56 protein-coding genes, 1 tRNA gene and 1 riboswitch (2 of these 58 only partly in view) are annotated in these 57,671 nt (G+C 38.3%); of the genes, 12 read left to right on the forward strand and 45 right to left on the reverse strand.

Annotated elements, in window-relative coordinates; genetic code table 11:
• From RHP56_RS06875 to RHP56_RS06940, 14 genes are all read right to left on the reverse strand, one after another.
• A protein-coding gene (locus tag RHP56_RS06875; RefSeq protein ID WP_102753816.1) for a stealth family protein crosses the window boundary here: on the reverse strand, window positions 1-470 show its beginning. The gene continues 520 nt to the left of window position 1, outside the view; only the first 470 of its 990 coding nucleotides appear in the window; the start codon lies at window positions 468-470; the stop codon falls past the left edge of the window.
• Between the two features lie 4 nt (window positions 471-474).
• On the reverse strand, window positions 475-1,371 hold the full coding sequence (locus tag RHP56_RS06880; protein ID WP_281446837.1) for a glycosyltransferase: 897 nt from the start codon (window positions 1,369-1,371) through the stop codon (window positions 475-477).
• 271 nt (window positions 1,372-1,642) lie between these two features.
• Window positions 1,643-2,284, reverse strand: a complete 642-nt coding sequence (locus tag RHP56_RS06885; RefSeq protein ID WP_102753183.1) for a sugar transferase — start codon at window positions 2,282-2,284, stop codon at window positions 1,643-1,645.
• A 35-nt stretch (window positions 2,285-2,319) separates the two neighbouring features.
• Window positions 2,320-3,084 carry a CpsD/CapB family tyrosine-protein kinase gene (locus tag RHP56_RS06890; RefSeq protein ID WP_102753182.1) on the reverse strand — a complete coding sequence of 255 codons (765 nt, stop codon included), beginning with the start codon at window positions 3,082-3,084 and terminating at the stop codon, window positions 2,320-2,322.
• 18 nt (window positions 3,085-3,102) lie between these two features.
• A complete protein-coding gene (locus tag RHP56_RS06895; protein ID WP_102753181.1) occupies window positions 3,103-3,996 on the reverse strand; it encodes a YveK family protein in 894 nt (297 codons plus the stop codon).
• Window positions 3,997-4,018: 22 nt separating this feature from the next.
• Window positions 4,019-4,789 (reverse strand): tyrosine-protein phosphatase, encoded by a 771-nt coding sequence (locus RHP56_RS06900; RefSeq protein WP_102753180.1) that lies wholly within the window; start codon window positions 4,787-4,789, stop codon window positions 4,019-4,021.
• A gap of 101 nt (window positions 4,790-4,890) precedes the next feature.
• On the reverse strand, window positions 4,891-5,679 hold the full coding sequence (gene map, locus RHP56_RS06905) for a type I methionyl aminopeptidase (RefSeq protein ID WP_011680126.1): 789 nt from the start codon (window positions 5,677-5,679) through the stop codon (window positions 4,891-4,893).
• A gap of 115 nt (window positions 5,680-5,794) precedes the next feature.
• Complete coding sequence (locus tag RHP56_RS06910; protein WP_102753179.1) at window positions 5,795-6,757, reverse strand: LCP family protein; 963 nt, start codon at window positions 6,755-6,757, stop codon at window positions 5,795-5,797.
• A gap of 132 nt (window positions 6,758-6,889) precedes the next feature.
• Window positions 6,890-7,519, reverse strand: a complete 630-nt coding sequence (gene upp, locus RHP56_RS06915) for a uracil phosphoribosyltransferase (RefSeq protein ID WP_002815112.1) — start codon at window positions 7,517-7,519, stop codon at window positions 6,890-6,892.
• Between the two features lie 153 nt (window positions 7,520-7,672).
• Window positions 7,673-9,025, reverse strand: a complete 1,353-nt coding sequence (brnQ, locus tag RHP56_RS06920) for a branched-chain amino acid transport system II carrier protein (RefSeq protein WP_102753178.1) — start codon at window positions 9,023-9,025, stop codon at window positions 7,673-7,675.
• Between the two features lie 370 nt (window positions 9,026-9,395).
• Window positions 9,396-9,815, reverse strand: coding sequence for a 50S ribosomal protein L20 (rplT, locus tag RHP56_RS06925; protein ID WP_002815114.1), 420 nt, complete (start codon window positions 9,813-9,815; stop codon window positions 9,396-9,398).
• A 44-nt stretch (window positions 9,816-9,859) separates the two neighbouring features.
• A complete protein-coding gene (rpmI, locus tag RHP56_RS06930; RefSeq protein WP_002815120.1) occupies window positions 9,860-10,057 on the reverse strand; it encodes a 50S ribosomal protein L35 in 198 nt (65 codons plus the stop codon).
• Between the two features lie 65 nt (window positions 10,058-10,122).
• Entirely contained in the window at window positions 10,123-10,662 is a 540-nt protein-coding gene (gene infC, locus RHP56_RS06935) for a translation initiation factor IF-3 (protein WP_050892168.1), read from the reverse strand.
• 148 nt (window positions 10,663-10,810) lie between these two features.
• Window positions 10,811-11,461: a DUF1361 domain-containing protein gene (locus tag RHP56_RS06940; protein WP_102753177.1), complete on the reverse strand. Its 651-nt coding sequence runs from the start codon at window positions 11,459-11,461 to the stop codon at window positions 10,811-10,813.
• 329 nt (window positions 11,462-11,790) lie between these two features.
• Here RHP56_RS06940 and pnuC point away from each other — a divergent pair, with 329 nt between their 5' ends.
• From pnuC to RHP56_RS06960, 4 genes are all read left to right on the forward strand, one after another.
• Window positions 11,791-12,585 (forward strand): nicotinamide riboside transporter PnuC, encoded by a 795-nt coding sequence (gene pnuC, locus RHP56_RS06945; RefSeq protein ID WP_042250428.1) that lies wholly within the window; start codon window positions 11,791-11,793, stop codon window positions 12,583-12,585.
• Window positions 12,586-12,681: 96 nt separating this feature from the next.
• The gene (gene rpmF / locus RHP56_RS06950) at window positions 12,682-12,855 is read left to right on the forward strand and encodes a 50S ribosomal protein L32 (RefSeq protein WP_002815130.1); all 174 of its coding nucleotides are present in this window, start codon (window positions 12,682-12,684) and stop codon (window positions 12,853-12,855) included.
• 59 nt (window positions 12,856-12,914) lie between these two features.
• Window positions 12,915-13,547 (forward strand): copper homeostasis protein CutC, encoded by a 633-nt coding sequence (locus RHP56_RS06955; protein WP_025268291.1) that lies wholly within the window; start codon window positions 12,915-12,917, stop codon window positions 13,545-13,547.
• A gap of 40 nt (window positions 13,548-13,587) precedes the next feature.
• Complete coding sequence (locus RHP56_RS06960) at window positions 13,588-14,229, forward strand: NAD-dependent epimerase/dehydratase family protein (protein WP_102753175.1); 642 nt, start codon at window positions 13,588-13,590, stop codon at window positions 14,227-14,229.
• 64 nt (window positions 14,230-14,293) lie between these two features.
• On the opposite strand, the gene RHP56_RS06965 is transcribed toward RHP56_RS06960, so the two are convergent.
• Entirely contained in the window at window positions 14,294-14,608 is a 315-nt protein-coding gene (locus tag RHP56_RS06965; protein ID WP_002815133.1) for a SemiSWEET family transporter, read from the reverse strand.
• A 212-nt stretch (window positions 14,609-14,820) separates the two neighbouring features.
• Here RHP56_RS06965 and ahpC point away from each other — a divergent pair, with 212 nt between their 5' ends.
• The 3 genes from ahpC (at window position 14,821) to RHP56_RS06980 (ending at window position 18,999) form a co-directional block, all read left to right on the forward strand.
• The gene (gene ahpC, locus RHP56_RS06970; RefSeq protein ID WP_102753174.1) at window positions 14,821-15,390 is read left to right on the forward strand and encodes an alkyl hydroperoxide reductase subunit C; all 570 of its coding nucleotides are present in this window, start codon (window positions 14,821-14,823) and stop codon (window positions 15,388-15,390) included.
• Window positions 15,391-15,400: 10 nt separating this feature from the next.
• Complete coding sequence (locus RHP56_RS06975; protein WP_102753173.1) at window positions 15,401-17,110, forward strand: FAD-dependent oxidoreductase; 1,710 nt, start codon at window positions 15,401-15,403, stop codon at window positions 17,108-17,110.
• Window positions 17,111-17,304: 194 nt separating this feature from the next.
• The gene (locus tag RHP56_RS06980; protein ID WP_102753172.1) at window positions 17,305-18,999 is read left to right on the forward strand and encodes an NFACT RNA binding domain-containing protein; all 1,695 of its coding nucleotides are present in this window, start codon (window positions 17,305-17,307) and stop codon (window positions 18,997-18,999) included.
• A 49-nt stretch (window positions 19,000-19,048) separates the two neighbouring features.
• Here the strand turns inward: RHP56_RS06980 and RHP56_RS06985 are convergent, their stop codons facing one another.
• From RHP56_RS06985 to RHP56_RS06995, 3 genes are all read right to left on the reverse strand, one after another.
• A complete protein-coding gene (locus RHP56_RS06985) occupies window positions 19,049-19,714 on the reverse strand; it encodes a class I SAM-dependent methyltransferase (RefSeq protein ID WP_480171604.1) in 666 nt (221 codons plus the stop codon).
• A gap of 73 nt (window positions 19,715-19,787) precedes the next feature.
• Window positions 19,788-20,795, reverse strand: coding sequence for a thymidylate synthase (locus RHP56_RS06990; RefSeq protein WP_462794674.1), 1,008 nt, complete (start codon window positions 20,793-20,795; stop codon window positions 19,788-19,790).
• Between the two features lie 24 nt (window positions 20,796-20,819).
• Window positions 20,820-21,290: a nucleoside 2-deoxyribosyltransferase gene (locus RHP56_RS06995; protein WP_014324956.1), complete on the reverse strand. Its 471-nt coding sequence runs from the start codon at window positions 21,288-21,290 to the stop codon at window positions 20,820-20,822.
• 109 nt (window positions 21,291-21,399) lie between these two features.
• Window positions 21,400-21,507: riboswitch (TPP riboswitch) on the reverse strand.
• 378 nt (window positions 21,508-21,885) lie between these two features.
• On the opposite strand from RHP56_RS06995, the gene RHP56_RS07000 reads away from it, so the two are divergent.
• The gene (locus RHP56_RS07000) at window positions 21,886-24,252 is read left to right on the forward strand and encodes a phosphoketolase family protein (RefSeq protein WP_129870232.1); all 2,367 of its coding nucleotides are present in this window, start codon (window positions 21,886-21,888) and stop codon (window positions 24,250-24,252) included.
• Between the two features lie 84 nt (window positions 24,253-24,336).
• On the opposite strand, the gene argF is transcribed toward RHP56_RS07000, so the two are convergent.
• The 8 genes from argF to serC form a co-directional block, all read right to left on the reverse strand.
• Entirely contained in the window at window positions 24,337-25,353 is a 1,017-nt protein-coding gene (gene argF / locus RHP56_RS07005) for an ornithine carbamoyltransferase (RefSeq protein WP_025268297.1), read from the reverse strand.
• Window positions 25,353-26,735, reverse strand: a complete 1,383-nt coding sequence (gene argH, locus RHP56_RS07010) for an argininosuccinate lyase (RefSeq protein ID WP_102753169.1) — start codon at window positions 26,733-26,735, stop codon at window positions 25,353-25,355. Before argH ends, argF begins: the two co-directional genes overlap by 1 nt.
• A 55-nt stretch (window positions 26,736-26,790) precedes the next feature.
• On the reverse strand, window positions 26,791-28,017 hold the full coding sequence (locus RHP56_RS07015) for an argininosuccinate synthase (protein ID WP_102753168.1): 1,227 nt from the start codon (window positions 28,015-28,017) through the stop codon (window positions 26,791-26,793).
• Window positions 28,018-28,205: 188 nt separating this feature from the next.
• A complete protein-coding gene (locus RHP56_RS07020) occupies window positions 28,206-29,489 on the reverse strand; it encodes an adenylosuccinate synthase (RefSeq protein ID WP_011680143.1) in 1,284 nt (427 codons plus the stop codon).
• A 345-nt stretch (window positions 29,490-29,834) separates the two neighbouring features.
• On the reverse strand, window positions 29,835-30,557 hold the full coding sequence (locus tag RHP56_RS07025; protein WP_002815151.1) for a YebC/PmpR family DNA-binding transcriptional regulator: 723 nt from the start codon (window positions 30,555-30,557) through the stop codon (window positions 29,835-29,837).
• 84 nt (window positions 30,558-30,641) lie between these two features.
• Window positions 30,642-31,130, reverse strand: a complete 489-nt coding sequence (locus RHP56_RS07030; RefSeq protein ID WP_011680144.1) for a phosphatidylglycerophosphatase A family protein — start codon at window positions 31,128-31,130, stop codon at window positions 30,642-30,644.
• A gap of 16 nt (window positions 31,131-31,146) precedes the next feature.
• Window positions 31,147-32,325 carry a 3-phosphoglycerate dehydrogenase family protein gene (locus RHP56_RS07035; RefSeq protein WP_014324961.1) on the reverse strand — a complete coding sequence of 393 codons (1,179 nt, stop codon included), beginning with the start codon at window positions 32,323-32,325 and terminating at the stop codon, window positions 31,147-31,149.
• A complete protein-coding gene (serC, locus tag RHP56_RS07040; RefSeq protein ID WP_011680146.1) occupies window positions 32,322-33,410 on the reverse strand; it encodes a 3-phosphoserine/phosphohydroxythreonine transaminase in 1,089 nt (362 codons plus the stop codon). The genes RHP56_RS07035 and serC overlap by 4 nt, the downstream gene beginning before the upstream one ends.
• A gap of 240 nt (window positions 33,411-33,650) precedes the next feature.
• On the opposite strand from serC, the gene RHP56_RS07045 reads away from it, so the two are divergent.
• A tRNA-Leu gene (locus RHP56_RS07045) sits at window positions 33,651-33,734 on the forward strand.
• A gap of 43 nt (window positions 33,735-33,777) precedes the next feature.
• Here RHP56_RS07045 and pta read toward each other — a convergent pair.
• Window positions 33,778-34,758, reverse strand: coding sequence for a phosphate acetyltransferase (gene pta, locus RHP56_RS07050; RefSeq protein ID WP_462794675.1), 981 nt, complete (start codon window positions 34,756-34,758; stop codon window positions 33,778-33,780).
• A gap of 105 nt (window positions 34,759-34,863) precedes the next feature.
• Window positions 34,864-35,526, reverse strand: a complete 663-nt coding sequence (locus tag RHP56_RS07055; RefSeq protein ID WP_011680148.1) for a uracil-DNA glycosylase — start codon at window positions 35,524-35,526, stop codon at window positions 34,864-34,866.
• Between the two features lie 48 nt (window positions 35,527-35,574).
• Here RHP56_RS07055 and RHP56_RS07060 point away from each other — a divergent pair, with 48 nt between their 5' ends.
• On the forward strand, window positions 35,575-36,114 hold the full coding sequence (locus RHP56_RS07060) for an LURP-one-related/scramblase family protein (protein ID WP_462794676.1): 540 nt from the start codon (window positions 35,575-35,577) through the stop codon (window positions 36,112-36,114).
• A gap of 41 nt (window positions 36,115-36,155) precedes the next feature.
• Here RHP56_RS07060 and RHP56_RS07065 read toward each other — a convergent pair whose 3' ends face one another.
• A complete protein-coding gene (locus RHP56_RS07065; RefSeq protein ID WP_011680149.1) occupies window positions 36,156-37,298 on the reverse strand; it encodes a PTS sugar transporter subunit IIC in 1,143 nt (380 codons plus the stop codon).
• A gap of 379 nt (window positions 37,299-37,677) precedes the next feature.
• On the opposite strand from RHP56_RS07065, the gene RHP56_RS07070 reads away from it, so the two are divergent.
• A complete protein-coding gene (locus RHP56_RS07070; RefSeq protein WP_002815162.1) occupies window positions 37,678-37,998 on the forward strand; it encodes a hypothetical protein in 321 nt (106 codons plus the stop codon).
• Window positions 37,982-38,686, forward strand: coding sequence for a class I SAM-dependent methyltransferase (locus RHP56_RS07075; protein ID WP_011680151.1), 705 nt, complete (start codon window positions 37,982-37,984; stop codon window positions 38,684-38,686). The genes RHP56_RS07070 and RHP56_RS07075 overlap by 17 nt, the downstream gene beginning before the upstream one ends.
• A 40-nt stretch (window positions 38,687-38,726) precedes the next feature.
• Here RHP56_RS07075 and RHP56_RS07080 read toward each other — a convergent pair whose 3' ends face one another.
• The 16 genes from RHP56_RS07080 to ileS form a co-directional block, all read right to left on the reverse strand.
• Entirely contained in the window at window positions 38,727-39,563 is an 837-nt protein-coding gene (locus RHP56_RS07080; protein WP_011680152.1) for a DUF368 domain-containing protein, read from the reverse strand.
• An 80-nt stretch (window positions 39,564-39,643) separates the two neighbouring features.
• Entirely contained in the window at window positions 39,644-40,174 is a 531-nt protein-coding gene (locus RHP56_RS07085; RefSeq protein ID WP_011680153.1) for an adenine phosphoribosyltransferase, read from the reverse strand.
• Between the two features lie 34 nt (window positions 40,175-40,208).
• The gene (gene recJ, locus RHP56_RS07090) at window positions 40,209-42,176 is read right to left on the reverse strand and encodes a single-stranded-DNA-specific exonuclease RecJ (RefSeq protein WP_025268303.1); all 1,968 of its coding nucleotides are present in this window, start codon (window positions 42,174-42,176) and stop codon (window positions 40,209-40,211) included.
• Window positions 42,163-43,119, reverse strand: coding sequence for a ribonuclease Z (gene rnz, locus RHP56_RS07095; RefSeq protein ID WP_129870234.1), 957 nt, complete (start codon window positions 43,117-43,119; stop codon window positions 42,163-42,165). The genes recJ and rnz overlap by 14 nt, the downstream gene beginning before the upstream one ends.
• 125 nt (window positions 43,120-43,244) lie before the next feature.
• On the reverse strand, window positions 43,245-43,760 hold the full coding sequence (gene msrA, locus RHP56_RS07100; RefSeq protein ID WP_002815174.1) for a peptide-methionine (S)-S-oxide reductase MsrA: 516 nt from the start codon (window positions 43,758-43,760) through the stop codon (window positions 43,245-43,247).
• Window positions 43,761-43,820: 60 nt separating this feature from the next.
• Entirely contained in the window at window positions 43,821-44,774 is a 954-nt protein-coding gene (locus RHP56_RS07105) for a ketopantoate reductase family protein (protein ID WP_041775202.1), read from the reverse strand.
• Window positions 44,775-44,883: 109 nt separating this feature from the next.
• On the reverse strand, window positions 44,884-45,615 hold the full coding sequence (trmD, locus tag RHP56_RS07110; protein ID WP_014324968.1) for a tRNA (guanosine(37)-N1)-methyltransferase TrmD: 732 nt from the start codon (window positions 45,613-45,615) through the stop codon (window positions 44,884-44,886).
• Window positions 45,615-46,136: a ribosome maturation factor RimM gene (gene rimM / locus RHP56_RS07115; RefSeq protein WP_011680158.1), complete on the reverse strand. Its 522-nt coding sequence runs from the start codon at window positions 46,134-46,136 to the stop codon at window positions 45,615-45,617. The genes trmD and rimM overlap by 1 nt, the downstream gene beginning before the upstream one ends.
• Before the next feature lie 75 nt (window positions 46,137-46,211).
• Complete coding sequence (locus RHP56_RS07120) at window positions 46,212-46,694, reverse strand: methylated-DNA--[protein]-cysteine S-methyltransferase (protein WP_102753163.1); 483 nt, start codon at window positions 46,692-46,694, stop codon at window positions 46,212-46,214.
• Between the two features lie 50 nt (window positions 46,695-46,744).
• Window positions 46,745-50,437, reverse strand: a complete 3,693-nt coding sequence (gene addA, locus RHP56_RS07125; RefSeq protein WP_025268307.1) for a helicase-exonuclease AddAB subunit AddA — start codon at window positions 50,435-50,437, stop codon at window positions 46,745-46,747.
• The gene (locus RHP56_RS07130) at window positions 50,437-53,916 is read right to left on the reverse strand and encodes a PD-(D/E)XK nuclease family protein (protein ID WP_102753162.1); all 3,480 of its coding nucleotides are present in this window, start codon (window positions 53,914-53,916) and stop codon (window positions 50,437-50,439) included. The genes addA and RHP56_RS07130 overlap by 1 nt, the downstream gene beginning before the upstream one ends.
• Window positions 53,916-54,707 (reverse strand): alpha/beta hydrolase, encoded by a 792-nt coding sequence (locus RHP56_RS07135; RefSeq protein ID WP_048592291.1) that lies wholly within the window; start codon window positions 54,705-54,707, stop codon window positions 53,916-53,918. The genes RHP56_RS07130 and RHP56_RS07135 overlap by 1 nt, the downstream gene beginning before the upstream one ends.
• Before the next feature lie 87 nt (window positions 54,708-54,794).
• The gene (locus RHP56_RS07140) at window positions 54,795-56,576 is read right to left on the reverse strand and encodes an MFS transporter (protein WP_048592292.1); all 1,782 of its coding nucleotides are present in this window, start codon (window positions 56,574-56,576) and stop codon (window positions 54,795-54,797) included.
• Window positions 56,577-56,676: 100 nt separating this feature from the next.
• Window positions 56,677-57,096 carry a 30S ribosomal protein S16 gene (rpsP, locus tag RHP56_RS07145; protein WP_011680164.1) on the reverse strand — a complete coding sequence of 140 codons (420 nt, stop codon included), beginning with the start codon at window positions 57,094-57,096 and terminating at the stop codon, window positions 56,677-56,679.
• A gap of 138 nt (window positions 57,097-57,234) precedes the next feature.
• Window positions 57,235-57,435: a hypothetical protein gene (locus tag RHP56_RS07150; RefSeq protein ID WP_010282506.1), complete on the reverse strand. Its 201-nt coding sequence runs from the start codon at window positions 57,433-57,435 to the stop codon at window positions 57,235-57,237.
• A gap of 146 nt (window positions 57,436-57,581) precedes the next feature.
• A protein-coding gene (gene ileS / locus RHP56_RS07155) for an isoleucine--tRNA ligase (RefSeq protein WP_102753160.1) crosses the window boundary here: on the reverse strand, window positions 57,582-57,671 show its 3' portion. It continues 2,703 nt past the right edge of the window; the window shows 90 of its 2,793 coding nt (coding positions 2,704-2,793); its start codon lies off the right edge, out of view — the gene reads right to left on this strand; its stop codon occupies window positions 57,582-57,584.

Raw genomic sequence — 57,671 nt, forward strand, 5'->3', positions numbered from 1 at the left:
TCAACTGGCATTATTTGGTTAAGTCCAGCAGTGTCTTTTGGTACTCCATTAACATTAAAAAAATCTGTTGGCTTAACTGGACGATTTAAAAACATATCATCATTAAACTCTACAAAATGTTCACTTAAATTAGGGATATTATTGATTGTCAGTTCAATTGCACTAGAATTAAAGGTTGGTAAAGCGTCAACTGGCATAATTGTTTTATGGTTAACTAGAGTAATTTTTTCATGCTCCGTATTCAAAAAATCCGGCACTTGACCATTCGTCACTAAAAAAATATGATGAACCCATGGCGCATACTTTTCTACTGAGCGAAACCAATATTTAAAAAGACCAGTATCCCTAAATCTAGAAATAGACTTATCATCATTTTCTAGTTCTCTATACTGTTGTTTCTCCTGTTGCCATTTTTCATCAGTATCATCAACCCACAGCACAACAAAATCAATTGGAAATGTTAAATCCATTTTTTTACTTCCTTCTTAATATTAAACCGTAAATAAACTTTCTAAGCGACACAGGTACTAAAGACGTGAAAATAATTCCGGTTGTTGATAGTCCAAATTCATTTATAGAAATCAAACCTTTTTTTAGAAGCGAATAGCGAAAACTAACGTAAGCCCGAATGTATTTCATTCCTCCTCGTCGACTGTACATTGAGTTGGAAGCTCGCATATAAACTAAATCTTCATTGATATTCTCTGCGATTATCCCAGAACTGATCATTCGCATCCACAAATCATAATCCTCCATGAAGTCAATTTCTTGATAGTTCCCAGACTTTATAACCGCTTCTTTTTTGAACATCACACTCGGATGGTTAAAAGGAGATCTCATTTTTGAAAATTTATAGATATCATTAGTATTACTTGGAACAGTTCTATAACTATAAATATTATACAATTCATCAAACTCGGCAACATTGCTACCAATAATATCTAATTTATTATTTTTTTTGAAAACCCTTAACTGCTTTTCAAACCTTTTAACATCAGAAATATCATCAGCATCTATCCTGGCAATTAACTCATTATTTGCAATTTCAACACCATGTGCTGCAGTAAATCCCAAACCACGGTTTTCTTTTCTTGCATACGTTTTAACAACATTTGGAAACTGAGCTAGCAAAAATTCAATAAATTGAGACATGTCTTCTCTAACAGGTCCATCTTGTAAAATCAGAATCTCGTTAGGGGTTACAGTATTTAAAACAACACTTTTAATAGCAATTTTAAAATCAGGTAAACAATCATTTATATATACTGGAACCAGTGCCGTAAATGATTCGCAACGCTTCAAATATTGCTTTTCATCTGGCCATGGATGATCATCTATACTTTTTTTTATATTGCTAATATTTTTTATCATTTTTAGGAATTTCCTTCTATAATGTTCTCTGTAGGAAATTCCTACTTTCTCTGATCTTTAGTTTTACTCTCTAAATTAACAATTCACCTAGAATATTTTCGTGAATTCATGATAAGAGCAAATATGGTATATTGAACCACACTAACTATATTGTAATTTATCAAATATAAACTCTTTTCATTAAAAGATAACATCTGATTTCAATGTTATTTTCAAAATAATAATAGCCTAAAATGATAATAACGAAATTTATTGTCTGTTTTTATTTATACTAGATATGTTCCTTCTCGTCTCTCAGAATATTCTTTTTGTTACAGTCGTCATCAATAACTGTTTCCTTAAAAACACCATCGTGTTTCAATACAGATACAAACGTTTCCACAGTCAACAACATGTCTATTCTAAAGTTCAAGCGTGCTGCGTATTTAGCATCATAAGATGCTTTGTCCTCATCAGAAAGATTATTTCGCCCGTTAACTTGTGCTAATCCTGAAATACCGGGAAATACTTGATCGGCACCGTTTTGTTTTCGCAAAGACAGCACCTTTTCATCAGTTTTAGCCAGCGGACGAGGCCCGATGAAGCTCATATCACCTTTAATAATGTTCCATAATTGTGGGAGCTCATCAATCGATGTTTTGCGGATAAACATGCCAAAAGACGTCACATAGCTTGCAATGTCTTCAAACTCTGAATTCGCTTTTACCGGTGCCTTGTTTGTCATTGAACGGAATTTATACAACGCAAAAGGCTTCGAATTCCTACCGTAACGTTCTTGAATAAATAGAACGGGGCCTTCCGAAGTCAACTTAATAATAATTCCAATAATGATTAATGGAATCAATAAAATGATTAACATGGGGATTGCTAGCAACAAATCAAGCAATCGTTTAACAACTTTTCTATAAACCAATAGTTCTCTCCCATCTCCCAATATACGATTATTGCTTAAGCCTTGGTTTCTCCATAACCGTAGCCGTAACCATAGCCGTAACCAGCACTGCCCTTCTTTTTACGACTCTGATCGTTATAAATAAATCCAAGTACTGGTGCTTCAGCAATTTTCAAAATTTCGTGTGTTCGTTGTAACGCACCTTTAGTCGTTTTACCACCATTAACAACAATGGCCACACCATCCATTTTCGACATCAACACTTGTGCATCCGTAACCATCAAGAATGGCGGTACATCAAAGATAATCATATCGTAGTGTGTTTTCAACTGGGTAATTAAGTTCGTCATACGACCTGATCCCAGGAGCTCCGCTGGGTTAGGTGGTATTGGTCCTGACGGCATGACGTTGAGGTTATCCATTGCCGTGCGATGAATAATTGACCCAACCTCTTTTTCAGAATCACCAAGATAATTCGTTAGCCCACTAGCATTTTTATTCAATCCAAATGTCACAGCCACTGTAGGACGGCGCAGGTCAGAATCAACTAGTAACACTTTCTTCCCTTGTTGCGCGTAGGCAACAGCTAGGTTAGCGGTCACGGTTGACTTACCTTCTGAAGGTAATGCCGAAGAAATTAATAACGTTTTGATTTCACCCTTCGCTACTGAGGCGAATTCGATATTCGTACGCAAGGTACGGAATTGTTCTGACACAGGATTTTTTGGTTCTGCTGCGGTAATTAAGCGAGCGCCTTTGGTCATTGTCTCAACGGACAGACCATCTTTACCAACAGCTCGTCCTTTATTAAAAAAACTCATTCTGCTCTCCTAATCTCTTTAATCGCGATCCAAACGGCTCAAACGTGACCGTGGTGTTTTACTATTCTCTGGTTTAGCAATCTCTACCTTTGGTGACATACTGAAGTGCTTAATTGGCTTAACATGACCAATAATACCAAGGTTCGTCATGCCAAATGCTTCTGAAATTTCATCCGGTGACTTAATGGTGGTATCAGATAATTCTTTAACAAGCATATACAAGAATGTTAATCCACCAAGTACTACAAAACCAGCCAAAGTAAATAGCTTAACATTTGGTGCGACCGGTTGTTTATTGGCTTTCGCTGCATCGACAATCGAGACGTTATTAATTTTCATAAAACCACCAATTTTATCTTTAAACGCATCGGCAACTTCATTGGCCACATCGGCAGCTAGTTTAGAATCTTTGGCTTTAACATTAATTGAAAAGACTTGCGAATTTTGTTGATTACTAATTGAAATCATATCTTTTAACTCTTCAACGGTTAAATTGTATTTTGTCTTCGTTGAAGGTTTTGTAATTCTCTTTTTTGCTGGCGTTACTAGACGTTGTGTACCATCAGCAAGCGTTTTGTACTCAGCATCTTGGGCTTCTTGTACAACAACTGGTGCTGGATTTTTTAATTCTTTTGATACAGTTCCTAGAACATTGCTAGAAATAATCAAATTCTTATATGTATTAATCAGCTGCACGTCGGCCTGTTGATCAGACAAGTTAGCAGTTGCGGTACTCGTGTCATCAGCAGATCGGTTAACCAACATACTTGTTGATGCACTATAGGTAGGTGCAATGACAAACTTAGCAATGCCATACCCAGCAGCTGCACCAATGATTGCCATCACAACAATTGAAAAGAAGTGTTTTCGAATAATCTGCCATAATTGACGTAGTTCAAGAACATTATTCATAGTTCATTAATCTCTCTATTCTCTAAAATTTACTAAAAAACTTACGTTTAACGATTGGTTCTGGAACCAAGCTCGTGACATTATCACCATCAAGTATTGCTTCAGCATTAGTCTCAAACAATTCTTGATAGTCCCGTCCCATTTGTTTCTCTAATTTTGCCATGGCCTCAACCATCTCGTAATCACGATTTGGTAAGTCATGCGCATCAGAAACAAAAACATGAGCCAAGTTATGCTTAATAATTTCTTCGGCAAACTTCTCAACTTTTTTACCAAAGGTACCTACATAGGAACTTGCTGTCACCTGCGCCACCGCGCCCGCTTCAATCAAATCAAACAAAATACTTGGTGTAGACATTATTTTAGTATTTCGCTCAGGATGAGCAATTTCTACAGTAATACCACGTTGCATGACTTGGAAAATCATATCTTTACTATATGTAGGAACATCATCATCTGGAAACTCCAGTAGAAGATAGCGGTTACTTTCATCAGCAAACAAAATATCATCATCATCCAAAGCCTGCAATAAGCCACCATTGATACGTACCTCCTGCGAAGGAAATACTTGGAGTCCAATGTCATTATTATCTAGATGTTTTTGGAATTCTGATGTTAGTCTGATGACATCATCTTTATGGTTCACGTAATGGCCATTCATATGATGAGGCGTCATTAACGCAGCTTTAATCCCACTATCTACAGCTTCCTTGGCCATACGTATAGAAGCTCGCAGAGACTTGGACCCATCATCTATGTTTGGTAATAAGTGACTATGTAAATCTATCAGCATATTTTTCTCCCATAATAAAAAGGGACTGCTCGCAAAAAGAGCAAAATCCCCTGTCCCCATTATTAAACTGTAGCATACAAAACATTACATAAAAATGACAATTATGAGTAACGTTTATCATACTCCGGATCCTGACTTGTCAAAATCTTCGGACCATCTTTTGTAATTGCTAATGTATGTTCGTATTGTGCCGACCATGAACCGTCTGCTGTTCGTACTGTCCAGCCATCGGCTTCTGTATGGTCAGTCTCAACCTTCCAGCCACCTAAGTTAATCATTGGCTCGATGGTAATGACCATCCCCTCACGCAAACGCACACCGTGACCTGGTTTACCATAGTGCGGTACATTTGGCTCTTCATGCATTGTTGGTCCAACACCGTGCCCGATATATTCACGCACATCCCCGTAATGGTGTTCAACTTCAGTGTACTGCTCAATGGCATTTCCAATATCACCAACACGATTCCCAATAATCGCTTGATCAATACCCAAATACATCGCTTTTTTGGTCACATCCATCAGTTTTTGGACTTCTGGTGTCACCTCGCCAACAGCATAAGACCATGCTGAATCAGATACGGCGCCATTCAAGCCAACCACTGTGTCAACCTTCACCAAATCGCCGTTCTTCAGCTTTAGTCCCTTGCGTGGCAAACCATGCGCCACCTCATCATTTATGCTGATAGTCGTAGCATACTTGAATCCTTCAAAACCAATCTGCAGAGGCACGCCACCATGGCTTTCGATATACTCCCGTGACTTTGTTTCAATTTCCCATGTATCAATACCTGGTTCAATGAGATCACGCAACATATGGTGCATACCAGCGATGATAGCACCAGATTGTCGCATAGCTTCAATTTCTCTAGGTGATTTTAACTGTATCATTAGTTACTTCTTTCATTTTCAATATCTATTTCATTATACATATAATGTTACCAAATAAAAAGTCCCCGAAAACTACGAAGAGTTTTCAAGGACAATCCTAAAATTTACTTAACTTTTATTGTGTCATTTGGGTTGTAATTGCCTTATGAACACGATCAATTTCTGTTTGGCTCATGACTTCTGTTGACCCCAATCCAGAAATACTTTGCGTGGTACCCTTTAACTGATCCTGCTTAACCGTAGCAAATGCAGCACGATAGCTCAACGCCAAGTTTTTCATGGACTTGGTTGAAACATCAGTTTGCACATTGTTAGAGACGGTGGTCAAGAATGAATCATTGAACACGGTACCAACTTGGGCTGAATTCTTCAAAATGGCTTTGATGACCAATTGTTGACGCATTTGACGACCATAATCACCATTAGGGTCTTCGTGTCGCATACGTGCAAAGGCTAAGGCTTCCTCGCCATCCATATGATACGTTTTACCCGCTACGAATGAATACTGGTTCTTAGAGTCAGCTTGCGTGTCATCACCTTCAGTTGTGAATGTGAGTGGTGATGTCACGTCAACACCGCCAACTGCATCGACCATTTTAACTAAGCCACCCATGTTAATCAATATATAACCACCATTGATGTCAATATCAAGCAAGTCTTCAACAGCCTGTGTTGCTGAAGCAGCTGATCCATAAGCATAGGCAGCATTGATTTTCATTTGTTGTCCGCTAACTGTTACCAATGTATCACGCGGGATTGATGTCATTGTAGTTGTTTTGGTTTTAGGATTGATTGTCATAACAATCATAGTATCCGTACGCCCTTTATACGAACGACCAAGCTCACCTGTATCAGTTCCTAAAAGAAGATATGAAACTGGCTTTTTACTATTCGTAATTTTATCAGCAGACTTTGTCGTTGTTGATGTCTTTTGCATCTTTGTAATTGTGTGGTTAACTTTAGTATATGCATAGGCGCCTAGACCAAGTCCGACAACAAACAATAGTCCGATAATTGTCAGAATAGTATTGCGCACTCTATGATGCTTTTTAGGACGAATCTGAGATCGTCGTTTCATAATTAAATGCTCCTTTTAGCTTTGTTACATAATCGCTGTTTATTGTATCATAATAGCTTGCCATTTGCTTAAGTTCCGTCACGAAACCAATAAAAAAGCCTGCCTTTACAGACAGACTACGATGATATTGATTTACATTGTACCAAACAAACGATCACCGGCATCGCCAAGTCCTGGCACGATGTAACCATGTTCGTTTAAGCCTTCATCAAGAGAACCCGTATAAAGGTCAACATCTGGATGGGCTTCTTGCACTGCCTTAACACCTTCCGGTGCTGAAACAAGTGTAATCAACTTAATATGCTTTGCACCACGCTTCTTCAATGCTGAAATGGCATCTTTTGCTGAGCCACCAGTAGCCAACATTGGATCCACTAACAAGACATCACGTTGGTCAATATCTTCTGGTAACTTGATGAAATACTCAACTGGTTCAAGCGTTTCTTCATCACGATACATACCAATATGCCCAATTTTAGCCGCTGGAATTAGTTGCACGATACCATCAACCATGCCTAGTCCGGCACGTAAGATTGGCACAACAGCAAGCTTTTTACCAGCAAGTTGCTTTTTGATCGTCTTAGTAACTGGTGTCTCCACTTCAACGTCTTCCAATTGAAGATCACGACTTGCTTCATACGTCATTAGCATCGCAATTTCATCAACTAATGCACGAAAATCTTTGGTCCCAACATTCTTATTACGAATCATTGTAAGTTTATGTTGGATCAAAGGATGATCCATTACAACAAATTTTCCCATGATATTTTCGAATGCACACCACTTCCCTAATTTTTAGTGAAGCCGTGAACACCTTTCCTTCCAATTCATTTTGCTATATAAAAGTATACCAAAAAAATTGACGTCAAGGCTAATTTTCTCATAATTTAAACTGATACTAAAAACAAATTAATTTTAATCCAGTGCTGTAACGCGCTTGCTATTGGTTAACAAATAACCACCCACACCAAGAACCGCACCAACAACTGCCGGCACAACCCAACCAAATCCAAGGGCCGCAAACGGTACAAAGTGGTGATAACCATTAACTAAGCTTTGGACGTGGCTGGTTGTAGCCAATGGTGAACTAGCTAATGCATCAAGGAAAGCTGGCACAGTAACAGAAGCAACCACAAAGCGATAAACAACTGGAGATTTTTTGAAATACTTACTAAAAAGCGATAATAAGATTAAGACTAAGGCAAATGGATAAAGCAGCATCAACACAGGCACTGACCAAGCAACAATGTTCGTCAATCCAGCATTAGCTGTAACGAATGATCCAAATGCAATAACGCGTAGCCACCATAAGTAACTCACTTTTGGAAATACACGGTGCAAGTCTTGCGCAAATGATACAAACAACCCCATTGCTGTCGTAAAGACAGCTAGTGTAACGATTACCCCTGTCAACGCCGTACCAAAGTTGCCCATATAGTGGCTAACAATTTGAGCAAAGGCAGCACCACCATTATCAGAAGCTTTGAACAAACCTAAGCTAGTAGTACCAACCAAAACCAATACCGCATATAATACCGCTTCAGCTAGGATGCTTAACAAACCAGCTTTTGCCAATACCTTAGATACTTGTTGCTTTTGAAAGCCTAATCCTCTGACCGCGTACACAACTGATACCGCCAAAGCTAACAGCGCAATACCATCCATCGTATTGTAACCGTCCAGAATTCCTTGGAATGCTGCATTACTTTGATAAGCAGCAGATACTGCTTGATGTGTATTCCCCATTGGCAAAACCAATGACAAAACAAGCACCACCAGTAATAAGCCTAGGAAAAGTGGATTAAGATATTTTCCGACCCATTTCAATAACCCCGATTCCTTGACAGTTAGGAAGTAAGCTAAGCCAAAGAACACAGCGGAAAATACAAACATCACCACACCTTGATATTTAAGTGGTACAAAGGGTGCAATTCCCATTGAAAAAGCTGTCGCTGCTGTACGTGGTGTCCCAAAAAATGGGCCAATCGTCAAATGAATAGCTACCAAGAAAACCGTACCAAACCAAGGTGCTACTGGTTTAGCAATATCATAAACGCTTTGACTGTTTGTTAAGCTCACCGCCATCATCGCCAAAAACGGCACAACCGTTCCGGTAATCAAGAAACCGATTGTCGCCGGTAACCAATTGCCACCTGATAATTGTCCTAATTGGATTGGAAAAATCAAATTTCCCGCCCCAAAAAACATCCCAAATATGAGTGATGCCACTAAAACTAATTGTTTCCATGTCAATTTTTTCTCAACCATTATTACTCTCCTATATTTCATGTTTTATTTTCTATAGCTAAACAAGCTATACTTTTAATGGCAACATTGTCATTTTCTCCTCTGTTTTATTAAGAAAATAAAAAAGACGAGTTACTATGAATCTAGTAGCTCGTCTCTTAAACAATATCAATCAGCTACCTATCACGTTATGTTGTGATAGGCACTAAAAAAATTCAGCACTTATCACTATCTAATGATAATAATGCTGATAATAATTTGTTCAGTTGTGGCTGATTGGTATGTCATGTTATTTTCTCATTTACTTGATAATATTATTAAAACAATTTTTATCTACTTTGTCAACTTTTAATCAAAATAAAAAACGCTATAAGCGTTTTTAGTTTAATGATTAACGTTCAACTGAAACAGTTGTGTCAGTTGTAGCCGCTGTACGTGCTTGAACCAAGACGTTGTCAGATGACAATGCTGCTTTGGCTTGATCAGCTAACTTTGTGAATGTGTCAAAGTCAGAAACAGCGATTTCAGCCAACATCTTACGGTTCAATTCAACACCTGCCAATGTCAAACCGTGCATCAACTTTGAGTATGACAAACCGTTCATGCGTGCTGCTGCGTTGATACGAGCAATCCACAACTTACGGAAGTTACGCTTTGTGTTCTTACGATCACGGTAAGCGTACAAGTAAGACTTGTAAACTTGTTGCTTAGCAACCTTATAATTAATACGACGTTGTCCACGGTAACCCTTGGCCAACTTAACAAACTTTTTACGACGTGCGCGTGACACTGTACCACCCTTAACTCGCATGGGTATTTCCTCCTAGAAATTAAATAATTAGACGTACCTTGAAATTAGAGCGTGCTCAACATCTTAGCGTATGTCTTTACAGTCGTTGAATCCATCATGCGTGTACCACGCAATTGACGACGTTGCTTCTTTGTCTTACCGTGGAAACGGTGTGAAGTATAAGCTGAAGCTGACTTCAAGCCACCATTGGCTGTCTTCTTAAAGCGCTTTGCTGATGCGCGGTGTGTCTTCATCTTTGGCATGTGACCAATTCTCCTACTTTACGATTTTTGTTTATGCTTACTATAGCAAGCTACTAAACACTAACTTACTTGGCATCGCGTGGTGCCAAGACCAAAAACATTTGGCGGCCGTCCATTTTGGCACGTTGTTCAACCTTGGCGATGTCATTAAGTTCTTCAGCCATGCGGTCTAAGACCTCACGACCAATGTCTTGGTGAGTAATCATACGACCACGGAAACGCAAATTAAGCTTAACCTTGTTCCCTTGTGACAGGAACTTAATTGCTGCTTTCTTACGTGTTTCGAAATCGCCAGAATCAATCACTGGTGACATGCGAACTTCTTTAACTTGAACAATTTTTTGGTTTTTACGTTGTTCTTTTTGCTTCTTTTGAGCTTCGAACTTCGCTTTACCCCAATCCATGATCTTGGCAACTGGAACTTCTGCATTAGCTTGCACCAATACCAAGTCCATGTCTGCATCATTCGCTAACTGTTGTGCGTCACGTGTTGACATTTCTTCTTGCTTACCATCGTGGATAAGCAAAACACGTGGGGCGCGGATATTTTCGTTGACTAAATCAACTTGTCGTGGTTGACGTGCTATTGTCAGGCACCTCCAAATTTATTTTGTGAATCAAGAAGAAAAGTGGGCCAAGAACTTAATCTTTACCCACTTCCACACTTGCAGTACTTTCGTACAACTGTATCTGCCAAGCAACATAGTCACTTGGCGAGAAGCGGGTGCTTCTACTTGTTCAACATCTATTAGTTTACTCTGTTTCCTCATTGTTGTCAACTACATTGTGGATAAGGCTAATACCAAAGTGACTAATGACCAGAATGGCAAACTGTACGCCAGCAAATAGTGTAACAAACGCCAGCATATGCATACTAGTTGATGACACGACCAACCTTGCCACGCGATGTGTTTGTGTAAAAACATCCCAAGAATTCAAACGTAAAAAACGGCCAAGATAAATACCAACACTGGCAATCAATGACAAGCCAAATATCAGAACCAATTGTAATAGTTCATGCCTTCTATGGAAATAATGCTTTAAAATCAGTTCGATACTTAACATCCCCAAAACAACGCCCATAAAGACCCCTGTTGCTAACACCGCGTAATTGAAGTATTGCATACGAACAGTGAGTCCGATACCAATATATTGCAGATGAATAAAATCGGTAATCATATACATCGTATTTGGATAAAATAATAGCCATAACAAGCTGAAAATAATTTGTATGGATCGGCGTTTACTAATATTTACAATAATGGCAAAATCTAGTGGCAACAACGCCAAAAAAATGTTCCAATTCAGGAAAGTGAAATGCGTTGGTGTTAGTAAAACAAACCCAAAAAATAATAATACAATGACATGTATCGCTAAAACACTTGTTATGTCTTGTTTCTTCATATATACCCAACCTCTACAAACAATTTATAAACTATTTTATACGAAATTGTTGACTAACAATCACTTACTATTATTGTAACATGGACGACTATTGTCTTTTAGTTTGAAATTTCAACACAAGTTAAATTTTGTGTTGTACACTCAAATTAAATAGAAAAAGGAGAAAAAATGATTCAAAATAATAAACGAGTTATTGAAAGCAACATCGTATTTATTCATTCTGATTGGTAGTTGTTTTATCAAACAAACCCCAATATAACGCATTTTTAATCTCAATCAGAAAGGTGCAGTGCTATCCAACGGATACCTATCACTGCAAGTGTTACGCTATGTCTTCAAAAAAAATTACATTTAAAGATTTATTTTCATTCAAGTGGTACGTTCATCAAATGTCTGGCTGGACAAAGACCTCATACATTCTATTAATTTTTGGTTACCTCGTCATTACCTATAGCTCATTCTTTGCCGGTTCTCCCATTAATCATATGACATGGTGGACATTTGTCGCCGCAATCCTAGGATTTACAACAACATTGGCCATCACCAATGCACGGCCCTTAAATGGCGTTTTCGGTTTACTTTCTGCTTTAATTTATATCGCGATGGCACTCCAAGCCAATAACCCCGCCGATGCGGTATTACAAGCCGTATATATTGTATTACTTGATATTCCCGTTTTAATCATGCCTGGCTGGGCAATTGATGTTGAAAAGCGGATTCGGTTCATACACGAAACCGATGCTCGTGGTGAAAAGCATGGTAAATCTTTTTGGTACCCTGTGCTTATCGGCTCAGCAATCGTCGCTTTCATTGCAGCTTATCTATTTGAAACACAAGTTTTGCACACACCAAGACCAGTTGCTGATTCAGCTGTCTTGGCAACTGGTCTCGTTGGCGCCCTGTTAACAACTTTCCGTTTTTCAGAAGCTTTTGCCATGTGGCTTATTCAGGGCGTTGCTCAAGTACTATTATGGGGGTTGACTGCTGTCCATGGCGATGCAAACTGGGTCTTATTTTTAACCTATATGCTATATGTCGGTAATGACTTGATCGGTGTCTTTCAATCTTCATGGTTCCACCATAAGGTATATACTCAAGAAATTATCCAATCCCATGTCAAGTAAATTTCCTTGACATTAATAAGCCGTAGCCCTTGACAAATATTTAAAACTTCGGTAAACTTGACTAGTTGATAAATTGAAACGAAAGGAGGTGCTCTTATGGCTACCCCATCAAACAAGAATTCAAAGTCTCACAAGCGTAATCGTCGCGGTCACATCGGCTTGAACGTTCCTAACATTGTTTTGGATCAAACAACGGGTGAATATCGCGTTTCACACCGCGTTTCACCTTCTGGTGTTTACAACGGCAAGCAAGTTATTGATAAAAAGTAACAATGACACTCGTTCATAATGAACGGGTTTTTTTGTTTAAAGGCAAAAACTAATTACCTATGATTAAAATAAAAGAAGCCGCGGTTGATTCCGTGCAGCGCGCTCGTGAAATGATATCACGTGGGGCCAATCGTATTGAATTAAATTCACGACTTGATTTAGGTGGCATTACACCTGATACTAAAAAAATTATTGATACATTAGCAATTGCTAATGAGTTACCTGTTGTTACCATGGTTCGCCCACGTGGTGGTGATTTTGAATATAGTAGTAGTGAAGTCGAACAAATGTTGGATACCATGCAAATAATTGCTGATGTTGGCGGTGAGATAGTCACTTTTGGTGCTGTCTCCGCCGATGAACTAGACTTTGATAGTATGTCTATTTTAATTGGTTGCGCTCATAAATTGCATTTACAAGTTGTCATGCATATGGCATTTGATCAAATCGCAAACCATAAACAACAAAATGCGATGAATTGGCTATCTGACCATGGTGTCAAGCGGATACTAACTCATGGTGGTCCACTGTCAGTACCAATCATGCAGTCACTGCCCCATTTGCAAACACTAGTCAACAGCGCCCCAGCAAATTTAACAATTTTACCTGGTGGCGGTGTAACAAAAATGAATGCTGAAGCCATAGCTAATATTTTAGGCGTTAATGAGGTCCATGGCACACAAATTGTTTAATTTTTAGCACGATACGATTTTAAAATCAGGGAGAGCTATGATGGATAACAAAAAAATAATTGTTGTTGGTGGGACAGGTTTTGTTGGTCAGGGCATCTTATCAGCTTTGAACAACAAGGACTTTGAATTGCATAGTTTATCACGGCACCAATTCATTCCCACTGAAGCAACTGACCAAGTCACTTACCACGCTGCTGATTTAAATAAGCCTGGAGAATGGCAAGATTTGCTCAGAGAAGCGGATTGGGTTGTCGATGCTGTAGGAATATTGCTACCCAACCCTTTCAAACATATTAATTACCAAAACAGTAGCGTTCAGCCCGCGCAAAGACTCTTGGATGTTCTTGCGACAACGCACCAAACTAAGTTTTTGTTTGTATCCGCCAATGCGACACCCTTCTTTTTAAATGCCTATTTGCGGGCCAAATTAACCGTAGAGCACTCGGCTAAAGCCCTATTAAACGACAGAGCTTATAATGTTTATCCTGGTATTGTCTATGATAAATCAAGAATTTATTCTTATATTCCCGCTATTATTCTTGTAACCCTGCAACGCATTCCTGGATTAAAATTTTTACAGCGTTATCGTCCTGTAAGTCGCAAAACCTTTGCTATAGAAGTTGAAAATATTTTAAATGGCAAGGAAAGCGCCCTATTGAAACGAAATATAAAAATAAAATAACTGCTGAAAAAGCGTTCGACCAAATCATTTAGCCGAACGCTTTTTATTATCTATAACTTGATTTTTAATGAACATAGACCGTTACTACCGTAACAACACCGAAAATTACACCTGGTATATTAGCTAGAATAACAGGCCAATCCTTATAGGTCTTTAGCCAGCCATAAGTCACCCACAAAGTTGCATTGACCGTGGCACACAATGGTTGAAGTACCGATACAGGATTTCCGGATAGATTAGCTGTAATCTGTGGAATATAAGAAATATACATCAAACAACAAAATACTACCGCTACCTTACTTAACAGTTTCAGAAATCTAATTCTCTCTTGACTAACTTCTTTTCTTGACTCTTTCGGGACGTAATTGTCGTAATTCATTGGGTTCCTTTCATATGTAAATACAATGTTTTCATTATAACATTATGTGATTTTTATGTAAAATACGCCACAAATATTGCTTTTTATTTTAGAATGAATGCTATGTTCGTCACATTCAAGAATTTAATTTAAAATGATTCTTGATTTTTGAATTCAGAACGTTGTATAATAAAAACAGATTAGAATTGTTCTAACAAAGAAAAGGAGAAATTATGACTACAAATTTTATTGATTCAGAAATAACAGATTTCAAAGTGAATGCATATCACGATGGTGATTTCACAGAAGTAACCAAGAAAGATACCTTAGGTAAATGGGGTGTTTATTTCTTCTATCCTGCCGACTTCTCATTTGTTTGCCCTACTGAATTGGGTGACTTAGCTGATCACTACGCTGACTTCCAAAATATTAATGCTGAAATTTATTCTGTATCTGAAGACAGCGAGTTTGTTCACAAGGCTTGGGCAGAAGCTACGGATACAATTGCTAAAGTAAAGTATCCTATGTTGGCTGATCCAGCTGGTAAATTGGCTCGTTTCTTTAATGTTTTAGACGAAGATGCAGGCTTGGCTTTCCGTGCAACTTTCATTGTTGATCCTGAAGGAAAAATTCAGTCATATACCATCAACAACATGGGTATTGGCCGTAATGCTGAAGAAATCTTACGTACACTTGAAGCTGCACAATTCGTTGCTGAACATGGTGACCGTGTATGCCCTGCCAATTGGCACCCTGGTGAAGACACAATTGCTCCGAGCTTAGACTTAGTTGGTAAAATTTAGAGGTTACGAAATGACTGAACCACACATTTATGACACAATTATTATAGGTGGCGGACCTGCTGGTTTATCAGCCGGTATTTACGCTGGCCGTTCAACAATGGATACCTTAATTATTGAGGGTGACCAAATTGGTGGGCAAGTCACAACAACCTCAACTGTTGCAAATTATCCTGCTGTTGAAACAATTGATGGTACAGCATTAGTCAATAGAATGCAGCAACAGGCAAAAAGTTTTGGTGTTCAATTCGTTTTTGATACCGTGACTAATTACAATTTTAGTGATGAGGTCATAAAAACAGTTACTGGTAAAAAAGATACTTACCATGCACGTAGCATCATCATTGCTACAGGTGCTGAACCTCATCAAGTTGGTTTCCAAGGTGAGCAAGATTTTCGAGGCCGTGGTGTGGCCTATTGCTCAACTTGTGATGGTGAATTATTTAGTGGATTAGAAGTATTCGTCATCGGTGGCGGCTATGCTGCTGCTGAAGAAGCTGATTACCTCACAAGATTTGCACGTCATGTCACCATTGTGATGCGATCTAATGACTTTACTTGCCCGCCACTAACTGCTGATCGTGCACGCCTCAACCCCAATATCACCATTTGGCCAAACACAGAAATTCAAACGGTGGCTGGTCAAAACTACTTAACTGATGCAACCTTTATTAACAACAAAACAAATGAGCAAACTACTTACCATGTTGCTGATGGTGATAATACATTTGGTATTTTTGTTTACGTAGGCACAGATCCGCAAACAAAAATGTTCCAACATGATATTATGTTGGATGAGCACAAATATATTGTGACTGATTTCCAAGGTCAAACGAATATTCCGGGGGTGTTTGCTGCTGGGGATGTCATTTCTAAGCCACTTAGACAAATCGTCACGGCGGCATCTGATGGTGCCAATGCCGCTACTAGTGCAGAGCTATTTGTGTCAGAACAAAAGCATAGGCTTAATATTCCGGTTAACCGTTCCGCAGTGTCCGCTCCAAAAACCGACGTTACTAAAGGACCTACAAGTACTATTGATGCAACTGATCATTCTGCCCTTCCCACTCACACTGGACAGTGGTTCGCAAAAGAAATTATACAAGCCTTACAACCTATTTTTGATAAACTTACGCAAGATGTTACCCTGCATCAATTGACAGACGACTCATCAAAAAGTCATGAACTTTCCTCATTTTTGGAAGAGTTTAGCCAACTAAGTAGCCATCTGAAATTTAAAATGGAACCTACTAGTACTGAACTAGAAAGCAAATATCATGTTCACCACATGCCAAACTTTAGATTGCTTACTGACAATGATGAAGATACTGGAATTCAATTTAGTGGTATTCCTACCGGACATGAGTTAAATTCTCTAGTTCTAGCGCTCTATAATATTGCTGGGCCAGGTCAAACAATTGATACAGAGCTTGTCCAACGTATACAGCGTTTACCAAAAACAGATCTGAATATTGGTGTGTCATTAACTTGTCATTTTTGTCCAGATGTTGTGGCTGCTTGCCAACACATTGCCGCAATTAATGATAATGTAACTGCCGAAATGATTGACTTGCAATTATTCCCTGAACTACGCGAGTCACATCATATCATGAGTGTACCCGCAATGATTATTAATAATAGCGATAATGTTATTTTTGGTAGCCAATCACTGGAAGAAATCGTTTCCGCCATCGAGACAAGCAGCCCCTTGCCTGTCCATTGATTTAAATCAAAAAAAAACAAACTACTCCAGGTTAAGTAGTTTGTTTTTTTATGCATACGAATATTAGAAGTGAGCCAACTCCGCTATTATTACGTGATACAATTAAAGAATGATAAATTAAACAAATAAAACGTTTGTAACTATGATATAAATATTTTCTCGGCTGCAACAAATGATAAAAGGAAGTACACAGAATGCCCTTAGATGGACTATTTACGCACGCGATTGTGCATGAACTAAATGATTTAATTACAGGTGGCCGCATCACCAAGGTGCACCAACCTTATCCAAATGAAATTGTACTCGTGGTCCGTAATAATGGGCAGAATTATCCGCTCCTACTGAGTGCTCATCCCAGCTACGCACGTGCCCAAATCACACGTATTCCCTACGAAAACCCGCAAACTGCACCAAACTTCGTAATGTTTTTACGACGCTATTTAGAAGGCGCTAAATTACAAAAAATTGAGCAAGTTGAAAATGATCGTATCATTAATTTTTACGTTAATGCACGTAATGAATTAGGGGACATGCAAGAAATCCGCTTAACCTTAGAGATGATGGGACGCCACTCAAACCTATTTTTAGTTCGTGAAAGTGATGCCCGTATCCTGGAACTAATTAAACATGTTCCTGCCGACCAAAATCGTGTCCGTTCTTTGATTCCTGGTGCAACTTATGTTTTGCCTCCTGCCCAGAATTTGAAGAATCCGTTTACTGCAGGGCAAGATGGTTTAGCTCAAATGATCCTAGATACACCTCTCGAAGAATGGCCTAAATACATTCAAAAAACGTATCAGGGATTCGGAAGAGAATCCGCGGAAGCATTGGCTCGAGCAATTAATCAGGCAGGTGATCAATTAGCACATGCCCGTGAATGGTTGGCTCATTTTGACCATCTCGCCCCCACACTTTTCACTTCAAAAGATGGTTCTCTTAGCTACTCTGCCTTTGACTGGTTGCAAGACAGCGTGTCACAAGAAGAATTTCCAACGTTAGGCACCATGCTTGACGCCTATTACATCGGAAAAGCTGAAAGAGAACGTGTCAACCAACAAGCCGGTACCCTCGTTCGGGTTGTTAAAAACGAATTGAAAAAAAATACGGCTAAGCGAAAAAAATTATTAAAAACACTTGAAGACGCTGAAAATGCTGATGAGTTAAAAGTCAAAGGCGATTTGTTAATTACCTACCCTCACCTCGTTCAAAAAGGAATGAAAATCGTATCTATTGAAAATTATTATGATAATAATAATTTACTAGAAATCCCCTTAGATCCTAAACTAAACGGTCTGAAAAATGCTGAAAAATATTTCAACAGATACCGTAAATTACGTACGGCCGTAGATTTTGTTAATGAGCAAATTGCGTTGACCGACGCAGAAATTGATTATTTTAATAATATTGTCGCACAATTAGATGTTGCATCTCCAAAGGACGTAGAAGATATCCGCCTCGAATTAACCGCTGAGGGATACATTCGCGCCAATAAGAAAAATAAACAAAAACCAAAGGTATCAAAACCTGATAAATTCGAAAGTTCCGATGGTACTTTGATTGAAGTTGGTAAAAACAACTTACAAAACGAAAGACTTTCATTAAAACAAGCTGATCGTCGAGATATTTGGTTGCACGTCCAAAAAATACCAGGATCACACGTTATTATTCATGATTCTAATCCTTCAGATACAACGCTTATTGAGGCCGCAAAGCTCGCTGCTTACTTCAGCAAGGCGCGTGAATCTGCCAATGTCCCCGTTGATTATTTACCTGCCGGAAAACTGCGCAAACCAAATGGTTCAAAGCCAGGTTTTGTTATTTTTGAAGGACAGCAAACACTATATGTTACGCCCGATGCTAGTTTAGTTTCAAAACTGAAAATAAAATAATAAAAAGACCAAAACAAATGCTTTGGTCTTTTTTTGTTCCTCGAAAAATCTACTTTTTTATAGCTTGGTATAAAATAAATGGTGCTTGTGTTTTTTCATTTAACCAACTCTTATAGTGATACTCTTGTTCTATTTGTTGGATTTGTTCTGCTGAAAAATCTTCTAACTTTGGATACCGAACTGTAATTTCACTAAATCCTGCTCGCTTTAAATTCGTTTCATACATACGATTTGGCCAGTTAAAATCATGCAAAATAAGTTTTTCTTGCGAGTCCAGATTCAACTTTTCAACACGTTCTTCACCATAACTATAAGATTTCCCCGGTTCACCATTTTGAAAAGTTGAAAATGGTACACCCGTGGTATTTGGATTAGTATCTAAAATGATGAAGTGACTGTTTGGTCGTAATGTTCGATAAATTTCCCTCATAATCTTTAAAATTCGTTGTTCAGACTGATTGTTAATAAAAACATAGCACGCAATCGCACCATCTACTGAATTATCAGAGATAAAATCTAAATTATCTTTTTTAACAATTTTATAATCAATTTGCTGATGCTTACGCTCTCTTTTCGCAATTTCAATCATTTTAGCAGACTCGTCAACCGCAACTATATCGGCTGATAGTTGGTTTGCTAAACGCAGCGAAACTTTTCCAGGGCCACATCCATAGTCTAATATTTTCTTTGCTTGAGTCGATTTAAAAATCGACAAAACAAAATTATATCCCAAAACCTATTCTAATACGTCATTATAGTCGTTAAACTGATTAGCCACAACTTCATCCTTAAATAAATTTTCTGTCATTGGACACCATCCCTCTACTCATTTTTGTTGGCCATCTATTCAGCAAAAGATGTTGATATACTGGCAAAAGATGGTCAAATAACACCTGGTCCACTTCCTCGTGATAATAAATCATTTGGTAAATACTAGATAAGGCCAATATTTGTTGCCAATACGACGATAACTCAGTCTGTTGAATGTCCACCCAATTCATTGTTAATTCTTTTTTTCTTAATTTTTCTTCATAATGCATTAGCTCATGTACCATCGCCCAATTATTTCCTTGCGGCATTTTAGGAGAGATAAATGTTTGCTCATTTGATTCATTGAGCACATGCGTCACCCACTGATTATCAGGTTCATAAATATGCATTGTGCCCACGCTATGGTAATATTTTCCAACTTTAAGATTCAACTCTCGTGCCATAAATTCTTGGATAAAGGTGAATGAAAAAATATCACTTACTATGCCTCGAAACGCATCATTTGCTCGCATGTAAGCCACCATATTAAGTTGGTTATTTCTAATTAAGAACTGCAATCCCAATGTGCAAGATACATCTAAATTTTGATTAATTGTTAATTCGTGCGCATCAAATATTTGGATTACCGCTCGTTTCGAATCAGCATCATTTAGCAGTTCTTGTTTAACGTTCTGCCATTGATTTAGGTTTTGTTCCCCAAAATGAAACAGCTTTTTGCCGTATGCCGTACCGGTTAGTATTTGCCCGTCCATTGAATAATCAGGCATTCGTTTATTGTAATAGCTGATGTAAGACAAGCTATTGTTTCCTGTTAGATACCACAATGCCTCCGCAAAATTAAAGATAATATTTGTTTTTCTCGTTTGGCTATATACAATTCTCTGTACGGGATTTTCAATTTTAAAATTAACACCTAATTTTTCCCGACTACTAAATCCTCTGGGCTCATTGAAAAATTCTGCATGATGATATATTTCATTTAGTTCGGCTATATAGGCATCATCAAAGGTTTCATATGTTGTCATTTAACTCAACTCCCTCATTCAACGCTACTTTGACAATACTTTATTGTGTTGTAGATAATTGTCTATCACATTACTTATTTGTGAAAGGCAACTATTCATATTTTCGTAATAGATATACTCTACGTCCCCAATTACACCAAGACCACGTATCAAATATGCATAGTCAACATCATTCTTTAAAAGCAAAATAATCTTTTTATGAAATGCTGACGCCCAGCCAATTTCAATATGGGTACCTGGTGATGCTGGGCTACCCGGAAAAGCCATTAAAACATCACAATTTTTTATGGAATTAAAATCAGCATCTGTACATTGAGTGGGGGTCATCATTTCTAATCCCCAATTCTCTCGTTTGTGCGCATTATCCACAAACATTCCTTTATCTTCTAACACTTGCATTACTTGCTGCAGTGCCTGTGTAGTTTCCGTATTGACTCGATTGTTTTGATTCAAAAGTTGTTTGAAAGGTGCCGCCAAAAAAACACGTTGATTCACAAAATTGCCTCCTAAATTTTCAACACATAGAAAAAGAGCGTTTGCAATAATAACAGTTATATTGCAAACGCTCTTAGATATAGTATGGCTGTTTATATGATTGCAAAAAAATCATATATTCATACTTTCCTACGCTGCTTGCTACAGATCAGGTTCAAAGGGTTCAAAGATTATCTCTTCTCTCTCAGCTTTTTTAAAAGCACCCCTAGTATGTTAATTAATCGACTAATAACAAAATCGAGTGTAACACACTTGTTCAGAAGTATGCAAACAAATTATTTTACCAAATAGTCATTTTAAGACGTTAATTCCCGTTATGACGCGATTATAACCATAAAAGTCAATACCAATACATTAATTGGGTCGTACCAATTAATGTATTGGTATTGACTTTTTAAAAAACAACCTTTACGATGAATATGTAAAAACACGGCTTGATAATGAATTGGTGTTCGCCAGGTTCAGATTAATTATCAATTTATTTCTGAACTTTTCACTATACTTTGCAAAGTTAATTTTATATCTTGCAATATTTTTTACGCAATCTTAGCATGCACCTTGTGTATGCATTGTCACAAATTGGAGGAAGTATCAAATGAATATCGATTCAACAGATTACCTGAACAATTTAGATGCCTACTGGCGAGCTACCAATTATTTGTCAGTTGGACAACTCTATTTGTTAGATAACCCATTGCTTAAGGAAAAGTTAACGGCAGAACAAGTTAAAATTCACCCAATCGGGCACTGGGGCACGATTCCTAGTCAAAACTTTATTTATGCCCATTTAAATCGTGCTATTAATAAATTTAATTTGAATATGTTTTACATTGAGGGGCCTGGCCATGGCGGACAAGTAATGATTTCAAATGCTTATCTTGATGGTAGTTATACCGAAGCATTTCCAGAAATCACACAGGATGAAGCGGGTATGCAGAAAATGTTTAAGCGTTTCTCTTTCCCCGGTGGCGTTGCTTCACATGCTGATCCTAAAGTACCTGGATCGATTCATGAAGGTGGTGCTTTAGGCTATTCTATCTTGCACGGTGCTGGTGCTGTATTGGATAATCCAGACCTCATTGCTGCGGTTGTTGTTGGCGATGGTGAGGCAGAAACGGCACCCCTAGCCACTTCATGGCATGTTAATAAATTTTTGAATCCTAAAAATGATGGTACTGTATTACCAATTTTGAATTTAAATGGCTTCAAGATTGCGAATCCCACAGTTCTCTCTCGAGAATCTGATGAAACACTAACCGAGTATTTCCACAGTCTGGGATGGCACCCTTACTTTGTAAGTTCTTTTGACAAACCGATTATGCAAGTTCATGAAGAAATGGCAAAAACCATGGACACAGTATTTACTGAGATTAAAGACATTAGAGAAAAAGCCGTTCAGCAGACAAATGAAGAGATTACACGACCACTTTGGCCAATGATTGTTTTACGTTCACCTAAAGGCTGGACAGGGCCAAAAACTTGGGATGACAAGCCAATTGAAAATTCATTTCGTGCACACCAAATTCCAATTCCTGCTGACCAAAATCATCCTGAATATATACCACAACTTGTTGATTGGTTACAATCTTACAAACCAGATGAATTATTTGATGAAAACGGTCAGTTAACACAAGCTATCCAAGAAGTATTACCGAAAAAAGAGCTACGTATGGCCAATAATTCGGTCACCAATGCTGGTATTATCAAACCTTTGATTTTACCTGACATTGACAATTATTTGGTAGAAAATAATCAGCCAGGCAATAACTTAGCTCAAGATGCTATTTTGTTAGGCGACTATTTGCGTGATATCATCAAACTTAATCCTACTAACTTCCGTGGCTTTGGCCCAGATGAAACAGCTTCTAATCGTTTCCAAGACATTTTTGAAACAACTAATCGCCAATGGCTATTACCAATCAAAGAACCTAATGATCAATTCATGGCACCTGAAGGCCGTATTATTGATTCTATGTTATCAGAGCATTATGATGAGGGGATGCTTGAAGCTTATACGCTAACCGGTCGTCATGGATTCTTTGCCAGTTATGAGGTCTTTATTCGTGAAGTTGATGACATGATTGTGCAACATTTTAAGTGGCTGAATCATTCTCATGACGTTTCATGGCGTAAGGACGTGCCGGCATTAAATATTATTGCTGATTCAACTGTTTTCCAACAAGACCATAATGGTTACTCACACCAAGATCCTGGTGTAACAACAATGTTGTATGAAAAGCAACCAGACTTCATTCGCGAGTTCTTCCCAGCGGATGCTAATAGCTTGGTCGCAACATTTGAACATGCTGCGCAAGCAACGCAACAGATTAATTATATTGTGGCCAGCAAACATCCCCGCTTACAGTGGTTCTCACCTACTGAGGCCAAACAGCTTGTTACGCAAGGATTACGTGTCATTGATTGGGCAAGTACTGACAAAGGTGAAAAACCTGATATTATTATTGCTTCAGCTGGTTCTGAACCAACGACAGAAAGTTTAGCAGCAATACAAATTTTGCACGAACACATACTATCATTAAAAATACGTTACATCAATGTATTGGATCTATTTAAACTACGGGCCGATGCCAGCTATGGCTTAAGTGATGATGAATTTGATGCTTACTTCACTACTGACACACCAGTATTATTTGCATTCCATGGCTATGAACCAATGATTGAATCTATTTTCTTCAAACGACACAATCACCACTTAGCAGTTCATGGTTACCGAGAAGTTGGTGACATTACAACACCATTTGATATGCGTGTTCTTAACAAAATTGATCGATTTAATTTAGTTAAAGCTGCTATTAATCTCTTGCCAGAAAATATTCGCACCAAGCAAGCAGCCCTCGTGCAAGAAATGACCGATAAGCTCGACCTACACGTTGCGTATACTAGGTCAAAGGGAACGGACTTGCCCGAAGTAGAAGATTGGCGCTGGCAACCACTTAAGTGACCTCTTTCTGTTATTTCATTAGAAATTCAAAGCAACAAGAAAAAGGATCCTAATTATTTAGGCTCCTTTTTCTTGTTGCTATTTTTAATTCAGCTCCGGAATAAACATATTTCCTAAAGTTGCTGCCATGACAGCTTTAATTGTATGTAGCCGGTTTTCTGCTTGCTCAAATTGATGCGCATATGAAGCATGAAAGACCTCATCAGTGATTTCCATCTCTTTAATACCAAACTTGTCATAAATATCTTGCGCCATTTTAGTATTCAAATCATGAAATGCTGGTAAATCATGTAACACAATTACCTGTTCGTTGTTTGTTTTTTCGACTAATGTTGCGTTAATTTGATAAGGTGATAATAACTTTATTCTTTCTTCAAACGTATCTTCTTCACCCATCGAAGCCCACACATCCGTGTACAAGACGTCAACATCATTTACGCCATCATCAATGTCATCTGTAACAAGCAATTTTGCACCTGATTCAGCAGCTTTTTGGTTGGCTATATTTAGAATTTCTTCACTTGGTTGCAAACTTTTTGGTGATACAATATGCACATTAACACCTAATATTGCCCCTGTTACCAACAGAGAATTAGCAACGTTATTTCGACCATCACCCATATAGGCTAAGGTAATACCCGCTATGTGACCTAGTTGTTCCTTAATGGTAAGAAAATCAGCTAACATTTGTGTTGGATGCCAATCATCTGTCAGCCCATTCCAGACTGGCACGCCACTGTAAGTGGCCAATCCTTCCACTGTAGCTTGCGAAAATCCGCGATATTCGATTGCATCGTACATGCTCCCAAAAACCTTTGCCGTGTCTTCCAGGGACTCTTTCTTGCCAAATTGAATATCATTTTTACCTAGAAACTCCGGATGAGCGCCTAAGTCATTTGCAGCAACGGTAAAAGAAGAACGCGTACGCGTTGAAGTTTTTTCAAACAACAAGGCAATATTTTTGCCCTCAAGGTATTTATGCGGTATATTATTTTGCTTTAAATACTTGAAGTGCGCAGCCAAATCGATGAATGTTTCTAGCTCTTTTTTTGTAAAATCAATTTCTTTAAGAAAAGATTTTCCTTGAAAATGTGAATGCATTACCTTGCCTCCAAAACTTTTTTATTTCTTACAATTTCTTTTTTAACATTTTCAACAGCCGTACCGCCTAACGAAGTGCGTCGGTTAACTGCTGTTTCAGATTGTAGTTTGTCGTAAATGTCTTCTTCTATTTGTGGGGCTACGGCTTGCAAATCAGACAGAGACATTTTTTGTAATGGCATTTTTGATTGAATACCTGTCAAGACTAATTGACCCACAATTGCATGGGCTTCACGGAATGGTACACCTTTAGTGGCCAAGTAATCCGCTAGTTCAGTCGCATTCGAAAAATCATCTTGTGTTGTGGCCAGCATACGCTCTTTATGAACCGTCAAGCCACTTAGCATACCCGTAAACACCTTAACAGAGGCTAGAACCGTATCCATAATATCAAAGACCTGCTCTTTATCCTCTTGCATATCTTTGTTGTAGGCTAGTGGCAATGACTTCATCGTTGTCAACAGACCCATTAATGCGCCATAGCTTCTTCCTGTTTTTCCACGAACTAATTCAGCAAAATCAGCATTCTTTTTTTGTGGCATAATTGACGAGCCGGTTGAAAAATCATCTGATAGTTCAATGTAATTAAATTCGTAAGTTGACCACAAAATTAACTCTTCTGCCATTCTGGAAAGGTGCATCATTAATATAGCGGCGTTTGACAAGAATTCTAAAGCAAAATCACGATCTGACACGGCATCTAATGAGTTGTGATAAATACTGTCAAATCCCAGTTCTGAAGCAACAAATTCACGGTCAATCGGGAAAGTTGTCCCGGCTAATGCCGCTGCTCCTAACGGCAAAATGTCTGTATGCTTTTGGTTAAATTCGAAACGTTCATAGTCACGTTGAAACATTTCAAAGTAAGCAAGAAGATAGTGACCATAAGTTATTGGCTGCGCATGTTGCAAATGCGTATACCCAGACATGATGGTTCCTGCATGAGTTGTCGCCAAAGTTAACAACTCCTCTTGCAATTCGGTTAGAGATTCTAGAACGTGGGGCAAACGATGCTTGACCCATAAATGAAAATCAGTGGCCACTTGGTCATTACGGGAACGAGCAGTATGCAATTTTCCTGCCACCGGACCTATTTTCTCGGTCAATAATGATTCGATATTCATATGAATATCTTCGTTTTTAACGTCAAACTCAATTTTTCCAGCAATGAGTTCTTCATTGATGATTTTCAAACCAGCAACGATTTTTGCTGATTCTTCCGGACTTATAATGCCTTGTTTGCCAAGCATTTTCGCATGTGCTATCGAACCTTCAATATCTTCAGCTGCCATTTTTTGATCAAAGTGAATTGAAGCACCAAATTCATCTACCCATTCTGCAGCTTTAGCAGTAAAACGACCACCCCATAATTTATCACTCATATTATTCATTACTCCCTTTATTGCTATCTATGTACACGAGCTAGGCTCGTATTTTTTATTTCACTGTGTTCTTTTTCGCTTGTGAATGGACATGGTTGACTTGTTCATAAACCGTATTACTTAGTGTCCACAATTTGATAAAGCCTACCGCAGATGCTTGATCAAATGATGATGATGATGTATATGTTGCCAAATCTTCATCGTATAGTGAGTTGTGTTCAGATTGACGGGCAACCGCAGTGGCATTACCCTTAAACAACTTCATCTTAACCACACCATTGACATTTTGTTGTGTGCTATCAATAAAGGCCATTAAACTATCAAACAATGGTGATACCCACTTCGCTTCATAAACCAAATTAGCTAGCTGTTGTTCCACAATTGGCTTGAAATGAGCAACATCACGCTCTAGTGTCAAATCTTCCAAATCCTTATGTGCTGTCATCAGTACAGCTGCAGCTGGTGCTTCATAAATCTCACGTGACTTAATGCCAACCAAACGATTTTCAATATGATCGATACGGCCAATACCATGCTTTCCAGCAATCTCATTAACCGTCACAATGAGCTTTTCTAATGACAATACTTCACCATTAAGCGCAACTGGCACACCAGCTTCGAAAGTAACATCGATAAATTCTGGTGTATCTGGTGCATCTTCAATGGCAGTTGTTAATGCAAATGCATCTTCTGGCGCTTGGTTCCATGGGTTTTCTAAGATGCCAGCTTCATTGGCACGTCCCCATAAGTTCTCATCAATTGAGTATGGTGAATCTAAATCAATAGGTACCGGAACATCATGTTCTTGTGCATATTGAATCTCTTCTTCACGTGACCACTGGAAATCACGAATGGGTGCTTCAATCTTCATGTCAGGGTCCAATGCATGAATTGCGGCCTCGAAACGTACTTGATCGTTACCATGACCCGTTGAGCCATGCGCAATCGCAACGGCATCATTTTCATGTGCGATATCAACTAACTTTTTGATGATTAATGGACGAGACAAGGCTGATACCATTGGATATTCGCCTTCATACATCATGTTAGCTTTAATAACTGGTGCAACATATTTATCTGCAAATTCAGCTTTTGCATCGATAACGATTGATTGTTTGGCACCAACTTTTAAGGCTTTTGCTTGAATTTCATTTAAATTCTTGCCATGTTGCCCAACGTCCAAAACAACTGCGATAACATCGTACCCTTTATCCTTTAACCAAGGAATGGCTACTGAAGTATCTAAACCGCCGGAGTATGCTAATACTAATGTGTCTGTCATAATTTTGCCCTCATCATTTTTTCTTTAGCTATTCGATGATTATATATTAACCCCGTTTGATTAAATATGCAATAATATTTCGTTTATATACAGTATAAAAGTGAATATATGCTATTTTATTGTATATTTAATAAAAAAAGCAGATAAGACGAATTTATTCATCTTATTTGCTTTATTAATTGTACTGTTTATTCCCAAACTGGGCGCAATAAATGTGTCTGTTCTGGCTTAGGGCCAACAGCGAAACTTAATAGATCAACTTCCAATAATTCAGAAATTCTTTTCAAATAGTTTTGTGCATTAATTGGTAATTCGTCAAACTTCGTGACATCAGTAATATCTTCATCCCAACCAGGCAATGTCTCAAAATTAACATCTAGTCCTTGGAACCAAGTATCTGATGCTGGGAAATGATGAATTTCTTCACCTTTATAAGTATATGATGTTGCAATTTTAACTTCTTTTAACCCAGATAAAACATCTAATGAATTAATAGCTAGTTTCGTTAAGCCAGATACTTGCACTGCATGACGCAATGCAACAGCATCTAACCAACCAATTCGGCGTGGGCGCTTTGTCACAACACCGTATTCATGACCAATTTCACGAATATGGTCCGCTGTATCATTAAACAATTCTGTGGGGAATGGTCCTGAGCCAACGCGTGATGTATAAGCTTTAATAACGCCCACAACATCTTGAATTTGCTTTGGCCCTACACCCGCGCCATTCATAACGCCACCAGCAGTTGGATTTGAACTAGTAACAAATGGGTATGTGCCGTGGTCTACATCTAACATGACCCCTTGGGCTCCTTCGAAAACTACACGTTTGTTTTCTTTCATTTGTTGACCAAGTAAGTAAGATGTATCAGTGACATACGGTGCCAATTGACGACCATATTCAACATATTTATCATATATTTCATTATAGTCAAGCGCTTCTTCACCATATAACTTGGTTAATTGCGCATTCTTGAATGGTAAGTACTCTTTTAATAACTTACCAAAAATTTCAGGGTCAATTAAATCAGCAACACGAATACCAACACGTGAAATTTTATCTGTATAAGCTGGGCCGATACCCTTTTTTGTTGTACCAATACGATTATTTGATGCTGTTTCAGATGCTTTGTCTAATGCGATATGATAAGGCATAATCACATGCGCACGATTTGAAATAATCAAATTTTCAACTGTAACACCCTGAGATTCAACTTCTTTTATTTCTGCTAACAATGCTTCTGGATTAATAACCACACCGTTACCCAAAATAGCAAGTTGTCCCTTTGTGACAATTCCTGATGGCAATGCTGATAACTCAAATTTTGTATCACCATGCCAAATTGTGTGTCCTGCGTTATTACCACCTTGATAACGCACTACTGCGTCCGCATGTTCCGCGAAAAAGTCAACGATCTTTCCTTTTCCTTCATCACCCCATTGCGAACCAACAACAATTACACCAGACATATATTTTTTCTCCTATAACACTAATAGCTGCTTTCAGACGGGATAGGCTTGTCGGAGAAAACTAACTATTACAAAAAATAGTTAATCTGTTTGCACCTATCCGTGAGTGTCCCTCTATCAATGTTGCTTTTTTAGTAAAAAACGAACATTAAATACGTTAATCGCTTTTTACTTATCCATTTTACCATAATTATAAATTATATTTTGAGAATATTACTAATTATTTCTAACATTTATAGTGTATGTCTTAGTTTATTGCTCTTTCAGCTAAATATGAAAGACAATTATTGTCCTTTTTGAAAGTAATTGTAAAAAAAAATACATCCATTGATGTATTTTACCTACCTAATCAGCGGTTGTGTAAACTGCCAAAACGTCTTCATTATCTTCTAATTCATCGACTAACTTATCCAACTTCTCACGATCTTCTTCTGAAATGTCCATTGGATTTTGAGCGATCATTGTCACTTCTGCGTCTTCAAAAACATATCCAGCTTCTGTCAAAGCCGATTCAACAGCTTGGAAATCAGCTGGCTCTGTATAGATTTCAAAAACATCATCAGAAGTTTGCACGTCCTCCGCACCTGCTTCCAACGCAGCCTCTAGCACTGTGTCTTCGTCTAGATCGGGAAACGCACTACGATCAATAGCAAGATAACCCCTGCGATCAAACTGAAATGCCACTGATCCTGAAGTTCCCAATGCACCGCCAGCGTGCTTGAATGAGTTACGAACACTTGATACCGTGCGGTTAATATTATCTGTAGACGCTTCGACGAGAACAGCTACCCCAGCAGTACCATACCCTTCGTAAGTGACTTCTTCAAACTTAGCGCCATTTGCGCCAGAAGCCTTATCTAACGCACGTTGTATGTTTTCCTTAGGCATGTTAGCGGCCTTAGCTTTTTCAACAACTAATCGCAATGACGCGTTCATATCTGGATCTGCACCGCCGGCCTTTGCAGCAACATATAAGTCGTGCGCTATCTTTTGAAAAATTTTACCACGCTTAGCATCTTGGGCGTTTTTACGACCTTGAATGTTATGCCATTTACTATGTCCTGACATTGTGTCATCTCCTTGAAATTAATGAATAACGCTTCTATTTTAACAAAAAATAACTACAATTTCCAGTAAGCACAGTTTAAATCATTAATATTGATTACCGCCCAAAAGCTCCAAATATGACATTGCTGAACTGGCAATCAATGCTGCCAAAATATCGTCTAAGTAAACATTAATGCTATCGGTCTTGTCGTTAATTTCTCCAATTAACCCTGGCTTTAGGTCATCTAACAAACCATAATGCACTGTTGCAGCCGCAGAAAATTGTTGCGTAATTGCAATTGCCAAAATTTCATCAACATTATGACCATTGGCATCGCGTTGCAAGCGTGCTTTTAAGGGTTGGTCATCGGGCATAACTTCTGCTTGCTCATCAAGGTATATCGCAGTCAAAATAATATCAGCTACTTCATCTTTGTAAAGAACATGTGCAATAGATTTGGCCAATACTTCTTCATTAATGGTATCTTTGTATTTGCCACTCAAAAATGTACGTGTGCCTTCGGCGATATCATTGGTAGTCACACCTCGACGTGCGAGCGTTGTGATTGCTGATTCTTGTAATTCTTTAGTCATTTTGGTTTTTCCTTCTTTATATTCTTGGGTTAACATAACGACGAGTTAAGATAACGTGTGGAATTTCATCCAAAGCCGTTTTTACCAACTCTTGTTGTTCTTCAGTAAAGTCGTTAATTGCCACCATTGTATAGGCATAATTTCCAACAGCACGATTACTTAACTGTTCAATGTTGATATTATGATCACCAAAGAACTTTGAAATTTGTCCCAACATATTCGGCACGTTTTCGTGAATAATACCAACGCGATACTTAGTCGTGAATGGTTCATTAATATCTGGATAATTAACTGAATTTACAATATTTCCTGTTGTTAAATACTCATCTAGTTGACGTGCAGCCATCAAAGCACTCGTGTCCTCTGCTTCAATAGTTGATCCACCAATATGCGGCGTAATAATAACCTTAGGATTATCAAACAAAACACTGTCAGCAAAATCAGTGATATAGACACGTAACTGATCACTATCCAACGCTTCCTTTGCAGCTTCATCATCAACAATGCCGCCTCTTGACAAGTTGAGTAACGCAGCCGTTGGCTTCATCAGATGCAATTTATCCGCATCAATGAAATAACGATTTTTCTCTTCTAATGGAATATGAACAGTCACATAGTCGGCTTGCTCTAATACTTCCTCAACACTTCTTGCATGAACAATATGACGATCGACACGCCAAGCTGTATTGGCATTCAACCCAGGATCATAACCAATAACGTCCATATCAAGAGCTAAGGCGGTGTTAGCAACTTTTGATCCAACGTTTCCTAACCCAATAACACCCAGTTTCTTTCCTGCTAGTTCTGTGCCACGGTAACCACCTTTATTTGACTCTGTGCGCAAAGACACATCCCCGCCCCGTGTATCATTAGCAAATTGTATAGCACCAACTACTGGTCGTGCTGCCAAAACTAGTGATGCAATTGTTAGTTCTTTCACGGCATTTGCATTCCCACCAGGCGTATTAAAAATAGCAATACCACGTTTTGATAATTCCTCAACAGGAATATTATTAAAGCCAGCACCAGCACGAACAATGGCACGAACATTATCATCGATTGGTTCATCGTGTAAATTTTGTGAACGTAACAAGATGCCTTTTGGCGCATCATTACCGTTAATGTCGTAGTGATGGTCTTTCAAATAGTCCAGTCCTTTAGAACTAATAGCATTATAAGTTTTAATATTTGTCATTTGTAATTATTTTCTGCTTTCTTCAAAAATGTAATTAAGGCATCAACTGCTTCAATAGGTTGTGCATTGTATAATGAAGCACGGAAACCACCAACCGACCGATGACCACTTAAATTAAATAAACCTTCTTTAGTTGCGTCTTTGGCTATTGCTTGATCTCGTTCTAAGTCTGCTGTAGTAAAGACAACGTTTGTCAGTGAACGTGCCGATTCATCAACCAATGCATGATAAAATGTAGAGTTATCTAGGTAATCATACAATTTTGAAGACTTCTCAATATTTTGCGCATACATACTGTCAACGCCTCCCTGCTCTTGTACCCACTCAAGCACTAAGTTCAGAGCGTAAATCGAAAATACTGGCGGTGTATTATACATTGAATGCTTGTCCAAGTAGTTTTGATAACGCAACATTGAACCTACATTTTCAATATTTTGTTCTTTTAACCAATCTTTTTTGACGATAGCAACCGTAACACCAGCTGGCCCAAGGTTCTTTTGCGCCCCCGCAAAAATAGCATCAAAATCATTGACATCATATGGCTCTGCCAAAATATTTGAACTCATATCTGCTGTTAATCGACCAACGGTTTTAGGCAAAATCGATTGATGGTAGGTAGCACCCTCGATTGTGTTATTGGTCGTTAGATGTAGGTAATCATACTCATCGGCGTTGAAATCTGTAGATAACATAGGTAAATGATGATAATGATCCACTTTGGAGCTGTCCAAAATTGTTGCTTGTTTACCAATAGTAACTGCTGCCTGCGCTGCCTTTGAGGCAAAGTTACCTGAATCTAAAACAGCAATTCTATTCTTATTATTGGCAAAGTTAAGTGGTAACATTTCAAATTGCGTGGATCCCCCACCCTGAATAAATGCAACACCATAATCATCTGATATATTCATCAAATCACGCAAACGTTCTTCAGCGCTGTTAATGATTTCTTCAAATTGCGTGGAGCGATGCGAGATTTCTATGATGGACATATGCGTGAATTCATTTTTGATGAATTCATTTTTAATCTTAGTGAGAACTGGCGTTGGTAGAACACCTGGACCAGCAGAAAAATTATAGTTTGTCATTAAAAATCCCTTTCAATATACAAAAAGACAACACAAGTATACACACCCATGTTGTCCGTCATTTCTACGTTATCTGTACGCAAAGAATCCCGATCACATGAGTGGTCGAGTGGAGGATGATGTTTGATTGAAGAATAATTTGTTCATAATACATCCCTGCTTCTTTGAATAATTTAATAGTACTATACCAGAAAAATTTGTCAACCCTTACTTTTTCAGGTATAATAAAAAAGTTGAACCGCGGATATGGCGGAACTGGCAGACGCGTACCGTTCAGGTCGGTATGGTGGCAACACCGTGCAGGTTCGATTCCTGTTATCCGCATAAAAAAAGACTTAACTTTTCAGTTAGGTCTTTTTTTATATACTTATAATGCTTGCGCAGCAGTAATAATAGCTACTTTATAAACATCCTCTTCATTGGCTCCTCGCGATAAATCAGAAACAGGCTTTGCTAAGCCTTGTAAAATAGGTCCAATCGCTTCAAACCCACCCAAGCGTTGTGCAATTTTATAGCCAATATTACCTGCTTCTAGACTTGGGAAAATAAATGTGTTCGCTTTACCTGCGACTTTTGAATCAGGCGCCTTTGCGGCAGCAACAGATTCAACAAACGCAGCATCAAACTGTAACTCTCCATCAATTGAGTCCGCCAGTTCAGGTGCTAACTTCTTAGCCAATGCAGTGGCAGTTGCCACCTTATCGACCAAGGGTGATTTCGCGGAGCCCTTAGTTGAAAATGAAAGCATCACAACTTTTGGTTCAATATCAAACACTTGAGCTGTGTGGGCTGATTGTATTGCAATTTCAGCCATCGTGTCCGAATCAATGTCAATGTTAATGGCAGCGTCCGCAAATACATAACGCTCTTCGCCTTTTTGCATAATGAATGCACCAGAGATACGTGATGAGCCAGGCGCCGTTTTAATGATCTGCAACGCAGGACGAACTGTATCACCAGTTGGATGTACTGCGCCTGACACCATGCCGTCAGCTTTGCCAGTATAAACCAGCATTGTCCCAAAATAGTTAACATTTTGTAGCCATTTGGCAGCTGTCTCAGCGTCTGTTTTCCCTTTGCGCCTTTCGACAAGTGTCGCATTTAATTTTGCCAATTCATTCTCATCATATGAAGCAGGATCAATCGTCTCTATGTTCGACAAATCAAAGTTATGGGCTTGGGCAGTTTTTGAAATTTCCTGTGCATCCCCCAATAATATTGGCTCGATCAAATTATCAGCTGCTAATCTGATAGCTGCGCCCTGGATACGGGGATCTTCACCTTCCGGAAATACAATTGTCTTATTTTGACCGGTAATTTTATTTTTTAATTGCTCAAAAAGTTCCATAAATTCCTCCAAATTCGCTGCTACGAATTAATTATTTACAATTTAATTGTAACAGACAACTACACAAAAGTCTGTGTATTTAGCAATATTTGTGAATTTATTCACTCATTTAAGCCAATCAATAGGTTGTCGCCCCTTAGCAACTAAAAAGTGATTTGCTTTTGAGAACGGTTGACTTCCAAAAAAGCCACGGTAAGCTGATAGTGGGCTTGGATGGGCACTCATTAAGACGAGATGCTTCGACTCATCAATAAATTGACGTTTCGATTGGGCAAACTTTCCCCACAAAATAAAAACTTTCGGTGCATCATCTTCAGAAGCAATTTGGATCAAACTGTCCGTCAACGGCTCCCAAATTTTCCCTTGGTGCGCATTAGCCTGCCCTTCTGGAACTGTTAAGACAGCATTTAGTAGCAATACACCTTGTGTGGACCAGCTGGTTAAATCATGTGATTGACGAGGCCCAACATCTGTCGAAAGCTCTTTTAAAATATTCTGTAAGGAAGGTGGTGCTGGCACGTTTTCAGGAACTGAGAAGCTCAATCCTTGGGCCTGACCAATATTGTGATATGGATCTTGCCCCATGATGACCACTTTCGTCTCAGGCAAAGGTGTTTTCTCAAGAGCAGCAAATATATTTTTTTGCTGTGGAAAAATATGAGCATCTTCCCGGTAAGTTGATTGAATAAACTGCGCGACTTGTTTTAAATACTCAGGATTTAACTTGGCCTTAACAGCTGGTGCCCAAGTTGTATGTGATAATGGCATTTTCTTCTTCTTTCGTGATAAACTTGTAATTGAATACGAGGTTTGCAAATGACAAAATATCACTTACGTCAACGACATAGTATTAATGATGGCGTCAACATTGTTTTCGACCAAGATTTTAAAGCGTCATATTTAGTGTCTGGCCGTTCTGGTAAAAAATCTGACGAAATTCAAGTTCAAGACATGTCCGGTCGCGTTTTGGTGCGCATCCGCCAAACATCTTATGGTATTATACCAAGATTTACCCTCAACTACCGTGGGCATATCGTCGGGTCAATTAGTTTTACACTAGGCCATATTAGTGACTTTGTTTATGTTCGACATTTAAGCTGGTTAATATCTGGTAATTTCATTGCAAATCGATACTTCATATACCACAATACCAAAAAATTGCTTAGTGTGAAACCGGAAAATCGACCAGATGGTCTATATAATCAATTGAATGTCACATTTGATGCTCAGGCTCCTGTTCATATTGCAATTGCAGCGTTACTCGATATTTGGGGCGTAAAATCAAATCCATTAAAACACTTTAACTGGCTCAAAGGGCCAAATAACTTATCCTATCGCTCAACATACACAAAATAAAAAAGCATGATGTCTCAATTAGCGACTCATGCTTTTTTATATTAAATCATCTCCAAGTGCAATTGTTGTGGCTTTGCCCAACCCATTTTACGCATGAAACGATAACCAACAAATGAAACAATCACGGGAACACCTACACCGATAATCATGTAAGCAGCAAATGCAGCAGGATTTGAACCAGCCAATGCCAACGGAACGATAAATGAATTAAATCCAATACCAGCCATTGAGAAAGGTGCAGTAACATTAAACGCGATTGTTGCGATTGGTGCAGCAATTGCTGCGCCAATCATTGGTGGAATAATCAAGGCAGGATTTTCAGTCAAATTTGGAAATTGAATTTTTGGTGTAACAATACCTTGAGCAATTGTTGCGCCAATTTTATTTTCATGAAATGACATTGCAGGGAAGCCAACGAATACAGCCGTTGTACCAATTAAGATTGCTCCTGCAGCCTCTGGTGAAGTTACACCTGTTGCACCAATTGCCACAGCTAAAGCTGCTGCGGAGGCTGGTGTCATGGTCATTGCACCAAAGGCCATTGCAACAATGGCTGTACCAATAATTGGGTTAACTGCAACACTCGAAGCAATAAACTTTCCGATTGCGACCAATGCCGGTGTCGTAACAGCTGCCAAGTAGTACCCTGACACCGTGCCAACAATTGTGGTCGCCGCCGGTACAATGACCATATCTAATGGTGTCTTACCACTCAACCACTTACCAAACAATACGGCAATCACACCAGCCATAACAGCTGAAATTGGTTGTCCAGTGGTCATTATGGCTGAACCAGCGGCTTGTGCACCAGCGTATCCGGTTGCTGTCACACCCTCCACGGCTTTATCTGTGAAGAAAACAGCGTTAGCACCAACCGCTGAGGCAGCCATCGCACTAAACATAACCATTGTATTCGTTTTCATTTGTGATGCAATCGCGGCGCCAAATGCTGCTGGTAACATAATTTTAGTGATTGCACCCATTTGGACCATTGGTGCCCAGTGGATGAACCCTGCAATCGTCTGCAGCAACAATCCCATACCCAAGGTAACCAAAATGGCGTTTGAGACAGCTGCACTGACTTTATAAACAGTGTCACGAACTGACTCTTTTTCTTGAGCTACTTTTTCTTTAATTTGATCTGTATCAATTTTATGTTGTGGTGTAATTGCGTTTTGTGCCATGTTATTTCTCCTGTTTAATAACTTAATTCCAATATGAGCTACTAACAATCGTTGAGAAAAATAAAACGTCCCAACGATTGCTCGTTAGGACGTTTCCTACCTAACCAGCTACTCTGACTCTTTTAGTAAAGTCTAGTAGCTGATTATTGCTCAAATAACAACCTACTAGACTCAAATGAGAAGGAGGTTGAGGAGGAGTGCGTTATTTTGATGTGCTTGTACATTTTTAGCCATGATGCGTCTCCATTTTTTGAGCGAATTACTCGCTTGTTTCTATGAGTAATAATATACCCTAATAACATTTATATGTCAATACTTTTTTATAAATCTAATAAAACTCTCCAAAACTATAGTATAATAAACAAGGAGGAAAAATATTATGAAACAGATATTTCAATTTATTGGGGCCGTGGTTACAGCGATTATTGGGCTGTTAATTTTGATTCCTGTCATTTTAACAATTATTGGCGTAGCAGTTCCGGTCGTACTTAGCGTTATTGGCATTGCACTCTTCGTTGCCTTAATTATAGCTGCTGTTGCTGGCATTATTGGCTTAGTTGCATTTTGGCGTTTCAGAAAAAATATCAAAGATAACGAATTTGAGTTTGTTAGAAATGGTAAACATTTCAACATACATATTAGTAAGGACGGTACCAAGGTAAACCATCGACGTGATGTAACAAATGACGATGAAGATTAAACTAGCGCAATATGCTCAGCAATTTTCTGACAGCCCAGATACGTTGGTTAAAATAAATGCAGCTCGTAAGGCATTACAGTCCCTTGCTCAGCATACTTTACCCGAAAACCCCCTACCTCAACTTAGTTTTTCTAGTCAAGATATTCTATCCGATTTACGACTGATGCCTCTTGATGATTTACTTTCTGAATTTCGACAAACAATTATTAAGTCTTTTGGCGTCTGGCATTTGCCAAATAAGCTTTGGTTATCGGATTTAAATCAATTTATTGATGGCCGACGAGTTTTAGAAATCATGTCAGGAAATGGCGTTATTTCTAGCCAATTGCGCCTTTTTGGCAATAACGTCATCGCAACAGATAACTTCGACTGGCACGGTCAAGATATACAGCATCCTGATTTATGGACAGAAGTTATCTGTTTAGATGCATTGGAAGCTATAAAAGCAATGTCCTATGATGTGGTTATTCTAAGCTGGGCACCTGATACAGATGAAACGGACTGGCAAGTTCTACAAGGCCTACGTGCGCAACACTTTAATGGTGATTTTATTGTCATTGGTGAAAAAAATGGCGCAACCAATTCACAATTATTTTGGCAGAATGCAAAACTAGCACGCCCCAAAAAATTAAATCAACATCATCAACCATTTGATTTTATTAGTGATCAAGTTTGGTTAGTACAATAAAAAAACGATCTGGCGATAGAAATTATCACATGATCGTTTTTTATTTGTACTTTTCTTCTAAGCCGCTCATCCAGTGACCAGCCCATACACCGAGGATGAATAAGATAAAACTTATAAATCCGCTCATTATGTTAAAGCCACTATAATCAGCGACTGGTGGAATAACAATTAAAAGCGTTGACACCACAACAATACCTAAAATGAAATGGTATACCTTAGCATAATAGTGATGTAAAAGATAGTTCATTAATTTTGAAAAAAGGATTAATGTCAACATACCACCAAGTGCTATTGGCAAAAATACACTTATATCAGCACGTTTAAATCCGGCTAACATTGGGTCAAATAATCCTAGGTATAGCAACAGGTTTGATGGACTTAATCCCGGGACAATAACGCCTAACGCGATTAGTGCCCCCGCCAACATCCAAGAAAAGAAATTAATTGGCATCGTCCCAAAGATGGCCGTCATATTATATAGGAATAATCCACCAGCAACTATTGTGACGATGAATAATATCCAATCGCTCGGGCTCCGCCCATGCTTGCCACTTTCCTTTGTCAGAGCTGGTAAAGTACCAACAATGGCACCAGCAAACCCCCACAAAATAATTGCTTTATATTCAACAAGCAAAAATTCTAATGGTCGGCTTAATAAAATAATACCAGCGATACCACCCAAACCCACTGGTAGAAAAAACCAAAAATCTTTCTTAAAATTCTGCCTCAAATGCGCCATGAAGTTCAGCATTCGTTCGTACAAGCCAAGAATTGCTGCTAATACGCCACCGGATACACCAGGAAGAATAAACCCTAGAGCAATGAATATCCCTTTGAAAAAGCGTATAAACCACTCTTTAATGTTACTATTGTTCATCAGTAGCACCTCAATATAATGTATATTATTGTTCTAAGTATTTTACGGCATACTGCCAATTACACTAAGCTTAAAAAAACTTAATATTCCATTAAAGCTAGGAATGGCACTTCACCAGCTTTCATAATTTTTTCACGGCCTTGCAAGCTTTCTAATTCTATAATAAAAGCTACACCAGCAACGATGCCACCAAGTTTTTCAATAATTTCACGTGTAGCATTAATAGTGCCACCTGTCGCTAGTAAATCATCAACAATCAGCACACGTTGTCCTGGCTTAATAGCATCTTTATGAATTTCTAACTCATTAACACCACCATACTCTAATGTGTATGATGCTGATACAGCTTCACGAGGTAGTTTGCCACCTTTACGAGCTGGAACAAAGCCGATATTCATCGCATACGCCAGCGGAGAACCTACAATAAATCCACGTGATTCAGGACCAGCAATTAAATCAACGTTTAAATGTTTAGCAAAATCAGCAATAGCATCTACTGCTTGCTTATAGGCCACACCATCACCCATCAATGGTGAAATATCACGAAAACTAACACCTGGTTCGGGGTAATCTTCAACTGTTGCAACAAAATCATGTAAATCTACTGTCATTCTAAATCTCAGAGCTATCGCTCATACTTTCTTTTTAACGATTTGCCAAATACTTTTGGTATGTTATTGACGTGGTTAAGGGTTTTTGTGCTGCTCCCGAAATAATTGTAACAAATCCATTGGTAACATGCACGAATCCTAATTCAATAAATACTTGAATCATAATATTCAAATCGTTCTTATTGATATTTAACTGTTTCGCTATTTTATCCAAGTTCTGCGCAAAATTTAGATCCTGATGTGCGTAAATGAATTTATATACTTGAGCAAAAAACTTTTTATGAGCAGCATTTTCATCAGTTGCCTCTGATGTATTAATAGCAGTTAGTAGAAGCTGTATCGTTTTGCGCCCACGGAAATAATTAATACCCAGAGTCGCAGCAAATGATATCCCTACTGGATTAGCAACCATAGGCACCCAATCTGGATGGTTAAAGCCAACTGCTTCAACATTATTTTCTAAAGCTAACTTAATATGTTGCTTTAAGTTTCCCATGGTTGTTACTTTATTAATTTTTGGTTGCTGCAATCCAAACACTGGTTGCTGATTTCCAGTACCGAAAGGTTCAAGCAGGCGTAGTTCTTCATACGTTTCAGTGCTGATTTCATTAACCGACAGTGTCGTATTAATACTAATCGGCTTGGCATGAATTTGTAATTTAGCTGAGTTCAAACGAACTTGCTCTTTTAATACATCTAGTTGCTCTGGGGAAATAGCTAGTCCTAGTGCACTGGCATGCCCACCAAACGTATCATACAAATCGTGAAAGGTATTCATAAATTGATAGAGGTCAAAATCACCAAAAGTCCGACCAGATCCTTTATAAACACCATCCGTTAAACTTAAAACAATTGTTGGTTTTTGTAATAGTTCCACCAATCGACTAGCCACAATACCCAAAATTCCTTGATGCCAATCTTGACCAGCAATAACCAAGACTTGATCATTTTTGTACTCGTCTGACAAAGCCATTTGTTTTGCAGACCCAAATACCTCTTCAACAATTTCTTGACGTTGCGCATTAATGGCCTCAACTTCAGAAGCAATGGCAGTTGATTCTTCTGGATCTTGACTTAACAAAAGTTGTAGAGATAAGCTAGCATCCCCTAATCGACCAACAGCATTTAAGCGAGGGGCAATCTTAAATGAAACGGTTTCTGAAATAACTGGTTCATTATCTTTCTTACCCGCATTTTTCAAAACTGCGGTTAGACCCGGACGTGGCGAAACATTAATTTGTTTCAATCCCCATGAAACTAGAACCCTGTTTTCGTCAGTCAAAGACACCATATCAGAAATTTCACCTAACGCAACGAGATCCAACAACTCAGTTGGTAGCTCTGTTTGATCCTCAACTGGTTGCCCTTCATTTAATAATGCTTGGGCAACTTTGAAAGCAACACCAGCGCCAGATAAATCACCAAATGGATACTGGCCTTTTGGATGTCTTGGGTGAATAACGGCATAAGCGTTTGGCAATGTGGCAGGCATTTCGTGATGATCAGTAATAATGACATCAATACCTTGACTCATCGCATATTCAACAGCTTCTTGACCACTAACACCGTTATCTACTGTCACAATCAATTGTGCACCATCAGCAATAAGTTTTTTATACGTATCAATATTTGGCCCATAGCCATCTGAAAAGCGATTAGGTATGTAAGGTGTTACATCTGCCCCCAATACTTCTAAGGCTTCAACCATAATTGCTGTACTAGTGACACCATCCATATCATAATCACCGTACACAACAATCTTTTCACCACCAAAAGCTGCGTCCTGTAGACGCTCAATGGTTCTATCCATATCATGAAGTAACATGGGATCATGCAATTGTTCTACACTTGGTTGTAGATATTTAAAAGCTGCTTCTGAATCTGTATAACCCCTTTGAGCCACAATTGTTGACATAAATTGACTAATATTTAGTTGTGCGCTTAACTGCCGAACAACCTTTTCACTTGGTTGTGGCAGAATGTTCCAATTATTTTGATTCATTACTATCTTTCTTAAAAGGAATATCAATAATGTCAAAGTCGCGTGCCACATACGTGTTAGCAAAGTTGCGACGGACATCGTGTATTAATTCTTTAACCATCGGCCCAATATAGCGAGCTGAAAGATGTGTCAATACTAATTTGTTTACATGTGCCCGACGAGCCACACTTGCAGCATTTGCACTTGTTGAATGGGCATGGGCTTTGGCCATTTTCGCCTCTTCTTCGCTTGAACCATAGGTACTCTCATGCACCAGAACATCGGCATTTTTTGCTAACCACTCTACATTATCATTAGGACGAGTGTCTAAAATGAAAGTTACTATACGACCTTTTTGGGCTTTACCAATGAAATCATGACCATTAACGATACGCCCATCTGGTAGTGTAACTGTTTTTCCTGCTTTGAGTTGTCCATATACTGGTCCAGAAGGAATATTTTCCTGCTTTAGTTTATCAACTAATAGTTCGCCTGGATGATCTTTCTCTATCACACGAAATCCCCAGGTCTCAATACGATGACGCATTGGTGCGGCAACAACTTGAAAAGTATGATCTTCAAAGATGACACCTTCAGTTAAGTCAACATACTCAATTGGATACGATAGACGTGTTTCGGAAATTCGTAGTGCCGTTTGAACAAATTCTTTAACACCCTTAGGCCCATATATAGTTAAGGGCTCATTTTTATCAGCACCTTGAAAGGAACGTGAGCTTAAGAATCCCGGCAATCCAAATATATGATCACCATGCAAATGTGTAATAAATATTTTTTCAACTTTACGTGGTCGCAAAGTGGTTTTTAAAATTTGATGTTGCGTTGCTTCACCAACATCAAAAAGCCACACAGCATTGCGTTCGTCTAAAAGGCGAAGCGCAATACTTGTAACATTTCTAAATTTAGATGGTTGGCCAGAGCCAGTCCCGAGAAATTGAAGTTGCATTCATTTTACCTACTGAGCGCTTTCTTAATAACGTTCATAACTAGTCAATTATAACAAAAAATGAGCGTTTCCGCTCACTTTCATATCATTTAAATTGAATTTAACTTAAAATATATTGGTTAAATTCAATTCCACTTATCAGCTTTAAATTGCAAGCGTTGTGCCATTTCTAGTGCTTCTCGTTCTGGATCCTTCTTGTAAAAATCCTGGTGATACTCTTCTGCTTCATAAAATGGTTTGGCGTCTTCAATTTTCGTCACGATGGGTTCATCAAAACGATTTGAAGCTGCTAATGCGGCTCTAGATTCTTCAGCAATCTCACGTTGTTCAGGACTATTTACAAAAATCACTGGACGGTAGTTATCACCGCGGTCTTGGAATTGACCCATTGCATCAGTTGGATCAGTCTGTTCCCAATATATTTCGACTAGTTCACGATAACTTATTTTTTCGGAATCAAACCAAATTTTAACAGCTTCTGTGTGTCCTGTAGTATGTGTTAGTACTTGCTCATAAGTTGGATTTTCAACATGACCACCAGTATAGCCTGAACGAACCTTTTCTATGCCATCCAAAGAATCAAATGGTTGAACCATGCACCAAAAGCAGCCACCAGCAAATATTGCAGTTTCTATTGCCATGTTATTTCTCCTTACAAATTAAAAGTAAAAGCAGTTACACTCATTTTACTTTAATTAAGATTAAATTTCAAAAGTTTCCTGTTTTTTAGCTAACTTTGTTCGCTCAATATCTTCTTTAGCGTGAATTAATCTTGTTACCAGAGCATTAAATGGCATAGCTACATCATGTTCAGATCCTAATTTAGCGAAGTAACCGTTTAAAAAATCGATTTCTGTATGTTTACCAGCTTTAATATCTTGATACATTGATGGGTAATGATTTCCAGCATTTTCAGGTCGTATGAGTAAGGCTAAATCCTTCATGATCGCGTTTACATCAACGTTAATTCCTTCTAACTCACCAATTTTTTTTATTTCATCCAGAATATTTAGTGATAAATCCATACCATTTCCAGCCATACCGAACTCTGCAATATTTGCATCTAACAAAACTGTTAACGGGTTAAGGACAGAGTTAATTCCCGCTTTATGCCAAATTGCTTCAATGACATTTTGAGATAATGTCACATTGAGACCAGCCTTATTCAGAGCCGATACAATTGGTTTAGCGTTAGCCTCACCGATTGCCTGTAATTTGATGGACCCAGTTCCCGTCACGCGAATTTCACCAGGATTAATTAATTCTGATGTCCACAAAGTCACACCAGCCAAAATTTGATTGCGATTAACATGCTTTTCCATGACCTCAATATTACCAAGACCATTAGAAAGAACCAACAGCTTGGTATTCTTAGTAATAATGTGCTTGATATCTGTTAACATCATATCTAATTGAGGGGTCTTCGTTAACAAAATAATAAGGTCAAACTTACCATCAATTTCTTTAGCTGTCATAACAGGAATATAATATTTTTTTGTTGCCCCATCATCTTGATGCACTGTTAACCCATCTGTGCTTATGGCAGCGATATGTGCAGCCCAGCCATCAATTCCTGTAACTTCATGGCCAGCTTGTTGTAACATCACACCAACTCGAGCGCCTAAAGCACCAAACCCTGCTATTGCTATTTTCATAATTTTAGAAGCGTGAGTAATCAGGTATTTATTCACAATACCTGAAATAGCTAAACGCATTTCCTCCATATCTGTTTGCTAGTTCTGTTACTTTTTCTCACAAAACTTTTTACTGTTCTTCACTCTTTATATTATCCAGCAAGTCCCGCTCTTGTTGCGTTAACTGCCGCTTTTCTAATAAATCAGGTCGGCGTAAATAAGTACGGCGCAATGACTCCTTTAATCGCCACTCAGCAATTTTGGCGTGATTACCACTAGTCAAGACTTCCGGAACCATTCGTCCCCGAAAATCAGCTGGTCGTGTGTACTGCGGAAATTCTAACAAACCATCTTCAAAAGAATCTCCCTCAGCACTTGCTGCATTACCTAAAATTTCGGGCAGAAAACGTACTGTGGCATCGATAATAACCATCGCGCCGAGTTCTCCACCTGTCAAAACATAGTCACCTAGTGAAATTTCATCATCGACTAATTCTCGAATGCGCTCATCATACCCTTCGTAATGACCAGCAACAAAAGTTAAATGGTCATAAGTAGCTAATTCTTGGGCAACTTCGTGGTTGAACTGTCTACCAGCTGGATCCAACAGGATCACACGTCCTTTGCCACCAGCTTGCTTTTCAACAGAGGCCATCGCATCAAATATTGGTTGTGGTGTTAATAACATGCCAGCGCCGCCACCAAATGGATAATCATCTACGTTATTATGCTTATTTTCGGTGAAATTTCGAAAATCAGTCACTTGAAAGTCTAACGCCCCTTTATCAATCGCTTTGCCAATAATTGATTGGCGCATTGGTGCAAACATGTCGGGAAATAAGCTTAAAACATCTATTCTCATTAATCTAATAACCCTTCTAAAGCGTCAATTGTAATTAATTTGGCGTCAACATCAACTGATTTAACAACATCATCAATCATAGGAATCAAGGCATCTGATTGACCGTCACGTTGAACTATCCAAACATCATTCGCTCCTGTTTCCATAATTTCCTTGACAACACCGATTTTGTTACCATCCAAATCAACCACAGTGCTATCGATAATTTCATCGTAATAGTACTGATCGTCTTCTAATTCTGGACGAGCTGTACCTTCAATATAAACATCATCACCTTTATATTTTTCAATTTCATTAATGTTGGTTACGCCAACAAATAAAACCAACCACATGTTTTTATGTAGTCGTGATGACTGCACTTTGACAGGGATACGTCCCTGTTTTGTATCAATAAATAGATCTGCTCCCTTTTTGAAGCGATCTTGAGCAAAATCAGTAATCGCCATGATTTTCACTTCACCACGAATACCATGTGTGTTTACGATTGTGCCAACTTTAAAATAATTTTCTGTATTAGTCATAAGTCTATTGTATCAGGTTTTACAAACGGAAATACAAAAAAAGTGCGTCATAAAATCTCACTGACGCACTGTTTCTCACTTCTCTAATAGGTTTTCTAATACTAATAATTTTCTTTTAATGTCAGTACCGTATCTATACTTACCCACACCACCACTCTTAGGTAAGATATGATGACAGGCATTAATAATTGGAATAGGATTTTTACCAATCGCTGTCGCTACAGCGCGAACAGCAGTGGTATGATTAATCTTTTTTGCGAACTGCTCGTACGTTAATAATTCATGACAGGTATTTAGGGCCTGCCATACCTCTCTTTGAAAGGCAGTGGACTTAAGGTACCCAATCTTAATCCGCGAGAAATCAATCTTTTCACCAGCAGCATACGCTCGAAAAAGACTTGTTTCTGGCAATACTTGCTGTTCTAATTCATATTCTGGAAAGTCATTTAAAAATTCGCTAACACCATCATCAGCTAGACTAATGCACACAATTTGATCATTCTTTTTAAATAATGTTAGTTTACCGTTTAAAAAAGAGATTGTTTCATATTTTATCATTACTTCACCATGACATTTTTGTGTAAAACCCAATAAGTAATATTTATTGTCTATTTTACACTAATTACTCGACCGACATTCAAAGCAATTAATTGTGGATCACCAACCTGATAACCAACATATTCCCGTTGAAGTGCTTGTTGATACAAATGAAGCTGTCCCTTGTATCGTGCCTGCAATTTAGCCAAGTCTTCATCTATTTGAATATTCCGAACAAAATCAGTTTTATAATCAAACAACGTGACTGTTCGTGATGCTTCATCAACAAAATACCCATCAATAATACCATGAATTAACACTGGTGCAGAATCCTCTAGTGTGTCATAAATATCATTGGCTGGCATAATCATAGCAAAAGTAGCTTCCCTGTGCAACGTCTTCTGGTGAGCAATGATTTGTTTGGCAAAGTCGGATTGCAAAAATGCAAGAATCTCATCAATTTCAATTAGTGGTGCCACGCTAGGCAAAATTCTTTTATTTTCAACCAATTCGTCACGTAATTTTTCTATGCTCTGTACTGTATTAATTTTGGTAAAATCAATCAACTGTAAGATCAAATGTGTTGCCGTTCCTACCGCAGAGCTTGATGGTTTTTGCGAACCATCATTCATGAAATCTGGTAAAGGTAACTCGTCAACCTTCAAAACATTAGCAGGTTGTAACTGTCCATTTTCAGTAATAACGGCCGTCTGCATTTGAGCAAGATCCGGGTCCTCAAAGATTTGTTTGATTTCACTCACAGATTGATACGCCGCTGTTTGTGTTGCTTGTAAGTTAGCATATTGATAGTTCAAAATTGTTTTAGCTCGATCAAAATCCATCGGCGAATAGGTTCCATCCTCAACTAATTCACTCCCTTCAGCACTCGCTATTGGTGCATGAATTTCGTTTTGATTCGTGAGTGTAACAGCCACCTTTCCTGTTAATGGTGTTTCAGATCCCACCAACCTTGGTAATTGACCATCACCAAGCCAATCCTCTAGTACTTTATTTTTTGTACGAGCTAAACTCATAATAGTCCATTTTAGATATGAATCGGCTTGTAAGCGCAAAAATTCTGGTAAAAACTGCCCATTGGCGTTCTTGGATTGCTGCCACAAAGATTTTAATGATTGGTTCCCTGCTTCTCCCTTGACTTTAACCGAACCAACGATATACAATTGCTGTTCAGCTCTCGTCAGGGCAACGTATAAGAGGCGCATTTCTTCAGACCAACTCTGTCGCTTTAACGCCTGCTGCACTACAAGCTTTTGTAATGTAGGTATCATAACCAAAGCATCTGGTTGAATATACTCTAACCCTACACCTTCATTTTTTTGAATCAATAGGCCGCCCTTTAAATCCTGGGTATTAAATGATTTATCAAATTCTGGTAAAAATACAATTGGAAATTCTAATCCTTTTGATGCATGGATGGTCATAATCCTTACAGCTTGAGCATCCGTTTCTTGTGCTGCTTCGCCTAAATCGCTGTCACCAGACTGCAACTGTTCAATATATCTAATAAAACGGAACAAACCGCTATGCGTATTATTTTGATAGGTACGCGCATATTCGTATAACGCATGCAAATTTGCTTGTCTTTGTGCACCTCCCGGCATACCAGCAACGTAATCAAGCCACGCCGTATCATCATAGATAGCCCAGATTAATGCTACTAAATCGTTTTGTGTCGCAATTGCATGCCACTTTTCAATTAAATTGAGGAAATTTTGCGCTTTTTGATCTTGTTGCGCGTAAGCTTGCAACGCTGTCCAGTAATCATGCATTTTATCTGCAATACGAATTGCCGCCAACTCATTCTCATCAAAGTTAAAAACTGGGGAACGTAGCACCGCGGCTAATGGAATATCCTGATGTGGATTATCTATGACGCGCAATATATCGAGCATCAGATACACTTCCATCGTCTGAAAATAATTACCGACACCTTCAACTTGAACGGGAATTCCCGCCGCACGTAAGGTTGACACAAGGTCAATATAGCCCGACTTAGCTCGTGTCAAAATGGCAATATCACTGTACTGCACTGGGCGAAGACCGGCTGGATCAGCTTTACGATCGAATATTGAAGTTTCACGTAGCTTCAGTATTCTTTCGGCTAGCAAAGCATATTGGGCCTGCCTTTTCTCAAATACTTCCGTATCGGTTTCCAAATCTTCTTCAGCGTCTTCGACAATAATGTCCATATGAAATACAGCAGGTACATCATCTGGATAAGCGGCTTTCGGAACTAGTTTTGCCTCACCCGCGTAGGCAATATCTCCAAGTGTTTCATCCATTATTTGCGTAAAAATCAAATTCGTAATATTGGTGACGTTGTTTTGCGATCTAAAATTATCCGCTAAATCAATACGAATATCATCGCTTTCTTTTTTCGCAAATTGTTTATACTTGTTTGTGAACAGAGATGGTTCTGCTTGACGAAAGCCATAAATACTTTGCTTCACATCCCCAACCATATACATATTATGCCCGTTCGAGACACTAGTTAACAGAGTTTCTTGTAATTGGTTGATGTCTTGATATTCATCAACTAAAATTTCATCAAATTGCCCTTGGATTGTTTGTTTGGTAACATCATCTGATAGTATTGCTAACGCCAAAGTTCCTAAATCGGGGAAATCAAGTAATTTTTCTTCGCGCTTGGTCCTTCTAAATGATTCTCGGAATGCTTGCGTTACGAGAATTAGCGTATCAATTAGCTTATAAGATTCTTTTTGCACTAGTTGCCATGACTTTTCATCGAGTGCAAAATAAGATGTTATCAATGAATTCATTTGCGATTTGACGCCAACAACCTGCCCTTTAATCTGTCGAGCCACTTCAAGCGTGGCTGACAAATCCGGATCTTCTTTGATCGCTTTTGTTTGAGAATTAATCTTACCACTTGGTGTGTCTAAAATAGCTTCCCGAAGTTCATCCCAAGGTCCAACCATCGCTTTGTCTTGGATTAATAATAAATAATCTTGGAACTCAAGAAAAGCATCTTGTGTTTTTTTGAGTTCATCAATTCCTGTAATAATAAGTTGTACTTCTTCAACTTTTTTAATCAGATCCTTAATAATTTCTAGGATAATTGGCCGAATACTGCGTACATATAACGCTGTTGCTGTCAGTGGTTCCCCCGTCACTTCATAAGGTTCACGTAGCTTCTCTAACCATTCATTTCCGTCAGCGCGGGCTTCTGCAAAATCTGATAACCTTAAAATGATTTTCTGTAACTGGTCATCTTGATTTGGATTACCAAAATTATTTACTAATGTTAAAAACTGCTCATGATGAATGTTATTTTCATCATAAAAATCAGCTAAAACATCAGCTAAAACATCTTGTTGCAATAATTTACGTTCAGCCGTATCTGACAATAATCGAAACTGTGGGTCTAACCCAATGACGTGGTAATACATTTCAATAATTCGTAAAGCATACGCATCTATGGTTGAAATGTTCGCTGCTGGTAATATCAAGAGTTGCTCTTGTAAAAAGCGTTTTTGACTTTCATCAGCTACCTTTAAACGTTTTTCAATAGCGACCTCTAAACGTTCCCGCATTTCTTTTGCAGCAGCGTTTGTGAAAGTTACAATTAAAAATTTTTCGACACTCACACCACTTAAAATTTTTTGAATGAGACGCTCAATTAAAACAGTCGTCTTTCCCGACCCGGCTGATGCAGCAACTAGAATATTATGACCCTTTTCTTCAATTGCACGTTGCTGATTTTTTGTGAATTTGGTTGCCATTAATCTTGACCACCTTTCAATAATTTAATGATTGTGTTTTTATCAGCTGGCGACTGCACTTTATAGGCATCACCCAAAGCACGATCAAAACGGATAATATCAAGATAAGGAGAATAAGTCAATCCACCTTCAACTGGCATAATTGGAAAATACCCAGACAAAATGAGATCTCCCGCAGTAATAATATTTTCACGATTACGCTGTAGTAATAAAGCAAACTCATCTGGATCAACTGCGTCTACACCAATCTTTCCTAACGCACCGTTTTTCAGTAATACTACTGGATAGTGAGCTGATTTTTCTTGTGGTTCTAAAGTTGTCAGCGCAGAAACATACGCTGGCTCAGAAATAAAAAGACCACGATACTTAAAAGTTTCTGGTATTAATTTGCCAGTAAATAGCGCATTAAGATCTGTTTTATCCGTTATTTTGGTTTTTTCTGGAGATATTTTGGCAAAAAAAGCACCTCCAATAGCCGCGACACCAAGCTTTTCTGCGCTTTGTTGGGCAGCGTCCCAATAAGTTAACAATTGCATTTGCAAACCATCGTAAGCTTGACCCCAGTTAAAGGTTTTGCCATTTGATTTATAATCAATGATTGTACCGAATTCGCCATTTACATCTTGCTTATCAAAACGATCAAGTTTACCACGCACTTGCATACGTGCAAAAGAAAGTGGTGGTAATGACTCCTTTGAAAAACCAAATAGTTGCTCAACTGCTTCTGGTTTGCTCGTATTTTCTCGTGCCGCAGCTTGTAAATTCAGTACTAGCGTTTCACAGACACGTGTCAAATAGTTTGTAGTTGCCCGCATTTTGCCAGAGTCATTTAATATTTCAAACGCTGGTAACGCTAATTGACTCTGCATATGTTGTCGCACTAAAGCACGTAATTCATCCCCAGTGATATCGCGTAAACTTTTATTTTTTACAATTAATTCATGGAGCACATTTTCAAAAACCGCATGATAAAGCGTACCAGTTTGAGCCACATTCAGTTCGTTCGTTGCGCGCTCTTGCAACTTCAAACCGTACTGGAGAAAATAAGCAAATGGATTACTATAATAACTTTCCAACTGTGATATAGAGACGTTTAGTCGTTCACCAAACAAAGCCGAGATAAATTCTGGCTTTAATTTTGTAGTATTATTTTGATAATTTGGTGCTGATAACACACGTTCAAGTCTATCTTGCATTGTATTGGAAATAACATTTTGGACGGCTTTAAAAGCTGCTGTCTGGCCGTAAACAGGTAAAATTTTAACCAAATCAGACAAAGTTGCTCTTGCTGTCCCAACATATTGCTTTAATAGCGATGCCGCGCTACTTGGTATACTACCGATTACCTCTACTTCACTATTAAATGTATCTACTAATCGTTTGAAAAACGGTGACATTTCTGCTAGTTGTCCACTTGGTTCCAAAATTGGGTAAGAAAGTGTTATTGACCCGATGGAGCTCATCAAACTTCCATAAAAAAGAAGGTTTTCTTCTGCCATCTGCTGTTGTGCAGTGTTTTGCAAATAACGCGGATTAGTTCCTGACTGCAAAGCAGGTTGCACAATTGATCGCTCAGCATCATTGATCAGCGCTGCATTTTTTACTTGTGCTGGCAAATTCTGACGTGTGCCACCAATAAAATAAAGTTGTTTATACTGCGTATTTTGAACAATTCCTGCTTCTGAAATCATTAATTGGTCCAAATTATTCGGTATACCAGAAAATTTTGCGCCAGACAAACCAGCTTGCAACGTGGTCACTATATCAGTGAGTGATACACTACGCTCGCCATCAATTTCAACCATCTCGTCTAAAGTTTTTGTCAGCATTTGCCAAACTTCTTCACTCTGCTGTGAACGAGATAAATTTCCTTGTGCAATAAAATCATCACGCTGTTCTAAAAGAGCATCGGTTACATGATATTTTTGTAACCATAACACGAGATGCGTCACCGACTGACGCAAATTTTTAGCCATTGCAAATCCGTCATCCAACTCATCAAAAGCTTCGACAATAAAGTGGCGTAGATATTCCAAGCGGTTGTTAACTTTTTCGTCTTCTGAAATTTCTGTATCATCGTCATCTCGCGTCACTTGAAAAAGTTTAAATGGTCGTGAAAAATCACGCCACCTTGATTCATATGGTCGATAAGCATATAAATAGTTATCCATGTGCGAAACGATATCAAAAAACTCGTCGTGTGAAACAATTTTATTTTCAAAAGTTGGTCGTAACAATCCTGTCTTTAAAATCGCCAACATCGTCTGATACTGAAATTTATTAGGTGCTAACAAGTTCAATATTAGCTCTACCAAGGGATGATTCATCATATTCACATCCATATCCAAAAAATATGGTAATTCAAATTGCGACATGACTGCTTCTATATGTGCTTGATACGGTGTTAAATCTCGTGACAAAATAATAATATCACGTAAATGTAATGTTGGATCATCAACTAGTGAACGCCTAATACGTCGTGCTACTTCTTTAATTTCAGTAATTGGATTTTCGGCCGCAAAAACATTCAAGTGTACCTCATCTCGTGAGCCAGTAAAATTGCGGTACTCACCCAGGCACGCCCAAGCGCCTAAAACCTGTTGCGCGGTCCTTGATAGTGGTCTCATTTTTGTAGCAGCAGTAATAGCCACTTCTTGCTGTGCAGTACGTGCTGTTATGGATAATTGTTCAACCGTTGTCATTGGTTTAAAGAACACATCACCTTCTCGTTGTTGACCCATTTTTTCAGGGTCACCGAGGATACCCATTGTCACTGGGTAAGTAGTAATTAATTGATTGACTACCATCATTTCTGCACTTGTAAACCCATTAAACCCATCAAAATAAAATGCAACGTTAGATAGTTTAAGATCAGCCAACTGTTTTGCAAAGGCAATCAATGTTTCCTGTCCTGTAATTTGATTCTCACCCATGCGAGCATTAAAATCATCAGCCACGATCGCCAAATCATGTAACTTGGCATTAAGTGTTTGTCTCAGAAATATATTATCTGCAGACTTCTCAAGAATTTCTAATAAATTTTCTGGCGTGACATTACTAGCGCGTAACTCGACCAGCTGGGCAACCAATGCAGACACAAAGCCATTTTTTGTTTGCATCCGTGAGAACACTGGTAAAATATCTGATTGTTCACGTAAAATATTTGAAACAATCATAAATAATCCCGTCGGTTCGACGATATCTGGTTGCCGATCTGGTGTGTTTTTCATTAATGCCCAAGCTAAACGGGTTAATGAGTAGACTTGCAGACGACTTTGCGCATACAACTCACTGTCGTCGTTACCATTCATTATTGAAAAGCGCTGCAGTACATTGACCTCACTATCGAATTTCACATGATTAGGGACAATATAAAAAACTGTCAGCAACTCATTTTGACGAAATTGCTGTTGAATCATTGTCAACATTTCGGATCTTAAGTCATGTTGACCATTACCCATTACAACATTGAGTGACATTAACTCAATCTCTCTTCCTGAACATAGTTAATTGGTAGCCATTCTAACACGCGTTCAATTTGTTTGTTCCAATAATACCATTCGTGTGTGCCAGGTGCTGTTTCGTATGTAATATCATAATTCAATTGCTGCAAAGTTGATATAGCAACATCATTAATGGGCTTCAAAAAATCTTGTTCTCCTATCCATGCATATAGTTTTGGTCGCTTGTGACACGTCTTGGCGAGAGCTAAAATATCATTTTTAGAACCAGCAAAATCATCAAAATCGCCAAAAATTCCTTGCCAATATGAAAGCTTTTCCATGTTTAAAAAGTCTTCTTGTCTCGGATTGCCTACTAATGCTCCGGAAAGAGAGGCGGCATAACTGAATTGATTTGTTCCCAAGGCCAACTTAAACGCACCGTAACCACCCATTGACAGTCCGGCTACGAAATTTTTTTCTCTTTTAGTTGATATTTGTGGAAATAAGCTAGCTACTTTTTCAGGTAGCTCACGTGCCAATGCATCAAAATAGTTCAATCCATAGGTTGTGTTAGTATACCAAGCTAAGTCAGTAGACGGCATTACAATTGCCACAGGTGTTTGCCTTACTAAACGTTCAATTGATGTCCGACGTTGCCAAATTGCATGATCACCTGACATACCATGGAGAAGGTACAATACAGGAATATCCTTTAAAGTTTCTGTTGTCCAAGTTGGGTTATGATCTGATAATTCGGGTAGAATAACATTCATCACACGATCCATACCAAGAACTTTTGAATAATAATTAACTTCTAAAAAAGCCATGTCACACCTCTTTCCATTTACTATTAATGTTATTTTAACAGAAAAAGCGCACGATTGTTCGTACGCTTTTCTAATTCCTATGACTATTTACTTTAACCCATCAATCGTTATTTTCTCGATTGTCGCAATCTTCGCATCATCTAACATATTTGCTTTGAAACTGACTTTATCGCCTTCTTTTAAGAATACAGCCTTAGGCGCATTATCTGCGTCAATCTTAAAGACAGCGGACTGTCCTTCGACCATAAAATTAACAATCGTATTTTTACCATCATTAATTAATGCAACACGTGTTACGCTACCGCTAATGGTTTTATCATACTTTTTGTTCGTTGAGTGATTGTTTGTACTATTTGAAGCTAAATCATTACGATAATCATCAAGTGCCTCTTGGGCATTATCACCATCGACGACAATGTCGTTATCAATAGCATTAATATATACGTACTTTTTAAAGATTCCCTTACTATCTAATAATGAAACAACCCATGTTGGTGTGCCATCAATATTATATAGAATTGGCATTTGTGCTACCCACTTTTTCTCGGGATATATTTTATCTGCAATGCTGATCGCACCATCTGAGTCCATTAGTCCTGAATGGGTGTCACGATAATAAGTTAATTCACCCGTTCGAGCATTAATTAATGAATAACCAAGAGCAGAATCCTGATTATTATTACCAGACGTAAAATCAGTGAAGTACAATAAGTTCCCCTTTGAATCAATTAATGGTGTGATTTGACCCGAAGCATAAACACCATTATCGGTTGGAATTTTCACATCACGTTTTGCGCCAAAAGATGTTTGGTTCCACCAACCCTTTTGATATCGACCATAAAATTCATTCATTTTATTTGCTGCGGAACTTGTAATAGGTGCATCAATAAATTTTGGTGCCTTATTCGCCGCGTAAATTTTAACTTCACCAGTTTGCGCATTCAACACAGCTGTTTTAAATTCATTGAACTTCATTCGTCCTGAAACACCATATTCACGGTATAGTGTTTGAATATAATATGGTGTACCATTCTCATCAATTTCTAAATTCATATTGCCCATGCTGGCATAAGTTGGTGCTGACGCATATATTTTACGAGCCGCATCATTATTTAGATACGCCGATGGACTGTATTTTAATCGTTCCTTAACAAATTTTGGTTGTGCGTTAACATCAGTTGCACTAATAATGAAATATCCTGGAACTGATTTATTCTTTAACCATTTGAAAAAACCATTAAACTCTACTGTAGCCACATAAACATATTTACCATTAACTACTTGAGCAGTAATCCCGTCCAATTCATACATGTTTGAATTAGGAATGACGCTAAATTTTTGTTGCATTTTCCTTTTGGCAGTATCAGGTGCCAGCGCAATTGGCATATCCTTAGCGGATGTCAACAACTCCGAAGACCCTTTAGTTTTAGCTGGTATTGAACTATAAACATTGTTAATACTGGTTAGCTTTGTGACAAAAGACACAGCACCTACTGCTATCCACAAAACAAGTGGTGCTACTGCAACAAAAATATAGCGACGAAAGAAATAAGTTTTTGTACGGTCACTCACATCTTTGGCATAATTTTTGCTTCCCCAATCACGAATTTTATCAAAAGAAGCTAATCCAGCATAGCCAATTAAATTAATAATTGCTGCAACAAATGCAAATAAAATATTGACATTGATCAGTGTTGTCATATTCTTTGGCGGCAACTGAATATACAGCACAACATAGGCCAAAATAAATTCAATCAAGGTGCTCAAAATGAACCATTTTACTCTGCGATTCAACGCCACCGCAATGATATTAACAAGCAATGTTCCAATCAAAAATACCAGTGTAACATTTACAAAACTTAGTAACATATTAATTCTCCCTTATTAATGATGTTATTATCGACACACGATATTCGATAAATAAAAACAGTCGCTTCCAATTATAGAAGCGACTGTTTCGTCAGTTATATTAAACAAGTGCTAATAAATCAGCCTTCTTAGCAGATGAAGTATATGCAGTGCCTTGGGCATCCAAATATGCTTTGATTTCTGCAACAGTATTCTTATCTGTAGGCTTCTTAGCTGAAGCTTCCTTAGTTGTTGCTTTCTTAGCTGGCTTCTTGCCTGACTTTGATTCGTTGTACTTTGCCAAAATACCTGCATTGCTCAACAAGTTACGAACTGTGTCAGATGGTTGTGCACCATTACCCAACCATGACAAAATCTTTTCTTCATCCAACTTGATTTCTGCTGGTTGTGAGATTGGGTTATATGTACCAACTGTTTCGATAAAACGGCCATCACGTGGTGAACGTGAATCAGCAATAACGACACGGTAGAATGGACGCTTCTTTGCACCCATGCGCTTCAAACGAATTTTAACTGCCATTGTGGTAGTCCTCCAAATTTCTTTTGTGCTTTTTACACTTTTAATTTACTATATAATTATGCCATATACCAATATATATGTCAAGTAGCATACCTTGACATATACATTTAAAATCAGAAGGGCATTGTTTCAGAGTTACTATTCATCATTACTATGACGCGCCGTATTAATTTCTTCACTCAAAATAATTAAATTATCTAGTGCTCGACGCGCCAACATTGAATCATGTTTACGATTTGCTGGGTTCGTAATGCCACCAAGTGTGTGTGGTGTGTTTAAATCGTTAATAATTTTTACTAGTTCATCTTGCCAAATTTTAAGTTGATCATTTTCGCCCATAAGCCCTACTCCTATAAACACTTTACCCATTATTTTATCAAAATTACAACTAAATAACAAACTAATTACTAAAAACTAACCTTCACTAAACAAATAATTGCCAAACAAAAAAACATTACACATAATAAAAGTGTAATGTTTTTAATTTACTCCAAGCCCTCTGTTACAGCTTCTGGATAAAACTCGCGTATGATTTCAGCTTCATGTTTTGATAATTCTGGGAAAGCTGGATCAGC

The sequence above is a fragment of the Leuconostoc sp. C5 genome, assembly GCF_056530425.1.

Bases quoted from the DNA above. Each gene is read 5' to 3' on its own strand.
- msrA (WP_002815174.1), bottom strand. From the start codon at position 43,760: ATGGCAATAGAAACTGCAATATTTGCTGGTGGCTGCTTTTGGTGCATG.
- rimM (WP_011680158.1), bottom strand. From the start codon at position 46,136: ATGACTAATACAGAAAATTATTTTAAAGTTGGCACAATCGTAAACACA.
- RHP56_RS07140 (WP_048592292.1), bottom strand. From the start codon at position 56,576: ATGTTACTAAGTTTTGTAAATGTTACACTGGTATTTTTGATTGGAACA.
- RHP56_RS06965 (WP_002815133.1), bottom strand. From the start codon at position 14,608: ATGAATTACGACAATTACGTCCCGAAAGAGTCAAGAAAAGAAGTTAGT.
- RHP56_RS07150 (WP_010282506.1), bottom strand. From the start codon at position 57,435: ATGGGCGAAAATGATCAACTTAAAATTTGGCAAGATGAACTAGTAAAA.
- RHP56_RS06990 (WP_462794674.1), bottom strand. From the start codon at position 20,795: ATGACAACATATGAAACCTTTGATGATGCCTATATAGCCGAACTAAAT.
- rpmI (WP_002815120.1), bottom strand. From the start codon at position 10,057: ATGCCAAAGATGAAGACACACCGCGCATCAGCAAAGCGCTTTAAGAAG.
- RHP56_RS06960 (WP_102753175.1), top strand. From the start codon at position 13,588: ATGGATAACAAAAAAATAATTGTTGTTGGTGGGACAGGTTTTGTTGGT.
- RHP56_RS06980 (WP_102753172.1), top strand. From the start codon at position 17,305: ATGCCCTTAGATGGACTATTTACGCACGCGATTGTGCATGAACTAAAT.
- pnuC (WP_042250428.1), top strand. From the start codon at position 11,791: ATGTCTTCAAAAAAAATTACATTTAAAGATTTATTTTCATTCAAGTGG.
- RHP56_RS07130 (WP_102753162.1), bottom strand. From the start codon at position 53,916: ATGTCACTCAATGTTGTAATGGGTAATGGTCAACATGACTTAAGATCC.
- RHP56_RS07015 (WP_102753168.1), bottom strand. From the start codon at position 28,017: ATGACAGACACATTAGTATTAGCATACTCCGGCGGTTTAGATACTTCA.
- RHP56_RS07055 (WP_011680148.1), bottom strand. From the start codon at position 35,526: ATGCCATTATCACATACAACTTGGGCACCAGCTGTTAAGGCCAAGTTA.
- rpmF (WP_002815130.1), top strand. From the start codon at position 12,682: ATGGCTACCCCATCAAACAAGAATTCAAAGTCTCACAAGCGTAATCGT.
- RHP56_RS06955 (WP_025268291.1), top strand. From the start codon at position 12,915: ATGATTAAAATAAAAGAAGCCGCGGTTGATTCCGTGCAGCGCGCTCGT.
- argH (WP_102753169.1), bottom strand. From the start codon at position 26,735: ATGAGTGATAAATTATGGGGTGGTCGTTTTACTGCTAAAGCTGCAGAA.
- argF (WP_025268297.1), bottom strand. From the start codon at position 25,353: ATGCATTCACATTTTCAAGGAAAATCTTTTCTTAAAGAAATTGATTTT.
- recJ (WP_025268303.1), bottom strand. From the start codon at position 42,176: ATGAATCAAAATAATTGGAACATTCTGCCACAACCAAGTGAAAAGGTT.
- rplT (WP_002815114.1), bottom strand. From the start codon at position 9,815: ATGCGAGTTAAGGGTGGTACAGTGTCACGCGCACGTCGTAAAAAGTTT.
- RHP56_RS07020 (WP_011680143.1), bottom strand. From the start codon at position 29,489: ATGTCTGGTGTAATTGTTGTTGGTTCGCAATGGGGTGATGAAGGAAAA.
- RHP56_RS06880 (WP_281446837.1), bottom strand. From the start codon at position 1,371: ATGATAAAAAATATTAGCAATATAAAAAAAAGTATAGATGATCATCCA.
- rnz (WP_129870234.1), bottom strand. From the start codon at position 43,119: ATGCAACTTCAATTTCTCGGGACTGGCTCTGGCCAACCATCTAAATTT.
- upp (WP_002815112.1), bottom strand. From the start codon at position 7,519: ATGGGAAAATTTGTTGTAATGGATCATCCTTTGATCCAACATAAACTT.
- RHP56_RS07000 (WP_129870232.1), top strand. From the start codon at position 21,886: ATGAATATCGATTCAACAGATTACCTGAACAATTTAGATGCCTACTGG.
- rpsP (WP_011680164.1), bottom strand. From the start codon at position 57,096: ATGGCAGTTAAAATTCGTTTGAAGCGCATGGGTGCAAAGAAGCGTCCA.
- RHP56_RS07135 (WP_048592291.1), bottom strand. From the start codon at position 54,707: ATGGCTTTTTTAGAAGTTAATTATTATTCAAAAGTTCTTGGTATGGAT.
- RHP56_RS07025 (WP_002815151.1), bottom strand. From the start codon at position 30,557: ATGTCAGGACATAGTAAATGGCATAACATTCAAGGTCGTAAAAACGCC.
- RHP56_RS06900 (WP_102753180.1), bottom strand. From the start codon at position 4,789: ATGCTGATAGATTTACATAGTCACTTATTACCAAACATAGATGATGGG.
- trmD (WP_014324968.1), bottom strand. From the start codon at position 45,615: ATGAGAATAGATGTTTTAAGCTTATTTCCCGACATGTTTGCACCAATG.
- RHP56_RS07060 (WP_462794676.1), top strand. From the start codon at position 35,575: ATGACAAAATATCACTTACGTCAACGACATAGTATTAATGATGGCGTC.
- RHP56_RS06910 (WP_102753179.1), bottom strand. From the start codon at position 6,757: ATGAAACGACGATCTCAGATTCGTCCTAAAAAGCATCATAGAGTGCGC.
- RHP56_RS06940 (WP_102753177.1), bottom strand. From the start codon at position 11,461: ATGAAGAAACAAGACATAACAAGTGTTTTAGCGATACATGTCATTGTA.
- pta (WP_462794675.1), bottom strand. From the start codon at position 34,758: ATGGAACTTTTTGAGCAATTAAAAAATAAAATTACCGGTCAAAATAAG.
- ahpC (WP_102753174.1), top strand. From the start codon at position 14,821: ATGACTACAAATTTTATTGATTCAGAAATAACAGATTTCAAAGTGAAT.
- RHP56_RS07075 (WP_011680151.1), top strand. From the start codon at position 37,982: ATGACGATGAAGATTAAACTAGCGCAATATGCTCAGCAATTTTCTGAC.
- RHP56_RS07080 (WP_011680152.1), bottom strand. From the start codon at position 39,563: ATGAACAATAGTAACATTAAAGAGTGGTTTATACGCTTTTTCAAAGGG.
- RHP56_RS07085 (WP_011680153.1), bottom strand. From the start codon at position 40,174: ATGACAGTAGATTTACATGATTTTGTTGCAACAGTTGAAGATTACCCC.
- RHP56_RS07065 (WP_011680149.1), bottom strand. From the start codon at position 37,298: ATGGCACAAAACGCAATTACACCACAACATAAAATTGATACAGATCAA.
- RHP56_RS06890 (WP_102753182.1), bottom strand. From the start codon at position 3,084: ATGAGTTTTTTTAATAAAGGACGAGCTGTTGGTAAAGATGGTCTGTCC.
- addA (WP_025268307.1), bottom strand. From the start codon at position 50,437: ATGGCAACCAAATTCACAAAAAATCAGCAACGTGCAATTGAAGAAAAG.
- RHP56_RS07030 (WP_011680144.1), bottom strand. From the start codon at position 31,130: ATGACTAAAGAATTACAAGAATCAGCAATCACAACGCTCGCACGTCGA.
- serC (WP_011680146.1), bottom strand. From the start codon at position 33,410: ATGACAAACTATAATTTTTCTGCTGGTCCAGGTGTTCTACCAACGCCA.
- RHP56_RS06975 (WP_102753173.1), top strand. From the start codon at position 15,401: ATGACTGAACCACACATTTATGACACAATTATTATAGGTGGCGGACCT.
- RHP56_RS07105 (WP_041775202.1), bottom strand. From the start codon at position 44,774: ATGAAAATAGCAATAGCAGGGTTTGGTGCTTTAGGCGCTCGAGTTGGT.
- map (WP_011680126.1), bottom strand. From the start codon at position 5,679: ATGATACAGTTAAAATCACCTAGAGAAATTGAAGCTATGCGACAATCT.
- RHP56_RS07120 (WP_102753163.1), bottom strand. From the start codon at position 46,694: ATGATAAAATATGAAACAATCTCTTTTTTAAACGGTAAACTAACATTA.
- RHP56_RS06895 (WP_102753181.1), bottom strand. From the start codon at position 3,996: ATGAATAATGTTCTTGAACTACGTCAATTATGGCAGATTATTCGAAAA.
- RHP56_RS07035 (WP_014324961.1), bottom strand. From the start codon at position 32,325: ATGACAAATATTAAAACTTATAATGCTATTAGTTCTAAAGGACTGGAC.
- brnQ (WP_102753178.1), bottom strand. From the start codon at position 9,025: ATGGTTGAGAAAAAATTGACATGGAAACAATTAGTTTTAGTGGCATCA.
- RHP56_RS07070 (WP_002815162.1), top strand. From the start codon at position 37,678: ATGAAACAGATATTTCAATTTATTGGGGCCGTGGTTACAGCGATTATT.